This is a genomic window from Tellurirhabdus rosea (genome assembly GCF_026278345.1).
Lineage (GTDB): Bacteria > Bacteroidota > Bacteroidia > Cytophagales > Spirosomataceae > Tellurirhabdus > Tellurirhabdus rosea.
The window spans coordinates 2980515-3036362 of sequence record NZ_CP111085.1 but is presented as its reverse complement, the minus strand read 5'-3'; the positions used below and the strand labels follow the sequence as shown (position 1 = coordinate 3036362).

General features: G+C 54.0%; 57 protein-coding genes and 5 tRNA genes (2 of these 62 running past the window's edge). 15 read left to right on the top strand and 47 right to left on the bottom strand.

Going from position 1 to position 55848, the window contains the following annotated elements; translation table 11 throughout:
- The 39 genes from rpoB to ORG26_RS12600 form a co-directional block, all read right to left on the bottom strand.
- On the bottom strand, nt 1-1245 hold the beginning of the coding sequence (rpoB, locus tag ORG26_RS12790; protein WP_266362313.1) for a DNA-directed RNA polymerase subunit beta. The gene continues 2619 nt to the left of window position 1, outside the view; the window shows 1245 of its 3864 coding nt (coding positions 1-1245); the start codon lies at nt 1243-1245; its stop codon lies off the left edge, out of view.
- A gap of 186 nt (nt 1246-1431) precedes the next feature.
- On the bottom strand, nt 1432-1815 hold the full coding sequence (rplL, locus tag ORG26_RS12785) for a 50S ribosomal protein L7/L12 (protein WP_266362311.1): 384 nt from the start codon (nt 1813-1815) through the stop codon (nt 1432-1434).
- 107 nt (nt 1816-1922) lie between these two features.
- On the bottom strand, nt 1923-2459 hold the full coding sequence (gene rplJ, locus ORG26_RS12780) for a 50S ribosomal protein L10 (protein WP_266362309.1): 537 nt from the start codon (nt 2457-2459) through the stop codon (nt 1923-1925).
- Nucleotides 2460-2461: 2 nt separating this feature from the next.
- Nucleotides 2462-3160, bottom strand: a complete 699-nt coding sequence (rplA, locus tag ORG26_RS12775) for a 50S ribosomal protein L1 (protein ID WP_266362307.1) — start codon at nt 3158-3160, stop codon at nt 2462-2464.
- A 23-nt stretch (nt 3161-3183) separates the two neighbouring features.
- Nucleotides 3184-3630: a 50S ribosomal protein L11 gene (rplK, locus tag ORG26_RS12770; RefSeq protein ID WP_266362305.1), complete on the bottom strand. Its 447-nt coding sequence runs from the start codon at nt 3628-3630 to the stop codon at nt 3184-3186.
- 83 nt (nt 3631-3713) lie between these two features.
- Nucleotides 3714-4271 carry a transcription termination/antitermination protein NusG gene (gene nusG, locus ORG26_RS12765; RefSeq protein ID WP_266362303.1) on the bottom strand — a complete coding sequence of 186 codons (558 nt, stop codon included), beginning with the start codon at nt 4269-4271 and terminating at the stop codon, nt 3714-3716.
- A 27-nt stretch (nt 4272-4298) separates the two neighbouring features.
- Nucleotides 4299-4490 (bottom strand): preprotein translocase subunit SecE, encoded by a 192-nt coding sequence (secE, locus tag ORG26_RS12760; protein WP_266362300.1) that lies wholly within the window; start codon nt 4488-4490, stop codon nt 4299-4301.
- 12 nt (nt 4491-4502) lie between these two features.
- Nucleotides 4503-4576: transfer RNA gene (locus ORG26_RS12755), tRNA-Trp, on the bottom strand.
- Between the two features lie 173 nt (nt 4577-4749).
- Complete coding sequence (gene tuf, locus ORG26_RS12750; RefSeq protein ID WP_266362298.1) at nt 4750-5937, bottom strand: elongation factor Tu; 1188 nt, start codon at nt 5935-5937, stop codon at nt 4750-4752.
- A 58-nt stretch (nt 5938-5995) separates the two neighbouring features.
- Nucleotides 5996-6067, bottom strand: a tRNA-Thr gene (locus ORG26_RS12745).
- A 185-nt stretch (nt 6068-6252) separates the two neighbouring features.
- A tRNA-Gly gene (locus tag ORG26_RS12740) sits at nt 6253-6325 on the bottom strand.
- A gap of 75 nt (nt 6326-6400) precedes the next feature.
- Nucleotides 6401-6483 (bottom strand) — tRNA-Tyr (locus ORG26_RS12735).
- Between the two features lie 167 nt (nt 6484-6650).
- Nucleotides 6651-7706, bottom strand: coding sequence for an outer membrane beta-barrel protein (locus ORG26_RS12730; protein ID WP_266362296.1), 1056 nt, complete (start codon nt 7704-7706; stop codon nt 6651-6653).
- Nucleotides 7707-7714: 8 nt separating this feature from the next.
- Complete coding sequence (locus ORG26_RS12725; RefSeq protein WP_266362294.1) at nt 7715-8542, bottom strand: hypothetical protein; 828 nt, start codon at nt 8540-8542, stop codon at nt 7715-7717.
- Nucleotides 8523-9110, bottom strand: coding sequence for an RNA polymerase sigma factor (locus tag ORG26_RS12720; RefSeq protein ID WP_266362293.1), 588 nt, complete (start codon nt 9108-9110; stop codon nt 8523-8525). The genes ORG26_RS12725 and ORG26_RS12720 overlap by 20 nt, the downstream gene beginning before the upstream one ends.
- Nucleotides 9111-9221: 111 nt before the next feature.
- Nucleotides 9222-9491, bottom strand: a complete 270-nt coding sequence (locus ORG26_RS12715) for a DUF983 domain-containing protein (protein WP_266362291.1) — start codon at nt 9489-9491, stop codon at nt 9222-9224.
- Nucleotides 9492-9543: 52 nt separating this feature from the next.
- Entirely contained in the window at nt 9544-9828 is a 285-nt protein-coding gene (locus tag ORG26_RS12710; RefSeq protein ID WP_266362289.1) for a hypothetical protein, read from the bottom strand.
- A gap of 15 nt (nt 9829-9843) precedes the next feature.
- The gene (locus tag ORG26_RS12705) at nt 9844-10386 is read right to left on the bottom strand and encodes a DUF420 domain-containing protein (RefSeq protein WP_266362287.1); all 543 of its coding nucleotides are present in this window, start codon (nt 10384-10386) and stop codon (nt 9844-9846) included.
- The gene (locus ORG26_RS12700; RefSeq protein ID WP_266362285.1) at nt 10373-11104 is read right to left on the bottom strand and encodes an SCO family protein; all 732 of its coding nucleotides are present in this window, start codon (nt 11102-11104) and stop codon (nt 10373-10375) included. Before ORG26_RS12700 ends, ORG26_RS12705 begins: the two co-directional genes overlap by 14 nt.
- Before the next feature lies 1 nt (nt 11105).
- Nucleotides 11106-11429, bottom strand: coding sequence for a cytochrome C oxidase subunit IV family protein (locus ORG26_RS12695; protein ID WP_266362283.1), 324 nt, complete (start codon nt 11427-11429; stop codon nt 11106-11108).
- Nucleotides 11430-11449: 20 nt separating this feature from the next.
- Complete coding sequence (locus tag ORG26_RS12690) at nt 11450-12229, bottom strand: cytochrome c oxidase subunit 3 (protein ID WP_266362281.1); 780 nt, start codon at nt 12227-12229, stop codon at nt 11450-11452.
- A 21-nt stretch (nt 12230-12250) separates the two neighbouring features.
- Complete coding sequence (locus tag ORG26_RS12685) at nt 12251-12844, bottom strand: cytochrome c oxidase subunit 3 (protein WP_266362279.1); 594 nt, start codon at nt 12842-12844, stop codon at nt 12251-12253.
- A gap of 40 nt (nt 12845-12884) precedes the next feature.
- Nucleotides 12885-13778, bottom strand: a complete 894-nt coding sequence (gene cyoE / locus ORG26_RS12680) for a heme o synthase (RefSeq protein ID WP_266362277.1) — start codon at nt 13776-13778, stop codon at nt 12885-12887.
- A gap of 2 nt (nt 13779-13780) precedes the next feature.
- Nucleotides 13781-14800: a COX15/CtaA family protein gene (locus tag ORG26_RS12675; RefSeq protein WP_266362275.1), complete on the bottom strand. Its 1020-nt coding sequence runs from the start codon at nt 14798-14800 to the stop codon at nt 13781-13783.
- On the bottom strand, nt 14775-16655 hold the full coding sequence (locus tag ORG26_RS12670; RefSeq protein ID WP_266362273.1) for a cytochrome c oxidase subunit I: 1881 nt from the start codon (nt 16653-16655) through the stop codon (nt 14775-14777). Before ORG26_RS12670 ends, ORG26_RS12675 begins: the two co-directional genes overlap by 26 nt.
- A gap of 34 nt (nt 16656-16689) precedes the next feature.
- Nucleotides 16690-17799, bottom strand: coding sequence for a cytochrome c oxidase subunit II (locus ORG26_RS12665; protein WP_266362271.1), 1110 nt, complete (start codon nt 17797-17799; stop codon nt 16690-16692).
- A gap of 36 nt (nt 17800-17835) precedes the next feature.
- On the bottom strand, nt 17836-19149 hold the full coding sequence (locus tag ORG26_RS12660) for a quinol:cytochrome C oxidoreductase (RefSeq protein ID WP_266362269.1): 1314 nt from the start codon (nt 19147-19149) through the stop codon (nt 17836-17838).
- Between the two features lie 33 nt (nt 19150-19182).
- Entirely contained in the window at nt 19183-19794 is a 612-nt protein-coding gene (locus ORG26_RS12655) for a c-type cytochrome (protein ID WP_266362267.1), read from the bottom strand.
- Nucleotides 19795-19809: 15 nt separating this feature from the next.
- Nucleotides 19810-20340: a DUF3341 domain-containing protein gene (locus ORG26_RS12650; RefSeq protein WP_266362265.1), complete on the bottom strand. Its 531-nt coding sequence runs from the start codon at nt 20338-20340 to the stop codon at nt 19810-19812.
- A 73-nt stretch (nt 20341-20413) separates the two neighbouring features.
- Nucleotides 20414-21841 (bottom strand): NrfD/PsrC family molybdoenzyme membrane anchor subunit, encoded by a 1428-nt coding sequence (nrfD, locus tag ORG26_RS12645; protein WP_266362263.1) that lies wholly within the window; start codon nt 21839-21841, stop codon nt 20414-20416.
- A gap of 63 nt (nt 21842-21904) precedes the next feature.
- On the bottom strand, nt 21905-25024 hold the full coding sequence (locus tag ORG26_RS12640; protein WP_266362262.1) for a TAT-variant-translocated molybdopterin oxidoreductase: 3120 nt from the start codon (nt 25022-25024) through the stop codon (nt 21905-21907).
- Between the two features lie 52 nt (nt 25025-25076).
- Complete coding sequence (locus ORG26_RS12635) at nt 25077-26420, bottom strand: c-type cytochrome (RefSeq protein ID WP_266362260.1); 1344 nt, start codon at nt 26418-26420, stop codon at nt 25077-25079.
- A gap of 286 nt (nt 26421-26706) precedes the next feature.
- A tRNA-Cys gene (locus ORG26_RS12630) sits at nt 26707-26777 on the bottom strand.
- A 76-nt stretch (nt 26778-26853) separates the two neighbouring features.
- On the bottom strand, nt 26854-28632 hold the full coding sequence (gene rpsA / locus ORG26_RS12625) for a 30S ribosomal protein S1 (RefSeq protein WP_266362258.1): 1779 nt from the start codon (nt 28630-28632) through the stop codon (nt 26854-26856).
- Nucleotides 28633-28860: 228 nt separating this feature from the next.
- Nucleotides 28861-29379, bottom strand: a complete 519-nt coding sequence (locus ORG26_RS23585; protein WP_266362256.1) for an HNH endonuclease — start codon at nt 29377-29379, stop codon at nt 28861-28863.
- A 180-nt stretch (nt 29380-29559) separates the two neighbouring features.
- Nucleotides 29560-30027, bottom strand: coding sequence for an SsrA-binding protein SmpB (gene smpB, locus ORG26_RS12615; RefSeq protein WP_266362254.1), 468 nt, complete (start codon nt 30025-30027; stop codon nt 29560-29562).
- A gap of 167 nt (nt 30028-30194) precedes the next feature.
- A complete protein-coding gene (locus ORG26_RS12610) occupies nt 30195-30803 on the bottom strand; it encodes an OmpH/Skp family outer membrane protein (protein WP_266362252.1) in 609 nt (202 codons plus the stop codon).
- 56 nt (nt 30804-30859) lie between these two features.
- Complete coding sequence (locus ORG26_RS12605; protein ID WP_266362250.1) at nt 30860-31207, bottom strand: hypothetical protein; 348 nt, start codon at nt 31205-31207, stop codon at nt 30860-30862.
- 4 nt (nt 31208-31211) lie between these two features.
- Complete coding sequence (locus ORG26_RS12600) at nt 31212-33641, bottom strand: penicillin acylase family protein (protein ID WP_266362248.1); 2430 nt, start codon at nt 33639-33641, stop codon at nt 31212-31214.
- A 216-nt stretch (nt 33642-33857) separates the two neighbouring features.
- Between ORG26_RS12600 and ORG26_RS12595 the strand changes: the two genes are divergently transcribed.
- On the top strand, nt 33858-34706 hold the full coding sequence (locus ORG26_RS12595; protein WP_266362246.1) for a glycerophosphodiester phosphodiesterase family protein: 849 nt from the start codon (nt 33858-33860) through the stop codon (nt 34704-34706).
- A gap of 31 nt (nt 34707-34737) precedes the next feature.
- Nucleotides 34738-36276, top strand: coding sequence for a GH3 auxin-responsive promoter family protein (locus tag ORG26_RS12590; RefSeq protein WP_266362244.1), 1539 nt, complete (start codon nt 34738-34740; stop codon nt 36274-36276).
- 116 nt (nt 36277-36392) lie between these two features.
- Here the strand turns inward: ORG26_RS12590 and ORG26_RS12585 are convergent, their stop codons facing one another.
- On the bottom strand, nt 36393-36866 hold the full coding sequence (locus ORG26_RS12585) for a flavin reductase family protein (protein ID WP_266362242.1): 474 nt from the start codon (nt 36864-36866) through the stop codon (nt 36393-36395).
- 208 nt (nt 36867-37074) lie between these two features.
- Between ORG26_RS12585 and ORG26_RS12580 the strand changes: the two genes are divergently transcribed.
- Complete coding sequence (locus ORG26_RS12580) at nt 37075-38304, top strand: 4-hydroxy-3-methylbut-2-enyl diphosphate reductase (RefSeq protein ID WP_266362240.1); 1230 nt, start codon at nt 37075-37077, stop codon at nt 38302-38304.
- Between the two features lie 56 nt (nt 38305-38360).
- On the opposite strand, the gene ORG26_RS12575 is transcribed toward ORG26_RS12580, so the two are convergent.
- The gene (locus tag ORG26_RS12575) at nt 38361-39911 is read right to left on the bottom strand and encodes a glycoside hydrolase family 10-like protein (protein WP_266362238.1); all 1551 of its coding nucleotides are present in this window, start codon (nt 39909-39911) and stop codon (nt 38361-38363) included.
- Between the two features lie 42 nt (nt 39912-39953).
- Complete coding sequence (locus ORG26_RS23580) at nt 39954-40103, bottom strand: DUF2256 domain-containing protein (RefSeq protein ID WP_323680750.1); 150 nt, start codon at nt 40101-40103, stop codon at nt 39954-39956.
- 243 nt (nt 40104-40346) lie between these two features.
- On the opposite strand from ORG26_RS23580, the gene ORG26_RS12565 reads away from it, so the two are divergent.
- Complete coding sequence (locus ORG26_RS12565) at nt 40347-40817, top strand: Lrp/AsnC family transcriptional regulator (RefSeq protein WP_266362236.1); 471 nt, start codon at nt 40347-40349, stop codon at nt 40815-40817.
- A 98-nt stretch (nt 40818-40915) separates the two neighbouring features.
- Here the strand turns inward: ORG26_RS12565 and ORG26_RS12560 are convergent, their stop codons facing one another.
- Nucleotides 40916-42130 (bottom strand): tetratricopeptide repeat protein, encoded by a 1215-nt coding sequence (locus ORG26_RS12560; protein WP_266362234.1) that lies wholly within the window; start codon nt 42128-42130, stop codon nt 40916-40918.
- Between the two features lie 112 nt (nt 42131-42242).
- Between ORG26_RS12560 and hpt the strand changes: the two genes are divergently transcribed.
- Nucleotides 42243-42770 (top strand): hypoxanthine phosphoribosyltransferase, encoded by a 528-nt coding sequence (gene hpt, locus ORG26_RS12555; RefSeq protein ID WP_266362232.1) that lies wholly within the window; start codon nt 42243-42245, stop codon nt 42768-42770.
- Between the two features lie 71 nt (nt 42771-42841).
- On the opposite strand, the gene ORG26_RS12550 is transcribed toward hpt, so the two are convergent.
- The gene (locus ORG26_RS12550) at nt 42842-44131 is read right to left on the bottom strand and encodes an anthranilate phosphoribosyltransferase (protein WP_266362230.1); all 1290 of its coding nucleotides are present in this window, start codon (nt 44129-44131) and stop codon (nt 42842-42844) included.
- Between the two features lie 84 nt (nt 44132-44215).
- Complete coding sequence (locus ORG26_RS12545) at nt 44216-44887, bottom strand: phosphatase PAP2 family protein (RefSeq protein ID WP_266362228.1); 672 nt, start codon at nt 44885-44887, stop codon at nt 44216-44218.
- Between the two features lie 173 nt (nt 44888-45060).
- Between ORG26_RS12545 and ORG26_RS12540 the strand changes: the two genes are divergently transcribed.
- From ORG26_RS12540 to ORG26_RS12500, 9 genes are all read left to right on the top strand, one after another.
- Entirely contained in the window at nt 45061-45615 is a 555-nt protein-coding gene (locus ORG26_RS12540; RefSeq protein WP_266362226.1) for a YceD family protein, read from the top strand.
- Between the two features lie 42 nt (nt 45616-45657).
- Nucleotides 45658-45852 (top strand): 50S ribosomal protein L32, encoded by a 195-nt coding sequence (gene rpmF / locus ORG26_RS12535; protein WP_266362224.1) that lies wholly within the window; start codon nt 45658-45660, stop codon nt 45850-45852.
- 242 nt (nt 45853-46094) lie between these two features.
- Nucleotides 46095-47033: a phosphate acyltransferase PlsX gene (plsX, locus tag ORG26_RS12530; RefSeq protein WP_266362222.1), complete on the top strand. Its 939-nt coding sequence runs from the start codon at nt 46095-46097 to the stop codon at nt 47031-47033.
- Nucleotides 47034-47171: 138 nt separating this feature from the next.
- On the top strand, nt 47172-48161 hold the full coding sequence (locus ORG26_RS12525) for a beta-ketoacyl-ACP synthase III (RefSeq protein ID WP_266362220.1): 990 nt from the start codon (nt 47172-47174) through the stop codon (nt 48159-48161).
- Between the two features lie 158 nt (nt 48162-48319).
- Nucleotides 48320-48883 (top strand): elongation factor P, encoded by a 564-nt coding sequence (gene efp / locus ORG26_RS12520; protein ID WP_266362218.1) that lies wholly within the window; start codon nt 48320-48322, stop codon nt 48881-48883.
- A gap of 95 nt (nt 48884-48978) precedes the next feature.
- Nucleotides 48979-49467, top strand: a complete 489-nt coding sequence (accB, locus tag ORG26_RS12515) for an acetyl-CoA carboxylase biotin carboxyl carrier protein (protein WP_266362216.1) — start codon at nt 48979-48981, stop codon at nt 49465-49467.
- A gap of 95 nt (nt 49468-49562) precedes the next feature.
- On the top strand, nt 49563-50906 hold the full coding sequence (gene accC / locus ORG26_RS12510) for an acetyl-CoA carboxylase biotin carboxylase subunit (protein ID WP_266362214.1): 1344 nt from the start codon (nt 49563-49565) through the stop codon (nt 50904-50906).
- Nucleotides 50907-51075: 169 nt separating this feature from the next.
- Nucleotides 51076-52059, top strand: coding sequence for an HNH endonuclease (locus ORG26_RS12505; protein ID WP_266362212.1), 984 nt, complete (start codon nt 51076-51078; stop codon nt 52057-52059).
- Nucleotides 52060-52514: 455 nt separating this feature from the next.
- A complete protein-coding gene (locus ORG26_RS12500) occupies nt 52515-52784 on the top strand; it encodes a PIN domain-containing protein (RefSeq protein ID WP_323134248.1) in 270 nt (89 codons plus the stop codon).
- 140 nt (nt 52785-52924) lie between these two features.
- On the opposite strand, the gene ORG26_RS12495 is transcribed toward ORG26_RS12500, so the two are convergent.
- Together ORG26_RS12495 and ORG26_RS12490 are read right to left on the bottom strand one after the other, a co-directional pair.
- Nucleotides 52925-54085: a cysteine desulfurase family protein gene (locus tag ORG26_RS12495; RefSeq protein WP_266362208.1), complete on the bottom strand. Its 1161-nt coding sequence runs from the start codon at nt 54083-54085 to the stop codon at nt 52925-52927.
- Nucleotides 54086-54135: 50 nt separating this feature from the next.
- On the bottom strand, nt 54136-54615 hold the full coding sequence (locus ORG26_RS12490; protein ID WP_266362206.1) for a hypothetical protein: 480 nt from the start codon (nt 54613-54615) through the stop codon (nt 54136-54138).
- Nucleotides 54616-54767: 152 nt separating this feature from the next.
- Between ORG26_RS12490 and ORG26_RS12485 the strand changes: the two genes are divergently transcribed.
- On the top strand, nt 54768-55848 hold the 5' portion of the coding sequence (locus ORG26_RS12485) for a sodium/sugar symporter (protein ID WP_266362204.1). The gene runs 557 nt beyond the window's last position; the window shows 1081 of its 1638 coding nt (coding positions 1-1081); the start codon lies at nt 54768-54770; its stop codon lies off the right edge, out of view.

Here is a 55848-nt window from a genome sequence, read left to right as displayed (position 1 = left end):
GGTCCGCACGCGGCGGTTGCTCAGGTGGTCAATGTCATCCACGACCGCCTTGGAGTTAATGAGGCCGATCAGGTATTTCACGATGGAGACAATGTCTTCCGTCGTCAGGACCTTCATGTCGGCATCGATATCCAGACCCAGCTTTTTGTTGATCCGGTACCGGCCAACATCGCCCAGGTCATACCGCTTGTCGGAGAAGAACAGGCTCTGAATAATTTCCCGGGCCGTCTGCTCGTCCGGCGCTTCCGTGTTCCGGAGCTGGCGGTAGATCTGCTCTACGGCCTCTTTCTCGGAGTTGGAGCTGTCTTTCTGGAGCGTATTATAGATAATGTTGTAATCGGCCACGTTCATATCCTCCTTGTGCAGGATGATCGACTTGGAGCCTGATTCAACAATGGTATCAATATCATCCTGAGAGACCATGGAGTCGCGCTCCATCAGCACCTCATTGCGGCTGATAGAAACGACTTCGCCGGTATCCTCATCCACAAAATCCTCCGTCCAGGTACGCAGTACCCGGGCGGCCAACCGGCGACCCACTACTTTTTTCAGGTTTGCGGGCGTTGCCGGTACTTCTTCCGACAGGCCGAACAAATCCAGAATCTCTTTGTCTGAACCGAAACCGATGGCACGCAGCAGCGTCGTAACCGGAAACTTCTTTTTCCGGTCGATGTATGCGTACATGACGTTGTTAACGTCGGTCGAGAATTCAATCCAGGAACCTTTAAATGGAATGATCCGGGCAGAATACAGCTTCGTCCCGTTGGTGTGCTTACTCATGGAGAAAAACACACCCGGTGAGCGGTGGAGCTGTGAAACAATTACCCGTTCTGCCCCGTTAATGACGAAAGAACCTTTCTCCGTCATATAAGGGATGTTGCCAAGAAATACTTCCTGCTCGATGGTCTCAAAATCCTCGTTATCGGCATCGTTGCAGGACAGACGCAGCTTCGCCTTCAGAGGGACGGAGTAGGTCAGTCCGCGGTCGATACACTCGTCAACGGAGTATTTCGGCGGATCAACGGAGTAATCAATGAACTCCAGTACGAAGTTTTCGCGGGAGTCAGAAATCGGGAAGTTTTCCTGGAAGACCTTGAACAATCCTTCTTTGGACCGATTATCGGAAGGAGTGTCTAGTTGAAAAAAATCTTTGAAAGATTGTAACTGAACATCCAAAAAATCCGGATATTCGATCACTGGATTGATAGTCGCAAAATTTTTACGCGTCGTTGTGTTCGTAGCCAAAGCTGATTTGCGTTTAGTTCGTGATCGACTATTGTGCGTCCGTAATTGGGCGTAAACGGACAACGCAGATTCCCGGAAAATAGTTTTTAAAATCCGGTCAAAAGTTTATATGTCTCCAAACAGGAAAAGACCTGACGTTGGTCAGGCCTAATCCTATCGGAGTCAATCCGTGTTGCAGAGAAGCAATTACTTAACTTCTACTTCTGCACCGGCTTCTTCCAGTTGCTTTTTCAGCGCTTCAGCTTCATCTTTCGCTACGCCTTCTTTAACCGGCTTCGGAGCACCGTCTACCAGTTCTTTAGCTTCTTTCAGGCCCAGACCGGTCAGGTCTTTCACCAGCTTCACAACCGCCAGTTTACCAGCACCGGGGCTCTTCAGGATAACATCGAAAGACGTCTTTTCGGGAGCAGCCGCAGCAGCGTCACCGGCGCCAGCGCCACCAGCTACCATAACCGGAGCGGCCGCAGCCGGCTCGATGCCATACTCGTCTTTCAGGATAGCAGCGAGTTCGTTAACTTCTTTTACCGTCAGGTTGACAAGCTGCTCTGCGAACGCTTTCAGATCTGCCATTTTCGTATTCTTATTAGATTGTTACAAAATTGATTTAAACGATGCGGGCAACACACCCGGCTTTTGGTATTGATCGGATTTGGGCACTTGTGGACCGGGTTGGTACCTTAAGCGGCCTCGCGCTCCGACAGCGTTTTGAGGATACCTGCCAGCTTGTTGCCGCCGCCTTGCAGACCAGAAATAACATTCTTGGCCGGCGATTGCAGCAGGGCGATAACGTCCGCGACAAGCTCGTTTTTGCTCTTCAGCGTCAGCAGCGTGTCGAGTTGATCAGCACCGATGAAGAGGCTGTAGTCAACCGAAGCGCCTTTCAGCTTCAGCTTATCATTACCCGACTCCCGACGGAAGTCTTTGATGAGTTTAGCGGGCGTCTTTCCGGATTCCGTGCTGAACATAACGCCGGAGAATCCTTTCAGAACCGTTCCTTCGAAGGAAGAGTAATCGGTTTCAAGTGTTTCCAGCGCCTTTTTGATCAGCGTGTTCTTGATAACCCGGTACTCGATGCCCCGTTCGAAGCACATCCGACGCAGCCGGTTGGTTTCACCTACTGACATGCCACTTGCGTCGGTGATGTAGAAGTAGGGAACTGACTTGAACTTTTCGCTCAGTTCCTCAATAATGGCTCCTTTTTCTTCGCGTGTCATGATTACAGTCCAGCTACCGTCGATTTGTCAATTATCACACTCGGACTCATTGTGCTTGACAAATGAATCGCCTTAACATACGTTCCTTTTGCCGAAGAAGGCTTCAGACGCATCAGGGTCGCGATGACTTCCTGGGCGTTTTCGGCCAGTTTATCCGGCTCAAAAGACACTTTACCGATGCTGGTGTGAATGTTGCCGTTTTTGTCAACTTTAAAGTCGATTTTACCGGCTTTCACTTCACGAACGGCCTTACCAACTTCCGGCGTTACCGTACCCGACTTGGGGTTCGGCATCAGTCCGCGCGGACCGAGAACCCGGCCGAGCTTACCAACTTTCGCCATAACGTTCGGCATCGTGATGATCACATCGATGTCGGTCCAGCCCTGTTCGATTTTCGTAATGAAATCGTCCAGGCCTACATAATCAGCACCGGCTTCGCGTGCTTCTGCCTCTTTGTCGGGCGTGCAGAGTACCAGCACACGAACCGTTTTACCAGTACCGTGGGGCAAAGTAGCTACGCCGCGAACCATTTGGTCAGCTTTACGCGGATCAACGCCCAGACGAACGTCGATATCCACCGAAGCATCAAACTTCGTGTACGAGATTTGTTTCAGAATCTCGGCAGCCTGCGCCAGTGAGTATACTCCTTTGGAGTCGTACTTAGCGAGCGCGTCTTTTTGCTTTTTCGTCAGTTTTCCCATCTTGCTTTCAGATTTTGCAGCCGTTACTTGGTTTCAAACGGGGCTTGACCGGTTACAGTAATACCCATTGAGCGTGCCGTACCGGCAATCATCTTCATTGCAGACTCTACCGTGAAGGCGTTCAGGTCCGGCATTTTGGTTTCAGCGATCTGACGAACCTGATCCCAGCTTACCGACCCAACCTTGTTCCGGTTCGGCTGAGCCGAACCGCCCTTGATTTTTGCAGCCTCCATCAGCAGGATGGGAGCAGGCGGAGTCTTGATGACAAAGTCAAACGACTTGTCCTTGTAGTACGTGATCACTACGGGAAGGACCATGCCCATCTTGTCCTGCGTCCGCCCATTGAACTGCTTGCAGAATTCCATGATATTCAAACCCTTGGAACCCAGCGCCGGACCAATCGGGGGAGAGGGGTTGGCTTGGCCGCCCTTCACCTGCAATTTCACGTAACCAGCTACTTCTTTTGCCATTGCTTCAACATGTTACGCTAAGCCCTGATAATGATTCCACCGACCAGTGGGAAGCGTGTCGGCTTCGTCTCGGGCATAGCAATTCAACTTTCCTTTTCTACTTGTGCGTAACTCAGCTCCACAGGCGTATTCCGCCCGAAAATTTTGACGACCACGTTCAGTTTCTTGCGCTCATCGAACACTTCTTCCACGGTTCCAATAAAACCGCTGAACGGACCATCGACGACCTTGACGGACTCTCCTTTCAGGAAAGAAAGCGTCGGGGCCGACACTTCCTGGGTGACCTCATCGACCTTACCCAGGATGCGATTTACTTCCGCCTGGCGCAGCGGTACCGGAATTTTCGTGGGGCCATTGCTGTTGCCCAGAAAACCCAGTACGCCCGGCATGCTGGTGATCAAGTGCATCACCTCGCCGTTCGACAGGTCGGCAGAAATTAAAATATAGCCCGGAAAGAACGTCTTCTCACGAACGCGTTTCTTTCCGTTCCGCATTTCATACACCTTTTCAGAGGGAATCAAAATTTGCGGAACATAGTCATTCAAACCTTGTCTGGCGATTTCGTTGTCCAGATACGATTTGACTTTTTTCTCCTGACCAGCAACGGCCCGGACGACATACCATTTGATTCCGCTTTCCATCTGTAGCTCTGATTAACCGGATAGGCCTTAGAACGACTGATAGAACAGGTTCAGGCCATTTTCGAAGACAAAATCAATCAATCCCACCAGCAGCGCGAAGATGATCGAAGCCACCAAAACGAGCGTTGAGCTTGCCTGGAGTTCCGAGAACTTCGGCCAGGTGACGTTGTGCTGTACCTCCTCCCAGGAAGCCTTCAGGAACGCTGTAAACTTGTCCATCTGTGAAATGATTGGCACGGGTGGAGAGATTCGAACTCCCATCAACGGTTTTGGAGACCGCTATTCTACCCTTGAACTACACCCGTTTGTTCAGAAGAAAGAGAAAAGAGGTAAGACAAAAGTGGAAATGAACCAGTCTTTTATCTTAGATCTTTTCTCCTTCCTCTGGTTACCCGTCGAAACGGACTGCAAAATTACTAAATATTTAGATAAAACAAATGCATCTCCCGAAAGAAATGCATTTGCTATCAATTACTTATTAGTCGAGGATCTCCGTTACCTGACCGGCGCCAACCGTACGGCCACCTTCGCGGATAGCGAAACGCAGACCTTTTTCCATGGCGATCTTGTTGATCAGGGTTACTTCGATGGTGATGTTATCACCCGGCATAACCATCTCAACACCTTCCGGCAGGATGATTTCGCCCGTTACGTCCGTGGTACGGAAGTAGAACTGCGGACGGTACTTGTTGAAGAACGGCGTGTGACGGCCACCTTCTTCCTTCGACAGAACGTAAACCTCAGCCTTAAACTTAGAGTGCGGCTTCACCGAACCCGGCTTACAGATTACCATCCCGCGACGGATGTCGGTTTTTTCAATACCGCGGAGCAGCAGACCTACGTTGTCACCGGCTTCGCCACGGTCCAGAATCTTCCGGAACATTTCAACACCCGTTACAACTGATTTCAGGTTTTCTGCACCCATACCGAGGATTTCAACCGGATCACCCGAGTTGATGATACCACGCTCGATACGACCGGTAGCAACCGTACCACGACCCGTGATAGAGAACACGTCCTCAACCGGCATCAGGAACGGCAGATCGGTCTGGCGCGGAGGCAGGGGAATGAAGCTGTCAACAGCATCCATCAGCGCCTCGATCGTACCAACCCACTTGGCATCGCCATTCAGGCCACCCAGTGCAGAACCCTGGATAACGGGAATGTTGTCGCCGTCGAAGTTGTAGAAGCTCAGCAGCTCGCGGATTTCCATCTCAACGAGTTCGAGCAGTTCCGGATCGTCCACCATGTCCACTTTGTTCATGAACACAACGAGCTGGGGAACACCTACCTGGCGGGCGAGCAGGATGTGCTCACGCGTCTGGGGCATCGGACCGTCCGTCGCAGCTACTACCAGGATAGCGCCGTCCATCTGGGCAGCACCCGTTACCATGTTCTTCACATAGTCAGCGTGACCCGGGCAGTCGACGTGTGCGTAGTGACGAGAAGCCGTTTGATATTCTACGTGGGAAGTGTTAATCGTAATACCACGCTCTTTTTCTTCCGGAGCATTGTCAATGGAAGAGAAGTCGCGCACTGCCGCCAAGCCTTTTTCAGCCAGCACTTTCGTGATTGCAGCCGTCAGAGTAGTCTTACCGTGGTCAACGTGACCAATCGTACCGATATTGACGTGCGGCTTCGAACGGTCAAATGTTTCTTTAGCCATTGTTGGAAACGCTTAAAGTGTACTTGTTATGAAATTGGGGTGAAATTTGCCGTTTCTGAGCCTTCTATCGGATTTGAACCGACGACCTCTTCCTTACCAAGGAAGTGCTCTACCACTGAGCTAAGAAGGCTTGTTGTGAATGAATAATTAATAATGAAAAATGAATATCGAAGCTTGATCAGCTACCCTGTTCATTGTTAATTCTTCATTATTGATTCACAAAGAGCGGAAAACGGGTCTCGAAGTGGCTTGCCACCCCGGCCGCAACCCATAGCCTATAAGACTATCGACTGCTTTGCGTCGTTTACCGCTTTGAGCGGAAGACGGGTCTCGAACCCGCAACCTATAGCTTGGAAGGCTATCGCTCTACCAATTGAGCTACTTCCGCTTTTGTTCAAAGTTTAAGGTTTAAAGTTTAAGGTTGAACGCTTCAACATTTAAACTTTAAACCTTAAAATCTTCGTGGGGAGTGAAGGATTCGAACCTCCGAAGGCGTACGCCAACAGATTTACAGTCTGCTCCATTTGGCCACTCTGGAAACTCCCCAGGGACTTTTTTCGCTTAACTTTCGACCCGTTTGTTGTGCCGTTGGTTAATTGAGTTGCAAAATTATACCCTTTTTCTTTATTGTCAAATCTTTGATTAAAATTTCTTGAGATAAATAAAAAACCGCCTGGGAAGAAATCAGGCGGTTTTTTCTATCTCGCTCATTTTTAAAGCGTAATCCCAAAGCTTAACGCCCGCAGGTCCGGACCCCGATCTTCCTCAAACAACGGGTTCAGGTCGTACCGGACAAAGAAATTTGTTTTTCCAATGCCCAGATGCGTCATCAGACCGTAGCGAAGATCGTTCAGGTAATAGTTTGACCGGAAGCGGTCTTTCTCGTCGTTCTCGTATTTTATCTTGGTGTAGCTGTCGATGCGGTAATTCACGTACGGACCGGCCCCGATGTGGAATACTTTTTTGCCGCTCTGGTTGTAGAACGAAACCCGGGGCACCAGCGGAATGCCGATGGTCGCGGCGGTCAGCTTTGACTTCTGGACCTCCTGCCCGATGGGAACAAACTCTACGCCGGCGGGGCCTTTCCGGACGGTATTGTCGTTTTCAAACATGAAGTTGTTCCAGGCGAACTCCAGACCGTAGTAGACGCTGAGGGCGGCCCGTCTTCCCCTCGCCAGAACCGGACGCTGCCCGATGGCCAGGGAAACAAACCGGGAGCCAATAGGCCGCAACTGGTACTGGTCGTCGGTCAGGGCGTTGCTGCCGGGGGCATTGGTAAACAGATTCAGGCCCACATTGACACTGAACATGCTCCAGCGGCTCCAGCCGTTTTTGCGACGGTAATCGTTCGGCCGGAAGGTATAATCTTCGTCATCCTTCCCAACCCGGTCCTGGGAGCGCTTGCTTTCCTGCCTTTCTCCGACACGGTCGTTATTGGACTCCCGGATCGTCACGGTGACGTTGCCGTCCTTCTTGGTGACCACAATGACCGTATCCCGCAGGTAACGAACGGAGTTGTTCTTATCCACCATCACCAGCGTATTGCCGTTATCGGTCGAGTCGAGTTTAAGGCCCATGTCGCGGATAATCCGGTTCAGGTCATATTTCGCCAGTTCCTGAATCCCGTTTTTATCTGTCGAGTGGATGACCATGCGGGTTTTGTTTCCAAAAATCAGAACCAGCGAATCGGAAGAACTGGCCGTCGGCTGTCCTCCGGCGAAGCCAAACGTACTGCAGAGTATGAAGCAAAGAATGAGTAGCTGTCTCATGGCAATGGTTATTTGTTGTTTTCTTGTCTGTTAAATGCTTTTGTCCGGATGTGCTCGTACGATTCGGCGATTCGCTCCTTGCCGTGTTCGACCGTTTCCGTCGCTTTGGCCAGAATGGTGCTGCCGTTGAGGCCCGTTTCCTGCCAGTCTACCGGCTCCCCTTCCCGGAGGTTGTTGAGTTGCCGCAGCAGCCGGCCTACCCGGATGCGCTTCTTCGGAGTCTGGGCCACCGGCTCTACGGACTGCTCTTCGACAAAAGCCACTACCGGCTCATCGATTTTAACCACCAGCGTTTTTTCGGCCGGGCGCGTGACCAGAGCGGTCGAAGCAGGTTCGGAACTTTTCAGGGTCGGGACTGCGGGTTCAGCGGGCCGAGTCGTTTCTTCGTTCAGTGCCACCTGCTCTCTTTCGGCTTCGGGCAGAGAAAGTGGCTGCGGCTTCTCTTCCAGGGCTACTTCCGGGCTTTTTGCTTTTCCGGGCGTTTGGGCCAGCATCCGGTTCTCCGGCGCGGCATCCGTTACCGGAGAGTCCTGTTCCACTGTCTGCGGCCCGGAGGAAGCAGCGGGAGGCAGCGGCTGTTTTTCCGTTTTCTCCTGCGCCAGCGGCTGGCCTGTTGTTCCGAGCGGGGTACTTGTCTCCTGTTGCCATACCCACCAGCCCGCCAAGAGGAGCACCGCGACACTTGCCGCCGCCGCGAACCACCAGCGACCGCCAATCCGTCGTTCGGGTTGAGGATGGAGGCGCTTCTGCATTTCGTCCCAGGTAGCATTCTTCGGCTTTGTGTCGTGTTCATTCAGCCGACGGGCGAACAGGTCATCAACGGGATGCTGTTTCATATGCCGTATAGTTTTTTTTTGCGTCCAATTGCGTCAGTTGCTTTTGCAGGTAAGCACGGGCCCGGTGTAACTGGGATTTGGAAGTGCTTTCCGTGATTCCGAGCATTTCAGCAATTTCGGCGTGGTTATATCCTTCAATTGCGTACAGGTTGAACACGGTTCGATACCCTTCCGGCAATTCAGCCAACAGGTCGAGCAGTTCTTCGGCCCTGATATTTTCATCCGCCCAGGCTGCTTCGGCCGTCGGCGCTGCATCGTCGAGGTTGACTTCGGCCAGCCAGTGCTTGTGGCGACGGAGGTAGGTCAGCGATTCGTTGACCATGATCCGTTTCATCCAGCCTTCAAAACTCCCCTCCCCTTTGTACTGTCCAATCCGTTCGAACACGCGCATGAATCCGTCCATCAACACCTCTTCTGCCGTAAACCGGTCTCCGATGTACCGGGCACAGACCGTCAGCATCCTCCCCGCAAACCGCTCGTACACCAGCTTCTGGGCACGGCTGTCGGCTCGCTGCAGGGCGCTGATTAACTGCGCTTCGGTTGTAAAAAAGGGTAGAACTCGAATCATGTGCAAAGGTGGATTCAACTACAAGATGCGAGGAAGCAGGCTAGAGGTTGCGCGGCCGGGAAAATTTTTCATAAAAAAACCCGCAGTGTTCACCGCGGGTCTCTTAAGGCGCTAAGCGCCAGGGTTATAAGATATTCCGGAGACGTAATGCAGCCACACAATCCGGGATATCCGAAAGTTGACGGGCGTAATCAGCACCAGCGCCGGAAGAATCACGGCCAGGTAAATCCAGGAGGCCGGATCGTCGAAGGCGTAGAACAGGAGGAAGCCTAGAAACAGCGCCACCCCACCCGACAAGGCGTAACTGACGTACATAGCTCCCCAGAAATAGCCCGGTTCGATTTCAAAGCGCATGCCGCAGTGCGGACAGTGCTCGTGCATGTGATCGAACTTGGTAAGGTTGTACCAGGGGTACTCAAATATTTGGGCTTGTCTACATCTGGGACATAACCCGCCTAACACGGCTTGCGATTTCGAGACGTTGGGCATGCTCTTTTTTACTATTGCGAATCCAGAGGTAGGCAATGGCGCCCACGATCAGGTAAGGAGTCGCCAGCAGATACAGGATACCGGTATTCAGACCGGTTGCCGCCAGATTGCGGCCGTTGCTCATGGTACTTTCGACGGTACCCCGGCACATGGCGCACTGGGCGAACGAATCCGAAACAGTCAGTACGAACACCAGCACAAACCCTACCCACTTCATCCAACTTTTCATATCGATTTAAGTTTTTCAGTGATTATAATACGGGCGAATCAGCAGATAAACGATAACGCCCGTGGTACTCACATACAGCCAGATCGGCAGGGCCCAGCGGACAACGGCCTTGTGCCTGGCAATCTGATTGGTCAACGCAAAATAAACGGCGCGCAGCACAAACCAGACTACGCCAATCGACAAAAGGATATGCGATACAAGCAGAAAATAGTACACCGGCCGAATCCAGCCTTCGCCTCCAAACGGTGTTGACTCGTTGGACAGGTGATACAATACGTAAGTTACCAAAAAGAGCGAACCCAGTGCAAAGGAAGTAAGCATCATGGCCCGGTGCGCGGTAATATTTTTCTGCCGGATGAAATAATAACCCAGCAGCAGAGTGATGGTCGTGACGGAATTGATCACGCCGTTCAGATGAGGCAGTACGGTGGTCCATTCGCCCAGGTCAACTTTCTGACGAATGCCAAGCAGAATGGCTACCACGACCGGAATGGCCGCCGAAAGAATGGTAATCAGCCGTTCCGTTTTCTGATTTTGTTGAAGTTCAAGCGTCGCCATACGGGGGGGATTTTTTTGCATAAATATCCAGCAGGATACGGATTTCCAGAACAAGCCGGTCCACATCTTCTTTGTCGGTGCCTTTGTAATAGCCCCGAATATGGCCGTCCTTGTCTACTAACACCAACCCCTCGTTGAAAGCAAAAGTTTCTTTCTCCGGCTTCAGAATGGGCCGCTGCCCGAACCGATATTCGTACTCGGCAACCCGCTGGACGGCTTTGTGCGTGGGTTGACCGTAAAACCAGCGCTCGGGTCTGGGATCGTACTGTTTTTTGATGGCATTGACGGCCGCCAGCCGGTCCACGAGCGTCAGGGCAACAATGCTGGAATCGTTGGTAAAGATGTCGAGCACGCGATTAACCTGACCGGCTACCCGCAGACAGGTCTGGTCACAGGCCGATCCGTTGAACGAGAGGATGGTCAGACGACCGGCAAAATCTTTGGTATTTTTCAGTTTCAGCCGGCCGGACGTGGAGTCTTTGGGAGGAATGGAAATGGTGTAGGCAGGAACCGCGTAGTAGACCGTGTCCTTCTGCATCTGCCACCAGCTGGCCGTTGGGCTCCGCTGCGTGATGACGGCTCCTGAACCTGGGTCTGTCAGCGGGTAGTACGTCTTGAGCGTGAAATGGTTTTCACCAAATAAGCGCAGGAACAGAAAAATCAAAACCGGGACCACCAACACAAGGATGATGGCCCCGGCTTTCAGGATGCGTTGCATATTAACGGAGTTGGAAGATAGAACCGCCCTCCATCAGCAGGGCAATTAACAACCAGACTACAAAAATACAGGGTAACAGAATCGACCAGATCAGCGACTTCGTTTCGTGCTTCAGGTGCATGAATTCTCCGACGATGTAAAAGGCTTTGACAATGGTCATTCCCACGAAGATGGCCGTTTTGATCGTACCGGCAGGAATCGTGAACGCAATGATAAACTCCAGTGCGGTAATAGCTGCCAGAATCCAGAACGTACGCCAGATCGTTCCCGTCTGAGCAGGTGCAACTTCGTGTTCGCCGTCGTTATGGTATGTATGTTGTGCCATGATAATTTGCGTTTACTTACTTATACCAGATAGAAGAAGGTAAAGACGAATACCCAGACCAGGTCAACGAAGTGCCAGTAGAGGCCGACTTTCTCAACCATTTCGTAGTGGCCGCGGCGCTCGTACATACCCGTTGCCGTGCGGTAGAAGATCAGGATGTTCAGCACCACGCCGGAGAACACGTGCGTTCCGTGGAAACCGGTGATGAAGAAGAACAGATCCGCGAAGGCCGGAGGGCCGTACTGGTTTTCCGTCAGGTTAGCCCCGAAGACGGTCCGCTGCACCCACTGTCCGTTCACCAGTTCTTTGATTACCGAACCTTCATCCGTGCCGTGGATAAAGTGACCCCACTCCCATGCCTGGCTGCCCAGGAAGGCAAATCCACCGATGATGGTCCACAGCATGTACTTTTCAACCGCAGCCCGGTCGCGACGGTGACCGGCTTCAACGGCCAGTACCATCGTTACCGAGGAGAAAATTAGGATGAACGTCATAATACCGACGAACACCAGCGGGGCATGAATGCCGTGCAGGAACGGAACTGCTTCAAAAACCCGTTCCGGAATCGGCCAGTAAAGTTGTGAAAACTGAAATGCGCCGTGAATTGCGGGGTCGTAAGCCGGATAGCTAAAGCGAATCATGCCGTAGGTTACGAGCAGCGCAGAAAAAGTGAAGGTATCCGAGATCAGGAAGAACCACATCATCAGCTTGCCGTAGCTCACCTTCATTGGTTCTACGCCACCCATCCAGGTCCCTTTGTCGAACACGGGCGTTTCCGCCGTCGTTGCAGTAGCAGCCATGCGTTTGCGTGTATTAATCGGTTAATTGAAATACAATAAAAAGCCAAAAAGATAGACCCACAGCACGTCCAGAAAATGCCAGTAGGTATTTGCAATCTGAATTCCGGTCAGTTCTTTTGAGTGTGTCTTCATCCGGAACGCCGACCGCAGCGCAAACAGCAGCACCACGAGTCCGGTAATCAGGTGAAAGGCGTGCAGACCCGTGAAAACGTACATGAAGGACCCTGCCGGGTTACCCACGAAGTACACATTTTGGGCCACAAGGTCTTTCCAACCCTGAAACTGCATACCCAAAAAAACCAAGCCGAACACAAAAGTAATAGAAATCGCTGTCTTGAGTGCGGCGAAATTGTCTTTTTTTGCGGCAATATAGGCCCATTGCATGGAAACGCTGCTCACCAGCAGTACCGCGGTGCTGTACCAGAAAATCCGGGGAACGTCAAATTCCAGCCAGTCGCCTTCGGCCCGGCGCACCAGGTAGGCACTGGTCATGGACGCAAACATCATCAGGATACTCACAATAAACAGCCAAAGCGCAAATCGCTTTGGGTTCATCGAGAGGGTTTCTTCCGGTTCCTCCTGAAGCAACGTCATTGTTTTTACGGTATCGCTCATAGGTCTGTAGTTTGTTGTCGGCAGGCTTTACCCTGACGTTTTACATTTTGTCCAGTAAGAAAGCAATCTGCACAACCGGAAGGTACAGAAACGACCCAAACATAATCTGCAAGGCCGCCCGGTCCGTACACTTTCTCATTAAGTGAAACGTCTGCGCCAGAAACAAAATTCCGAAAACGGTCGCCACAATTCCCGAATGAAAACCCGTCATTCCCATCGCGTAGGGCAGCCAGCCAACCGGCAGCAGGAACAGCGTATAGATCATAATCTGGAAAGCCGTCTGAATGTTTTTGCCACCGGCAGCCGGCAGCAGTTTGATTCCCGCCCGGCTATAATCTTCGTCCGCCACCCAGGCAATAGCCCAGAAGTGCGGAAACTGCCAAAAAAACTGAATGGCAAACAAAATACCCGGTTCCAGGCCAAAATGGTTTGTCGCCGCAACCCAGCCGATCATCGGCGGAAAAGCGCCGGGCAGTGCCCCAACGAACACGGCAACCGGCCCGACCTTCTTCAGCGGTGTATAGACGAATCCGTACAACAGCAGCGAAAGTACGGACAGGGCGCAGGACCGTAAGTTGAAAAACGCCAGAAAAATATAGCAGCCGACGGCAAAGAGCACAAAGCCAAACACGGCGGCCTCCTGCACACTGAGTCGTCCACTGGGCAGCGGACGGCCCGCCGTCCGCTTCATCAGCTTATCGCTGTCCCGTTCGATGATCTGGTTGATGATATTCGCCGCACCGGTGATGGCCAGCGATCCGAGTAGAAGCATTCCCAATTGCAGCCAGTCGATGCGGTGCAGCGCCAGGCTGTAACCAAACGCTCCCGACAGGGCCACAAACAGCGAAAGCCGAAATTTCAGCAGTTCGCCGTATGCCTTAGCCTTTTCTGACAGCGTTACGGTTTGTATGGTTTTACTTTCCGTTGGTTGCATTCTTAATGAGCGTAAGAGAGGGCCGACGGCTGCTCGGTTTTCAGAAAGGTCCGGGCATTAACCATCAGCAGAATAATGAACTGAACACCCAGCGCTACTAAGGCCAGGGTCAGGTGAATCGGTTGGGCAAAAGCCGGAACACCCAGATAAGCCAGGATTATTCCGGAGGCAATCTCCAACAGAATCATGACAAACAAAGCCAGCGTCCAACGGTAAAGGTTGGTGTTCTGCCGGCCCCGTTGGTACAATTGGTACAGCAGGGCTACATGAAATCCCAGTACCAGCAGGGAAAAAGACCGATGGACGTAAAACGGAAGACCGATTCGTTCGATCCAGAACATCCGTCCCGCCTCCCCCATCGCGGTCATCACTTCGTCCATCGCCTCGCGGACCTGCGTTCCCAGCACGACCTGCACGGTAAGCAGACCGATTGACCACCACAGCGTCCGGTTGATGGATCGCTTGGCCCCATCTGCCAGGGACACCACGTACGCGGGTGCATTGGAACGAACCATCACATACAGCAGGGCAAAGATCACCACGATTGCCAGCAGCATATGCAGCGTAACCATGTACGGAGCCAGCTCGGACGAAACGACCTTGGAACCTAACCAGGCGTTGAAGCCGATCAGGAGCAAAGCAGCCAGGCTCCCGACAAACACGGGCCGGTCTTTCCGGAAATAGCGGATGGAGAGCAGAAATGTTGCCAAAACCAGAAGTCCGGATACGGCTCCGACCAGGCGGTTCACGTATTCGATCCAGGTTTTTGCCGCATTAAAAACAACTTCCCCTTTCAGCTTGGCGCCGTAGATTTCGGCGTAGTTGGGAGGAAGTTGCGAAGCATCGGTAGGCGGCACCCAGGAGCCGAAGCACCGGGGCCAGTCCGGACAGCCCATTCCGGAGCCGGTACTTCTGACAACGCCACCTGCTACTACGATGAGGTAGACGCTGATGACGGTCAGAAGTGCCAGCCGCCGAAACAAGCGTTCGTTTTTATTAATGAGGTTGCTTGAACTGGTCATTGAAGTTTTGCGCCTCAATCTCTTTTTCCAGGGCAATCTGCGCCGTTTCGTGCGGCAGGTTTGACTCCGGAGTTTGAGAGAAAGGAACCGTCTGCGGGATGAAGTCTTCCTTCGCACCCGGTTTGCTATAATCGTACGGCCAGCGATAAACCGCCGGAATTTCACCCGGCCAGTTGCCGTGACCCGGCACAATCGGCGTAGTCCATTCCAGCGTGTTTGAGCGCCACGGGTTCAGCGGAGCTTTCTTCCCTTTGAAAAGGCTGTAGAAGAAGTTCCAGATGAAGATCCACTGCGCCGAGAACGTAAAGATAGCGGCGATACTAACGAACGTGTTTAGGTCACCGAAGGTCTTGAAGGCATCGTAGCTCGTGAACGAGTAATAACGACGCGGGAACCCGGCGATACCGATGTAGTGCATCGGGAAGAACACGAGGTAGATACCGATGAACGTCAGCCAGAAGTGGATATACCCCAGTTTGGCGTTCATCATGCGGCCGAACATCTTCGGGAACCAGTGGTAGATACCGGCCAGCAGACCGAAGGCTGAGGCCGCACCCATTACCAGGTGGAAGTGAGCGACGACGAAATAAGTATCGTGCAGTTGGATGTCCAGCGCTGAGTTACCCAGAATGATACCCGTTACCCCACCCGAGATGAAGAACGATACCAGACCGATGGAGAACAGCATCGCCGGAGTAAAGACGATATTTCCTTTCCAGAGCGTCGTAATGTAGTTGAACGCCTTAACCGCCGATGGTACGGCAATGATCAGCGTCAGGAACATGAAGATCGAGCCCAGGAAGGGGTTCATCCCCGTTACGAACATGTGGTGAGCCCATACGATAAACGCCAGGAAGGCAATACCGATCATGGACGCAATCATGGCGCGGTAACCGAAGATCGGCTTACGCGAGTTCGTGGCGATAACTTCTGACGTGATCCCGAGGGCCGGCAGCAGTACGATGTATACTTCGGGGTGACCCAGGAACCAGAAAAGGTGCTGGTACAGAATCGGGCTACCACCCACGTTCGGCAGCGCTTCACCGCCAATGTAAATCTCGGAAAGGTAGAAGCTGGTTCCGAAGCTCCGGTCAAAGATCAGCAGCAGAGCAGCCGACAGCAGAACCGGGAACGAAATCAAACCCAGGACCGCCGTCAGGAAGAATGCCCAGATCGGCAGCGGCAGTTTGCTGAACGACATCCCCCGCGTACGCAGGTTGATAACCGTCGTGATGTAGTTGATACCACCCAGCAGCTGCGACACGATAAACAGGGCCATGCTCATCAGCCACAGGGTCATCCCCATCTTCGAGCCGTCGATAGCCTGCGGCAGGGCGCTCAGAGGCGGGTAAACCACCCAGCCACCCGAAGCCGGTCCCGTCTCCAGGAAGAGCGAAGCAAACATCAGGACGCTCGACAGGAAGAAGAACCAGTACGACAACATGTTCAGGAAGCCTGAAGCCATGTCACGCGCACCGATTTGCAGGGGAATGAGGAAGTTGGAGAACGTTCCGCTCAGGCCGGCGGTCAATACAAAGAATACCATGATGGTCCCGTGCATTGTCACCAGAGCCAGGTAGAACTCCTGATCCAGTTTACCTTGCTCCGTAATCCAGTTTCCCAGCACCGGACGGAGCCATTCCATATTCATGTCCGGGAAACCCAGTTGCAGACGGAACAGCACCGACAGCGACGCTCCCAGGATCGCCCAGAAGATACCGCTGATCATGTACTGCTTCGCAATCGTCTTGTGGTCTTCCGAGAAGATGTACTTTCTCAGGAAGCTTAGCTGCTCGTGGTGGTCGTGCTCTTCAACGTGAGCGTGCGACGCAACGTGCGTGTCAACGGTTGCCATATTACAGGTTAAACAGTCTTTAGTTGTAGGTTAATTATCGCATCGAAACGCTTGCCGTTGCCGTACCGGTACCTGTCGTATCCGTTTCAGCAGCCGTAGGCTCTTCGCCCGCAGCCGGCAGATATTTCGCAGCCTTCGACTTCAGGTTGGCCGGAATACGGCTTGCATAATCCGGGTTTTGCGACAGCCATGACTTCTGCTGGGCAATCCAGGCATTGTAGCTCTCTTCGTCTTCCACCACCACGTTCATCTTCATCGAGAAGTGACCACGGCCGCAAACTTCCGTACAAGCCAGCTCATACTTGAAGTTCGGGTTGCCCGTTTCGTTCTTCATCTGCTCAGTCGTTTTGTCGGCGACAAACCAGAAGCGGGTCGGCATGCCCGGCACGGCGTCCATCTTCACCCGAAAGTGCGGCAGGAACACACTGTGCAGAACGTCGCGTGCCCGAATCTTGAGCAGAACCGGACGGTTAACCGGAATATGCAGTTCGCTCGAAACAAAATCGTCAAAGGAAGCTTCGTCCGACAGGTCGATCCCGACTTCGTTGTTGGCATCGATCAGCTTGTAATTGTAGTTACCGAGCTTGTTGTTATCGGCACCCGCATACCGGGTAATCCAGTTAAACTGCTTGCCGGTAATTTCGATCACCACGGCATCTTCCGGCGCTTCTGACATAATGTCGCGCCATGCCCGCCAGCCCGTGAATACGAGCAGCGCCATCACCACGGCCGGAATAACCGTCCAGATCAGCTCCAGTTTGTGGTTTTCCGGATAGTACGTAGCCTTGCGCCCTTCTTTGTACTGGTATTTGAAAGCGAAGAAGAACAGCAGGGCATTGGTGATGAAGAAAGCCAGCGTAATGATGGCCATTACCAGCCAGAACAGGCTGTCAGTGCGACGGCCATGCGGCGTGGAAGCCTCAGGCAGGAAACTGTCTGTAGCTTCAATGAACGACCAGGCAGCCGCAATTGAGCCAAAAATCAGGAAACCGAGAAACAGGATACCGTTGATCCGGTTGCTCATGCCTACCCGGCCGTCGGCTTGCGTACCTCCCATGCTCTGCAGAACAGAGGTCATTCGCATCAGTACCACCACGGTCAAGACCAGGAATACCAGTGCTAAAAGTCCTACAACGTAAACCATATGAATTTGTGGGTAAGAGTAATAAAGTAAGGCCGATTAAATATCGTGATGCAGTGACTCTTCCAGCATCGGGTGATTTTTCGCAATCAGATTCGCTTTGGTAAGCTGGGTAGAAACGGACCAGATGAAAGCGCTTGCGAAGACCAGAATCATCCCGAACTCCAGCGGACCAAAACCGGCGTGTTCGCCAACCGTTCCCGGCATGATGTTAACCCAGAAATCAAAGTAGTGACCCACGAGAATTGACCAGCAGGCAATCTTCAGAATGATGGGCGTACGCTTTGCGTCCCTTGTCATCAGAACAAGGAAGGGAACGAGAAAGTTTAGGAACAGATTAACAAAGAACGGGGCTTTGTAGATACCGCCGTAGCCTGAAAAACGCTCCCGATAATAGATGGTTTCTTCCGGCAGGTTGGCGTAGTAAATCAGCATGAACTGAGCAAACCACACGTATGTCCAGAAGATGCTGAACGCAAACATGAACTTTCCAAGGTCGTGCAGGTGGCTTTCATTGACCGCTTTCAGGTAGCCCTGCTCTTTCAGCGAAACGACAATCAGGGTAATGATCGCCAGACCCGTTACGTGCCAGCTTGCCAGCGTGTACCAGCCGAACATCGTCGAGAACCAGTGCGTGTCGATCGACATCACAAAGTCCCAGGCCGACGTAGAAGACGTGACGCCAAACACCACCAGGAAGGCCACCCCGAACTTGATGCTTTTCTCGTAATACTCCGTTCCGCCGTACAGGTCTTCCTGCAGGGAGAAGTTACGGAGCATCCGCCACAGCAGATACCAGGCGGCGAAGTAAATCACCATCCGAATCAGGTAGAACGTCGTGTTCAGGAAGCCGCGCTTACCCGCAATGATCGGATCGTATTCCGGGCTGTTGACATCGTACAGTCCTTCGTGCGTCCAGTGGAACAGGTCATGTCCGGCGATAAAGAAGGTTGCCAGCATGACAACGCCCATGATCGGAAGGAAAGCAGGCAGCGATTCCGGAACCCGCTTGATGACGGCCGACCAGCCGGCTTGTGCCAGGTAGTTGTAGGACATGAAGAACATGCCGATCACCGAAGCACCCGTAAAGTACACGGCGTTTACCCAGACGTTTGCCCACAGGCGGGTCGTCCACTTAAAGCCGTGTCCGGCCGCATTTTCACCACCGTGGCTGGCCGCGTTGCCGTGACCTACTTCCGCGTGGCCGTGATCTCCTGCACCGGAAGCCAGCAGGTAGCAGCCTAGCGCAACCAGCGCCACCCCGACGAGTCCGCCGATGATGAGGCGCCGCTTGCTTTCGGCGGTAAATTCAAATTGTTCGTCTAATGACGGTATCGAATGTGAATGAGCCATTACGTTTCTAAGAATTATAATGCCTAGCTGAAATTAACCCTCGTTTTGCAGCTTTTGCACGTAGTGAACGATTTTCCAGCGTTCTTCCGGAGTCATTTGTGAGCCATGCGGCCACATCCGACCTTTTCCGTGCGTGATGACGTGGAAGATGTGTCCATCGTTCATCGGCGGCAAGCCTGAGTAGACCGGAACCCCTTTGTACTGCTTGGCAACCAGGCCATCGCCCTTACCGGTTTCGCCGTGGCAGTGCTGGCAGTAACGGGCGTAGTATTCCTTACCGTCCGTCAGCACCTGGTCATTGAGGGGAATCGGATTCTTCAGCACGCGTTCCGAAATCGTAATGCTGTCCGGGTGGATGTTGTAGACCATCAGGTCTTCCGTGGACCGGCCCGTGCTGTCACTGAATTTCGTGTGGTAGTTCGGACGTGACACCGTGCCACGAACCGGCTCCCACAGGTTGGTTCCGTATTTATTATAAGGATTCTTGAAGCCGTCGATCTGCTTATAAGGCTCGTATCCAACGGGGTCATACATATTCGGAGCGTATTCGGTCCCCGGATCGTCATGACTCCGCTTACAAGCCGAGAATGTCAGCACGGCGGCCGTCATCAGCAGAAGCGAACGGTTCAGACGCATGAATTTCATGGGTGTCAGAGGAAGTTAAAATTGTTTAACATTCACTTCGGCAGCGCCCGACGTCCGGAGGACGTTCGTGATTTCCGCTTCCGACATTTTGTTTTTTTCCAGGTCGATAGCCAACACGAACTTGTTGTCGGTGCTGCGCAGATCAAACATCAGGGGCTTTACGGTGGGCCCGAGGCCATTGGATACCAGGAAGGTACCCACCATTCCGAGAGCCGTAAAGAGAACCGTAAACTCGAACATTACCGGGATGTAAGCCGGCAGCGCGTACGGGTCCTTACCGCCAATGATCATCGGCCAGTCGAACTTCATCGTGTACAGGGTGAGTGCCACCATGCACAGGAAGCCGGTCAGACCAAAAAGGAAAGCAGCGATACCGATGCGGGTACGCGGGTGACCGATGGCCACATCAAGTCCGTGAATCGGAAACGGTGAGTAAACTTCGTGAATCCGTACGCCTGCTTTTTTTACTTCTGTTACCGCCTTCAGTACGACATCATCATCGTCATAGACGCCTACCAGAAACTTGCTATTGTGAAGATCAGCCATTCTTGTGAACTTTTCAGTTTAAGGTAATCAGGTACGGAGAAGCCGAAGCCGCTCCGTACCCTTTCGCTATGTCTTATTCAGCGTTTTTGTTAAACGTCGGATTCGCTACGCGCTCGCCTTTGGCAACTCCGGATACCGATTTCGGCAGTTTTTCGGAAGAAGACTTGATGACAGCCTTCACCTCAAACATGTTGATAACCGGGAGGAATTTTGCAAACAGCAGGAAGAGCGTAAAGAACAGGCCAAACGAGAAGATGTAATCGCTGATGTCGAAAATCGTCGGAGAGAACATCGCCCAGCTCGACGGCAGGTAGTCGCGGTGCAGCGACGTAACGATGATCACAAAGCGCTCGAACCACATCCCGATGTTCACAATCACAGACAGCACAAACGTCCAGGTGATGCTCCGGCGAATCCGGCGCGACCAGAACAGCTGCGGCGAAATTACGTTACAGGTCATCATGGCCCAGTAAGCCCACCAATACGGACCGAAAGCCCGGTTGATGAAGGCGTACCGCTCGTATTCCACACCGGAGTACCACGCGATGAAAAACTCCGTCAGGTAAGCAATACCCACGATCGAACCCGTCAGCGTGATGATTTTGTTCATCGACTCAATGTGCTCGAACGTAATGTAGTCCTCCAGTTTGAACACCACCCGCGTAATCAGCATCAGGTTCTGCACCATCGCAAAACCCGAGAAGATAGCACCCGCTACGAAGTACGGCGGGAAGATAGTGGTGTGCCAGCCCGGAATAACCGACGTGGCAAAGTCCATACTTACGATGGTGTGTACCGAAAGTACAAGCGGGGTCGAGATACCGGCCAGAATCAGCGAGATGTATTCGTAACGGGCCCAGGTTTTGGCACCGCCGTTCCATCCCAGCGAGAAAACGCCGTAGATGTAGCGGGACACTTTGCTCGTCGCCCGGTCACGGATGGTAGCCAGGTCAGGCACCAGACCGATATACCAGAATACCAGCGATACGGTGAAGTACGTGCTGATGGCAAATACGTCCCAAACCAGCGGTGAGTTGAAGTTTACCCACAGCGAACCGAAGGTGTTCGGCAGCGGCAGAGCCCACAGAGCCAGCCACGGACGGCCCATGTGCATCAGAATGAACGAGGCTGCGCAGATAACGGCGAAGATCGTCATGGCTTCCGCGGCGCGGTTGATGGACGTCCGGTATTTCATCCGGAACAGCAGCAGGATGGCTGAAATCAGCGTTCCGGCGTGACCGATACCGACCCACCATACGAAGTTGGTGATGTCCCAGGCCCAGCCAACGGTTTTATTCAGACCCCATACGCCCAGACCTTCCCACCAGGTCCAGAAGACACAGGCGGTGCCGTAAATAAGAACAACTACAGAAATTCCGAAAGCAATCAACCATTCGCGGGTCGGCTTGCCTTCTACCTGCCGGCAGATGTCCTCCGTCACGTCGGCGTACGTCTTGCCCCCTGTTACCAGCGGGGTTCTCACGGGTGATGTAACGTGCATTGTGAGTTAAGTAATTTGAATTCTACGAATCGAATTAAACTGTACGCAAATTAGAACGGGCGCTTAGGCCTCCTCCGGTTTCGCCGCCTGACGGGACTCCTGCTTGGGGTCTTCGTCTTTGTTGCGAATCTTGGTCAGGTATGAAATCTGCGGTCTTACGTTAATTTCTTCCAGCACCTGGAACGCCCGGCCCTGATGCTCTTCGCGCAGAATCCGCGCTACCGAGCTGTCCTGGTCGTTCATGTCTCCGAAGATGATGGCGTCCGTCGGGCAGGCTTGCGCACAAGCCGTCTGAATTTCATCCGGATACGGTCTTCTGCGTTCTTTCTTCGCCGTCAGTTTTCCTTCCTGAATACGCTGTACGCAGAATGAGCATTTCTCGATTACTCCCCGCGAACGTACGGTTACGTCCGGGTTAATGGCCATCTTTCCGAGGTCATTGTTGAAGTTGTAATCGAAATTGTCGTTATCAAAATACTTAAACCAGTTGAACCGGCGCACTTTGTATGGACAGTTGTTGGCGCAGTAACGGGTGCCGATACAACGGTTGTACGTCATCTGGTTCAGACCTTCCGTACTGTGCGAAGTAGCAATAACCGGACAAACCGTTTCGCAGGGCGCGTTCGAACAGTGCTGGCACAGCATCGGCTGGAACGTCACCTCGGGGTTTGCCGAAGCCACCTCCAGGCCTTTCAGATCTTCGGCTTCGGCGTCGCTGCTGTAATAGCGGTCGATTCGCAGCCAGTGCATTTCCCGACGGTTGATGATTTCCTGACGGCCAACCGTGGCAATGTTGTTTTCCGAAATACAGCCGACCACGCAGGCGCCGCAACCGATACACGAGTTCAGGTCGATCACCATTCCCCACGAATGGTTCGGTTTGCCGTAGCCGTTCCAGAGCGTAATCTCTTCCGGGCTAACGGGACCTTCGGACGTGTTGACCTTCGGTGTAAAGCGTCCGGCCATCGGGTCTTTCTGGTAAGCGGCCAGTTTTGCTTCCTGAACCACCGCCCGGCGACCCATCACCGTGTTGTGCGTCTGGGTCTGGGCGATTTCGCGCGTACCGCCTGCTTTCTCCAGCTTCACGCCGGTAGCCGTGGACGACAGCGTTCCGCCAACCACCGATGCAAACGGAAAGGCATTTGCCCCAACTCCGTTAGCCGCTTTCCCTGCTTTCTCGCGACCATAACCCACGGCGATCGAAATCGTTTCGTCGGCCTGACCGGGCTGAATCATCACAGGTACTTCAACTGACGTGTTGTTCAGTGAAATTGTTACAAGATCGTTCTGCGAAACGCCCAGATCGTTGGCCGTTTTGGCAGAAATTAATGCGTAGTTGTCCCAGCAGGCTTTGGTGACGGGATCCGGCAATTCCTGAAGCCAGGGGTTATTCGCCATGGCACCGGTACCAATCGAGACTTTCTGGTAAAGGGCCAGTTCGAGACCCGTTGCGGTGGCTTTGTAACGCTGGGCGATTGCCGAAGCCGCCGCCGGGAGACCAGCACCGTTGAATGAGGCAGCGGCCGCCGTCGGAGCCGCAGGCTCCAGCACACCGTTGTTCAGAGAACGAATCCAGAAGTCTTCGAAGCTTCCCGTCGCGCCGGCTGCCGTGTAGATGTTGGCACGCCAGAAACGCTTCAGATACGCCTCATAATCGCCGTTCAGACCCGCCCAGGTCAGCAGGCTTGTCTGCGGCTGACGGGTTTTGAAAATCAGACCGATCGTCGGCTGCATCAGGCTGTAATAGCCCGATTTCACTTCGGCATCCCCCCATGATTCGAGGAAGTGCGGAGCCGGAGCAATGTATTTTACCAGAGAAGCCGTTTCATCGGCCCGGTCAGCAAACGATACTGACAGAGCCACGCGCGGAAGCGCTTCGGCTAGTTCTTTGCCCCGCGGGTGGGTATAAACCGGGTTGGTATCCCAGAACAGAACGGCCTGCACCTGTCCGCCTTTCACCTCGTTGATGAAGGCGTTCATGGCAGCATCGTTCCCCTGGCGGGTATTCAACGGACGGCTAATATCAATCGTCGTTCCGTAGCTGCCCAGCAGGCTGTTCAGCGCATTAACTACCACCTGGACGTTCGGGTCGTTGGAACCCGCCACAACCAGAGCGGCACCTCGGGCAGCGATCAGGTCGGCAGCGGCCTTGTCCAGACCGTTGACATTCACGGCCGGAACGCTCAGAGCAGCACCGCCCAGCTTGGACGCTACCTTATTATACAGGTTCGCTACTACCAGTCCTTCCTGCGACGGCTTGATTCCGGTGCGGTAATCCGCGTTGGAACCCGTCATCGTCATGGTTGACTCGAACTGGTAGTGACGGGACATTTCCTTCTTATTGCCGTTCGCCTTGACAGCACCCAGCTTCCGCGTCCGTCCGTACTGAACGGCAAACTCCAGCGGGTTTACCCACGAACCCAGGAAGTCGGCACTGATGCCGACGATGACCCGGGCCTTGCTGAAGTCGTAAGACGGCACAATCGCCTGACCAAACGAGGCCTGGTTAGCGAGGGTAATGCCGTAAGCGGAGTTGGCGTCGTACTGGATGTGGCGGGCCGTCGGGTACTTGGCCGCAAAATCAGCAATGACCGCCTTGGAAGACGGGCTGAGGACCGAGCTGGATACGATCCGGATGGCACCGCCGCTAGCGGCAATCTGCGCCAGCTGGCCGCCAACTTCCCGGTCGATGGTTTCCCAGTTGGTATCGGCATCCCCTTTCTTAGGCCCTTTCAGCTTCTCGATATCGTAGAGAGACAGAACGGACGCCTGCACCCGGGGCAGCGTACCGCCGCCGGTCAGGGTAGACGTGGTGTTCCCTTCGATTTTGATGGGGCGACCGTCGCGGGTTTCTACCAGAATCGGTGCCCAGTCTCCGCTATCAATAAAGGTAGAGGCGAAGTAGTTGGAGATTGTCGGGAAGATGGTCTCCGGTTTGTTGAGGTACGGAATGGCCCGTTTCACCGGTGCATCACAGGCTGCCAGAGATACAGCCGCCATACCGAAGCCAAGCACTTTCAGAAAGTCGCGGCGGTCAGGCCCCATGCCGTCCACAAGGCTTCCTTCCTGGTTGCTTTGCTCAAGATTGGTATCAGAGAACTCCTTGTGCGCGTTGGCAACGAATGACTCGTCGTTACGCAGTTCTTCAAGCCCTCTCCAATACCGTTTTGTTGTATTTTCCATACGGTCTTGCTATTCGGAATCAATCAGTTACGATTGGTTTTGAACGATGGGATTAATAGTGACACTTCGAACACTCCAGACCACCAATGTTGGCTACTTTCAGCGGCTCCTTCGTCTCTTTCGCGTGCAGAGCCACCAGTTTGTCGTAGTAGGCGTTATCTTTCGTATTGACCTCCGTTTTGCGGTGGCAGTCGATACACCAGCCCATCGTCAGCGACGACCGTTGCTGCATCACTTCCATTTTCTCCACGTCGCCGTGGCACTGCTGGCACTGGATGTTGCCGACATTGACGTGCTGGGCGTGGTTGAAGTAGGCCAGATCCGGCAGGTTGTGAACCCGTACCCATTCGATCGGCTGATCCTTTTCGATTGCCTGATAAATCTTCTGGATTTCCGGAGACTCTTTCTTAATCACACCGTGGCAGTTCATACAAATGTTAGCCGACGGAATGTGAGCGGATTTGCCCTTGTTGACACCGGTATGGCAGTAGTTACAGTTGATCTGGTACTGACCGGCGTGCAGTTTATGCGAGAAAGCGATCGGCTGCTTCGGAGCGTATCCCTGCTGGATACCGATGCTGTACAAACCGTCTACGGTCTGCTTGGCGACGATAAACGCAAAGAGCCAGATGACAATCGAGCGGAGCGTGCTGTTACCCGCGGCGGCCGCCAGATTCGTGCGCAGACGGTCGAAGAAAGGCGTTCCTTCCGTAGCAGCACCCGGCTGGGCACCCGTTACGGCTTTCGACAGGATGGAAACAATTACGAGCAGAACACCCAGAACGAGCAGCATCACCACCATCAGGGCCACCAGTACGAAGGTGAAGAGTCCTGAAGGGCTTTCAGAAGCGGCAGTCTGCTGTCCGGGAGTCGTTGTCACAGGTCCACCATCTGCGTCCGGAGCTGCCGGTGCGTTGGCCGAGTTGACGTAAGCAATAATGCCCCGGATGTCATCGTCTGACAGACCAGGGAAGCTTTGCATCACCGTCGGGGCGAATTTGTTATACAGCGCAACCGCGTAAGGATCTCCGCTGGAGATAACCGCCTGCGGGTTCTTGATCCATTTGATCAGCCATGCTTCGTCGCGGCGCTGGGAGATGCCTTTCAGGCCGGGGCCTACAACAACTTCATCCGTGACAGCGTGACACTGCTGGCACTGGTTAGTAAACAACTCCTGCCCTTTGGCTACATCGCCACCGGCACCAGCCGCGGAGGCTGTCGAGTTGTCGGACGGAGCGCCAGTCGCTGCAGGAGCGCCACCAGCATTTGCCGTGCCATTATCCTGCGCTGTCACCGGAGAGCCCGCCAACAGGACAGACAGTGCAATTACGAGTGCACTGCTGAACCCACGGAACTTCTTGTGAATCAGTGAGAAACTAAGAAAATCAGTATGCATACCTACTTTTAATTTTCCATTAACACACAAAAGTAATTCACGAACGGTTCTTAACCAAGCACAAATGGTTTGATATTTTGCGCCGGAATTTTATTTATACTTCTTCTAAGGAAGTGCTCTAAATCCGCTGATTTGAATGGAGTTGTAACAAAATGTACCTTTCAGTGTTTCAGAAAATTGCGCAAAGAAAAATGCCGCCCGGACTCCATTTTCAGGGAGCGCCGAACGGCATTTTATGTCCTGTTTTCAGACAGGAGCAACTAGAAAAAGTACTAGTTAAACGAAGAGGTTCCGAGCGGATTCGAACCGCTGTGGGAGCTTTTGCAGAGCTCTGCCTAGCCTCTCGGCCACGGAACCAGTTGAGAAACGTGCCGCAAAACTAACAAAAAATCAGTACCGCGACACGTTTTCTCTAAATTTTACTCAATTATTCTTACTTCGAACCGCCTTCCATCTTCTCTTTCAGAGCAGCCAGGGCGTCGAGGTCACCGAGCGTAGCGCCGCGTTCCTGCTGCTGGGCAGCGGGTTGCGGTTTCGGAGCAGCGGCTTTCTTCTCCGCTTTCGGAGCTTCGCCTTTCTCCTGCCACGTCTTCGTGTGCGACAGCATAATGCGCTTCTCATCCTTCGAGAACTCCTGTACTTTGAAGTCGAGCGACTCGCCTACTTCGGCCATCGTTCCGTCTTCCTTCGCCAGGTTTTTCAGGGCCGCGAAGCCTTCGATGCCGTACGGCAGTTCCAGCGTAGCTACCTTGTCGTTCTTCGACAGGATCGTGCAGCGGTGTACAGAACCCGGCGTGAACAGCGATTCGAACGTGTCCCACGGGTTTTCTTCCAGCTGCTTGTGACCCAGAGCCAGACGACGGTTTTCCACGTCCAGTTCCAAAACCACCACGTCCAGTTCTTCGCTCACTTTGATGAAGTCAGACGGGTGCTTGATCTTCTTCGTCCACGACAGGTCGGAAACGTGCACCAGACCGTCGATGCCTTCTTCCATTTCGAGGAACAGGCCGAAGTTGGTCAGGTTACGAACCGTGCCTTTGTGGCGGGTGCCAACGGCGTATTTCGTCACCAGCTCGGGACGTGACCAGGGATCCGGCGTCAGCTGCTTGATGCCAAGCGACATCTTGCGGTCGTTGCGGTCCAGCGTCAGCACCACGGCTTCTACTTCGTCGTTCACTTTCAGGAAGTCCTGCGGGTTGCGCAGGTGCTGCGACCACGACATTTCTGAAACGTGGATCAGACCTTCTACGCCCGGCATGATTTCGAGGAACGCGCCGTAATCGGCAACATTCACGATGCGGCCTTTCACGTGTGAACCTACCTGGATTTCGGCCGACAGGTTATCCCACGGATGGGCCTGCAGCTGCTTCATGCCCAGAGAGATCCGCTTCTTGTCTTCGTCGAAATCGAGAACGACGACGTTGACTTTCTGGTCGAGGTGCAGCAGCTCGGACGGATGGCTGATGCGGCCCCACGAAATGTCCGTGATGTGCAGCAGACCGTCGACGCCACCCAGATCGATGAACACCCCGAAGTTGGTCATGTTCTTGATCACCCCTTCCAGGACCTGGCCTTTTTCCAGGTTCGTCAGGATTTGCTGACGCTGTGCTTCCAGATCTTTTTCGATCAGGACTTTGTGTGAAACAACCACGTTGTCGTTGGCGTAGTTGATTTTCACCACTTTCACTTCCATCTTCTTGCCCACGAACACGTCGAAGTCGCGGATCGGCTTCACGTCGATTTGTGAACCCGGCAGGAAGGCTTCAATGCTATAAATATCAACGATAAGACCACCCTTCGTGCGGCGCTTAACGAAGCCTTCGATCACGAGGTCTTCGTCCAGAGCCTGCTGGATGCGCTGCCATGCCGTGATCACTTTCGCTTTCTTGCGGGACAGAACCAGCTGACCGTTGGGGTCTTCCTGATTTTCTACGTAAACTTCTACTTCATCGCCGATTTTCAGATCGGGCAGGTCCCGGAATTCAGAAGCCGGTACGAGGCCGTCCGATTTGAATCCGATGTTCAGAATCACTTCACGGTCCGTAATCCCTACGACCGAGCCCTTCACTACTTCTTTTTCGTTAACCTGTGCGAGCGTGTTGTCGTACAGTTGCTCCATGCGGCTGCGTTCTTCTTCGGAATAGCCGTAGCCGAAGCCACGGTTGTCTGCGCGATCCCAATCGAAAGCAGGCAGTTCTTGCGTTTTAGCCATAAATGTTTAGTTGTGGTCCTGATTACATCAGCCCCCGGACCTTCCTGGCTGAAATTTTGGTTGAAAAAACGGATGCAAAGTTAAGCAGACTTCTGCGATTTTAGTTCACTGATAGTCAAAAGATTTTTGGGTTAACCACCAGCAACGCGGAGGCCCGCACCCGGGCCACAAAGCGTTCTCTGTGTGCCCGGTGCAAACCTCCGCGTCTTGGGTCGCTAATTCGTTCTTTTAATTGATTACGCCCTTTTCGCGCTTGCTCAGGAATGGCATCCAGCTATCCTCGACGGAGCCCGAAAAATCCCGCAGAAAGACAAGGAAGGACGGCTTAAACGGTTTGTGATGCAGTTTGAGGTTCGCCTCTTCCGGCGTCAGGTCGCCTTTGCGGGAGTTGCATCGCTTGCAGGCAGTCACCAGGTTGTCCCAGTTGGTCTTTCCGCCGCGGGACTTCGGCATGACGTGGTCGAGCGTCAGTTCTTCGTGTGTGCCACAATACTGGCAGCGGTTGCCGTCGCGCTTGAAGATGTTCTGCCGGTTGAGCATAACGCCCTTGTACGGCAGATGAACATAGCGGTGAAGGCGAATAACGGTCGGTGAAGGATATGCATCCGATACCGTACGCAGGACATGAGATTCAGATTCGGCAACTAATTCTGCTTTGTTGAGATAAACCAGCAGAAACGCTTTCGGTACGGAGCAAATGCTCAATGCGCTGTAATCTTGATTTAGCACCAGTACTTTCCTGCCCATATCGACGTCTGGCTCCTTTCGTTTTTATAGCAATTTACTGATATATAACTACAAAAACGAGTTGTGCGCCGAATGTTCATAAAAAATTTACGAATGAAAAAACACCAATTATGTCCTTTGTGAAAGGCGGATTCTGCTCCACCGGACCCGTAATTCGGCGTTTCTTCCCTCGTAACTCCCTTAGTACCGTTCCCGGTCCAGGTCCCGGCTTACATCGCGTTCCTTGATGCTTTCCCGTTTGTCGTACAGTTTTTTTCCTTTGGCCAGGGCGATCTCCAGCTTGGCAAAACCCCGGTCGTTGATAAACATCCGCACGGGAATGACCGTCAGGCCCTGGTCGGTCAGCTTGTCCTGCAGTTTTTTCAGCTCTTTTTTCTGGAGCAGCAGCTTGCGGTCGCGCAGCGGTTCGTGGTTGTAGTGCGTGCCTTCGGTGTACGGCGAAATGTGCATCTGGCGGATGTACAGCCCGTCGTTCAGGAAAAAGCAGTAGGCGTCGCCCAAATTGACCTTGCCCTGGCGGATGGATTTGATCTCGGTGCCGGTCAGCATAATGCCCGCGGTATACGTATCCAAAAAAAAGTATTCGAAAGACGCCCGGCGGTTCCGGATGTCCACGTGTTTAGCGATCTTCTCTTTCTCTTTAGCCATAACTCAATAACCCGGAATGCTATTCCGGCCTTAAATGTAACCCGGAATACTATTCCGGGAAAGCTTAACCACAGGTGATGCTCTGGTGCAATAAACCCGGAATAGCATTCCGGGTTACGAAAAAACCCCGGAGGGTGTCCGGGGTTAAGGCTTCCTGAGGGAGCGGCTTATTTTTTGGCAGGAGCCTGCTCTCTGTCTTTGTATTCCTTGTTCAGCCCGGCGATGATCTGCCTGGTGGCGTCCAGCGACTGGTCGGCAAACAGAATGCCGCCGCCTTTGGTATAGCCCAGCACAAAATCATACTGGTTCGATTTGTTCACTTTTCTCAGGTAATCCTGAATCTGTGAATAAAGTTCTTCATTCTTCTTGGCTTCCTCTTCGGCCAGCCGGGCAGCCGCCTGTTCGCGGTAGGCCAGGAAGTTCTGCTGTTTCTGCTGAAGAGCCGCTTCCGTGGCGCGCGCCTGCTCCATCGTCATCGTCTGGGCTTTCTGCTGGAAGAAGGCGATTTCGTTCTGCAGCGAGCGGCCTTTCGAGTTCAGGTCGTTGTCGAGCTGGAAACGCTTGCTTTCGAGCAGCTTCTTGGTGTCTTTGAAATATTCGTAATTCGTCAGCAGCGAATCGACATTCACATAGACGACTTTCTTGACTGGAGCAACGGTTGAATCGGCGGCGGTGGCGGCAGACGACTCGGTGCTGGGTCCGGAGAAATGCAGGTAGTACAAGTAGGCTACGGCCGCGGCCAAAACCACATTCAGAATCAACGAGGCTTGTTTCACAATCAACAGGTATTTAACAATTTGAGGTAACAAAAATACAAGTTCAGAAGGATATTCTACGCTTTTGGTTGAAAAACCTGCCGAACCTGATACCCAGCCAGTCCCGACAGGCCGCCGACCAGGCCGCCAACCAGCGTAGTGACCAGCAGCATCAGCCATCCGTTTTCCGTTTTGAAAATGAGCAGCGCCATCCGGCCCGTCAGCAGGCCGCCCGTCTGCGTATGCTGCACCAGCGCGTAAACCAGCCAGACGACGGCAATTCCCAGAAATCCGTTCAGGAAAGCCCGTCCACCGCCCGGACTGCGCCAGTAGCAAACGGCGAAGGCAATAACGCCGATGATCCACCAGGGAAGAAAAAACTGCGCCGCTGCGCTCAGCAGGGCAATGAGGAGAAACGGGAGCATAGGGTTATTTGATGCTTAATTTCGACTTGATCCGCGGGCTTTGTTCATTGGCCGATTGCAGAAACAGCAATTCGTTCAATTCGCCTTTCCGCCAGGTTTCGAGCAGATTCAGGTAATAGGGACTTCCGGGGTTGCCCGACTGCCCGCCGGGATAAACGCCGTAGCCTTTCGGCGTAGGTCCAAGAGCCACCACCATGCGCCACGAAGGCCCAATTCGTTCCGTCGTTGCATTCACGACGCTACTTCCTCCGCCAATCTGCACATCCATGGCACTGAGGGCATCCAGGCCGGGAATCAGGTGGCGGATGTCCGTACTTTTATGCGCCGCCCAGGCCCATTTCCCGCCTAGCGAGCCGTGCATTTTCTGCAAAGAATCGACGGCCGTGCGGAAGCTGCTGTTGACCAGCTCGGCGTACGTCTCGCGGCGGTCAGTGGTCCGGCAGTTGTCGAACCAGCGGGAAGCGGGTTCTTTTTTGATCAGTGTCAGCAGGCGGTCCCAGGACGGATAGCGCATGGGTCTTGCGCCCTCGGTCGGCAGATCGTCCTCCCAGACCGCCGTCCGCAGGACACCCAGCCAAACGGTGAAGATGCTCGCTCCGGCGGCATCCGGACTGTTTTGAAAATTCCACGTCCGAACGGCCTGCAGCGCCTTCTGCTGTTCCGAACTCAGTCCCTGCGTCTGCACGGCGGGCAGCATCACGGGCAGGAAGTCGGCGGCGCGGAGGTTGTAGTTGTCATTCTGTAGCATCCGCAGGCTATCGACGGTCGCTTTCTGCATGCTCGTCAGCCGGTCGTTGATGCGGCGTCCGCGCTCGGCGGGCGCGTATTCCCAGTGGAGGTAATACGGGTACGTCGGGTCGGTGGAGAACTGGTTGGCAGAGCTGACAAAGCCACGCGGCGGATTCTTCACATGCGGGTTCTGTTCGGCCGGTATCCAGCCCTGCCAGTCGTGGGCCGGGTTAGTGCCGTCGAGCAGGAATTTGCCCTGCTCTTTCCATTTCAACGGAAATTTGCCGTTAGGCGTGATGGCGATGTCGTTTCCATTGCTGGCAAAGACAAAGTTCTGGGCCGGAGCTGCGTAATAGGTCAGCGCCTTGCGGTAATCGTCGTAGTTCCGGGCCCGGTTGAGGAAATAAAAGCACTTGACGTCGTTGGACACTTCATGGGCAATCCAGCGGACGGCGTATCCAGCGGGAAAATTATCCCGAAACGGTTTTTCGTTTTCCAGATACATCACCGGTCCGTGGTGCGTGTACAGGACGGTATCCATGACATCCGGACGGCCTTTCACCCTGACCACTTCCACGCGGCGGCGGACGGGCTTCCACTGGTTGTCGTGCCAGTACTGTTCCTTTTTCGCATCCCTGAATTTTATCCGGTACAGATCGAGCACATCCGACCCAACGTTGGTGACGCCCCAGGCCACATTCCGGTTAAAACCAATGATTACGCCTGGCGAACCTGGCAGCGAAGCGCCGTACACGTTCATCTCCGGCGTATGCAGCTGAATCTGGTACCAGATTGACGGCAGGCTCAGGGTCAGGTGCGGGTCGTTGGCCAGAATCGGGTAGCCCGTCGCCGACTTCGCCCCGCCGACCGCCCAGTTGTTGCTCCCAATCGACGGGTCATGGTGCGGCAGGTTTACGGCCAGCGGCGTACTGTTGAGCGAGTCTTTGGGCGGCTGGGGCACTTTCAGCGACGTGAAATTCCACGGGGTTCCGGACGGAATGATGGGGCTTTCCAGAGCCGGGTAGTTCGGAAACAGATCGCTGGTGACAGCCTTGCCGTAGCGGGCCAGAATGTTTGTCATGTCCGCGTCGTCGTTGCCGAGCGCCAGCGTACTGGTCATCTGCTTCAGCAGCAGCGCGCACTTGAAGGGCGTCCACGGCTCGGGGGCGTAACCCAGCAGTTTGTATTCGAGCGGATACCGGGCGGGCGACAGGCTGTTGATATACGCATTGATGCCATCGGAATAAGCCTGCAGCATTTCTTTGGTTTTCGGATCGGCCTCCACGCCTTTCATGAACTGCTCGGCTCCGTACACCATGCCCAGCCGCCGGTTGAAGCGGTCCAGTTCGGCGGCGCGTTCCCCCACAATTTCGGAAATCCGTCCGGCGGCGGCATGCGTCTGAAACTCCATCTGCCAGAGGCGGTCGCGGGCCGTGATGTAGCCCTGGGCGAAGTAGACATCATGGTCGTTCTGGGCAAAAACGTGCGGCACACCGAGGTCGTCGTACGCCACCGTCACGGCGGCGCGGGTGCCTGCGAGGTCGAGCGTCTGGTCGGTGGGCGAAGCGGATTCAGCGTTTTGCCAGAAGCCGACAAACGGGCTGATCAACCTGCCGAAGGCCGGAACCGAACCCCAGCTGCGATCCAGAGCGTAGATTAATCCGGCGGCCAACAGCAGGGAAAAAAGGGCTTTAACGAGTCTCATAACCGGGGAAAGTGCATTACCGTATGATGCAAAGTAAATTTATTCTTCAGTTTGTCCAAAATATAGCCTGCGCTTTCCGGGATATTTCACAAACACATAATCCGCTTCATACTGCCTGACTCCTTCATACTCTGTAATTTTCCCGTATTTTTAACGCTAAATCATTCATCCATGCGCTTGCCCGCTTTGATTGCCGGTATTTTGCTCTCCCACACCATGTTTGCTCAATCCGCCGCTCCCTTCGACCTCCAGGGCCACCGTGGCTGCCGCGGACTGATGCCGGAAAACTCGATTCCCGCGTTTAAAAAAGCTTTGGATCTGGGCGTGACGACGCTGGAGCTGGACGTAGTGATCAGCCAGGACCGGCAGGTGGTGGTATCGCACGAACCGTACATGAACGCGGCGTACTGCCTGACGCCCGGCGGGCAGCCAGTGGATAAAAAGTCGGAAAAAAATCTGAATCTGTTTCGGATGACCTACGACCAGATAAAACAATACGACTGTGGGTCCGCCGGAAACCCCTCGTATCCGGAGCAGGAAAAAATAAAAGTGGCCAAACCGCTGCTGAAAGATGTCATTCGGGAGGCAGAAGCGTACCGGAAAAGTAAAAACCTGCCGCCGGTTTCATTTAACATTGAGATCAAAAGCGACCAAAAAGAATACGGCGTGTCGCAGCCGGCCGTTGACGAATTTTCCGACCTGGTACACGGGGTAATAGCCGAACAACTTCCGGCTGAGCGCGTTATACTGCAGAGTTTCGATTTCAACGTCCTGAAACACTGGAAAAAGGAGATAGAAGCGGGCCGCTACCGAAAGGTCCGGCTGGCCGCTTTGGTGTCGAATCAAAGAAGCTGGGAAACGCATCTGGACGAGCTTGGCTTCGTGCCCGACGTCTACAGTCCGAACCACCTGCTGCTGGGGAAAACAAAAATCCAGGCGCTGCAAAAGCGGGGAATACAGGTGATTCCGTGGACCGTTAACGATGCCGAACGGATGAAGAAGCTGAAAAACTGGGGCGTTGACGGACTCATTACCGATTACCCCGACCGGGCGAAAGGTTTGTAAGTTTATTTATATTTACCAAAAAGCATCCAATATGACCTTGCTAAATACCACACTCAAATGGCTCCTGAAGCGGCGTTTACCGCGCCTGGAGTACATGATGAAGCATCCGGAGGAAATCCAGCAAGGCGTATTTCGACAACTAATCGAAAAAGGAAAACGAACCGAATTTGGGCGGCAGCACCAGTTTTCGGACATCCGCACCATCCGCGGATTTCAGGAACGGGTGCCCGTTTCGGCCTATGAAGACCTGTTTCCGTACATCGAACGGGTCATGAAAGGCGAACGGAATGTGCTCTGGCCAACGCCGATCCACTGGTTTTCCAAATCGTCCGGCACCACCAACGCCCGGAGTAAGTTCATTCCCGTTTCGCAGGAATCCCTGGACGAATGTCATTTTCGCGGCGGCAAGGACCTGATGGCGTTTTACATCGCCAACCGGCCCGAAAGTAAGGTCTTCGAAGGCAAGGGCGTTTCCATCGGCGGCAGTCTGCACGACAACCCGTACAGCAGTCACGGCTTCGCGGGCGACGTATCGGCCGTGATTATGAAAAACCTGCCCACCTGGGGCCAGTACATCCGCACGCCGCCTCTCGAAGTGGCCCTGATGGGCGAATGGGAGGCGAAGATTGAGCGCATGGCGGAAATCACCTCGAAGGAAAACGTCACGAGCATCCTCGGCGTACCAACTTGGACGCTGGTGCTGCTCGAACGGATTCTGCAACTGACGGGCAAGCGTAATATTCTGGAAGTCTGGCCGAATTTTGAAGTGTTCATTCACGGCGCCGTGGCTTTCCAGCCGTACCGGGATTTGTTTTCGCACGATGTTTTCCCGTCGAAAGACATTACCTACCTCGAAACGTACAACGCGTCCGAAGGCTTCTTTGCCGTGCAGGACGACCTGAGCCGGATTGGCGAGATGATGCTGATGCTCGATTACGGCATTTTCTACGAGTTTGTTCCAGTGGAGCAGGCCGAAGACCCGTATCCGCGCGCGCTGACCATCGACGAGGTGGAAATTGATAAAAATTACGCCCTCGTCATCTCGACGAACGGCGGGCTGTGGCGCTACCGCGTCGGCGATACGGTACGCTTTACGTCGCTGTATCCGCACCGGCTGAAAGTCAGCGGCCGGACGAAGCATTTCATTAATGCCTTTGGCGAGGAAGTGATCGTGGAAAATGCCGAAACGGCCATTACCCGGGCCTGTGAGGCTACGGGCGCGGCGGTCAGCGACTATACGGCGGGTCCGGTGTACATGGGCAGCGGCACGCATGGCCGCCACGAGTGGGTCATCGAGTTCAGCCACGACCCCGACGACCAGGAGCGTTTCAACCAGATTCTGGACGAAACCCTGCGGCAGGTGAACTCCGACTACGACGCCAAGCGCTACAACGATATGGTGCTCAAGGAACCTATTGTCCACGTTGTGCCTCGCGGCACGTTCTACGCCTGGATGGGCAATCGCGGCAAGCTGGGCGGACAGCACAAGGTACCCCGCCTGAGCAACAGCCGGGAGTATCTGGACGATATTCTGAACCGCGCAGCGGACCGGCTGGATTACGCGGACTAAACCGGACCGGGATTAACGAAGATTTACCAGATTTACCCTGAATGGCTTTGCCTAGTTGAATCAGGGTAAATTTGCTGAATCTGCGTCAATCCCGACGGTCCGCCGCGCGGTTCTGATTACGCCCTCACCAGTCCTTTCGCCAGCAGAAAATCATTCGTCAGCACTTCTTTATCCGGATTCAGGACGGTTTGTTTCAGCACTTCACAGATAAAGACCTCGTGGTCGCCGCCGTCGACGGAGCGGACGACCCGGCATTGTGCGTAGCCGACGGCTTCGGACAGATACGGACAGCCCCGTTCGTCGAGGGCGTGCGGCAGGCATTTGAACTTGTCGGTTTCCCGGCCCGACTTGCGGCCTAATCGGGCAATCAGTGCGGTCTGGTCCCGGGCCAGCAGGTTCACATTCAGCAGACCACTTTCCCGCACCAGTTCGATGGTGTAATCGATTTTGTACAGGGCCACGGCCAGCATGCCGCCGCCCAGTTGTGTCGGCATGACCCAAGTGGCGATGTTGGCGTTTTTTCGTTCGCCGGATACCGTCGTGATGGAGTGAACGTCGTAATTTTTGTACTTCAGCAGGCGCTTGGGCATTTTTATGATGGGTTTGTTCGCGCAGAGGGTCGGTTCGCGCAGATTTACACGGATTTCCTTCGCAGATTTACACGGAAATATTCTGTTGTAATCTGCGCGAAAGATTTCCGTATTTTTGTACTGAACAAAGATTTCCGGCTGTCTGTTATGAAGCTGGCGCCGCACCATAAGCCGCCAGACGGAACCCCGACGACCGACCACTTGTCCGATGAAATCATTCAACATTCCTGATTATTACCGTAGCCGGATCATTAGTCCGCTCAAAGAATACCGCCGCAAACGGGACAAACTGAAACGCGACTTTGCCCCTACCGTGCTGGATTTCGGCCCCGTCCGCTTCCTGATCGCCCGGCATTTTGGGTTCTGCTACGGTGTAGAGAACGCTATCGAAATTGCCTACAAAGCGATATCGGAGAACGTCGGCAAGCGGATTTTTCTGCTGAGCGAAATGATTCACAACCCGGATGTCAACCGGGATTTGCTGGACCGCGGGGTTCGGTTCATCATGGATACCAAAGGGCAGCAGCTGATTGCGTGGGACGAACTTACCGCCGATGACATTGTGATTGTTCCGGCGTTCGGGACCACGCTGGAGATTCAGCAGCGGCTGGCGGAAATCGGCGTCAATGTAGACCGCTACGACACGACCTGCCCGTTCGTCGAAAAAGTCTGGAACAAGGCCAACCAGATTGGCAAAAAAGCGTATACCGTTGTTGTGCACGGCAAGCCGACGCATGAAGAAACGCGCGCCACGTTCTCGCACAGCAAGGAAGGCGCCCCGACGGTGGTCGTCAAAGATATGAAGCAGACCGAGCGTTTGGCCCGGTACATCCTCGGCGAACTGCCCCGCGAGCAGTTTTTTGAGGAATTCGCCGGTCAGTATTCCGAAGGTTTCGACCCCGACCGGGATTTGCAGCGCATCGGCGTCGTCAACCAGACGACCATGCTGGCTTCGGACACGCAGGGAATTGCGGACTACCTCAAGCAGGTGATGGTGCAGAAGTTCGGCCTGTCGATGGAAGATGCCGAGGAACGGTTTGCCAATACCCGCGATACGCTCTGCTACGCCACCAACGACAACCAGGACGCCACCTACGCCCTGCTGACGTTTCCGGCGCATCTGGCTATCGTCGCCGGGGGCTACAACAGTTCGAACACGTCCCACATTGTGGAGCTTTGCGAAGAAAAACTGCCGACCTATTTCATCGAGTCCGAACAGAAGATTCTGTCTCCGACGCTGATCCGGCATTTCAACCTGCACACCAAAGAAGAGGTGGTTACCGAAAATTTCCTCCCGTCCGACGAGCCGGTAACGATTCTGCTCACCTGCGGCGCCTCCTGCCCTGATGCGGTGGTGGAGGGCATTCTGACCAAAATTGTCGGTTATTTCAAGGACGCCAAATCGGTTGATGAGGTGATGGCGGCTTTCGCCGAATAAATCCTCCAAAATCCCATAAAAAGGAATGCCATATCTCGGAGATATGGCATTCCTTTTTATGGGATTTTGATATCCAGCCGCGCCGGGGCACTTTCGTTGTGCATCCGGTCAACGGCCGTCAACACATAGGTGTATTTTTTGTCCGGCTCGGCCGTCCGGTCGACGTACCGGTTCGTCTGTTCACCAATGCACAGGGCCAGAATGTGGCGCGGGTCTTCGGTGGTCAGTTTATCCATCTCGGCGAAGCGGTACAGGACATAATACCGAACGGCATCCCCATCGGCGGCGTTCTCCGGCTTTTGCCAGGCCAGCTCCACCCCGCCGGGTGTCGGCATGGCTTTCAGGGACCGCGGCGGATACGGCGGTTCGGCATCTTTCCAGGGCATCGCCGGCACCAGCGCCGGAAAACGGTAAAGGTCGGTCAGCAGCGAATCCCGAAAACTGTACGGGTTATTCATGAGCGACCTGGAACTGAAATAAATGCTTCCGTGCACGGACGGATACTGCCGGTTGTACCGGACCTGTCCCGGCATTTCGGCGGGGTCAAACCACTTTTTATCCCGCTCCCGAACATTTCCCAGCCGGTACGTCCCGTGGCCGATGTACAGATGGCGGTTGAAACTGTTTTTCGACCACCAGTTGACCAGCGCCCGGTACGGCACTTTGTCGAAGCCGGAACTGAAATACACCTGCGGCGCTACGTAATCGACCCAGCCTTCCTTGACCCACTTCCGCACGTCGGCGTAGAGGTTGTAGTAAGCCGTCATGCCGCCGAAAGTCGGAGAGCCTTCGGGGTCCTGGGCCTGATTTTTCCAGACGCCAAACGGGCTGATTCCAAATTTCACGTACGGTTTGATGGTCTGGATGGAGTCATGAAGCTGATGGATGAGCTTATCGACGTTGGCCCGCCGCCAGTCTTCTTTTTTAAGCCCGGTGGTGTTGAGCACCCGGTAGGTCGAGTCGTCGTTGAAAATCTGCCCCGGCACGTGATAGGGATAGAAGTAATCGTCGAAATGAATGCCGTCCACGTCGTAGTTGCGCAGCACGTTCGTGACAATGCCGGTTACGTAGGAACGCACTTCGGGAAGGCCCAGATTGAACAGTTTGCGGCCGCCGTACGCCACCATCCAGTCGGGGCGGCGGAGGCTGATGTGGTCCGGGGTGACAACGGTGTTTTTGCTGAAGGTAGCCCGGTCGAGGTTAAACCACGCGTGCAGTTCCATGCCCCGGCTGTGCGCCTCTTCGATCATGAACTCCAGCGGATCGTAGAACGGCTCGGGCGCACGGCCCTGCTGGCCCGTGAGCCAGACCGACCAGGGTTCCGAGCCCTTCGCGTAAAACGCATCCGCGGCCGCCCGCACCTGCACGATCACGGCGTTGATGCCCGCCCGCTGGTGCATGTCCAGCATCCGCTGAAATTCCACCTTTTGGCTGTCGGCGGGCAGGCCGCGGCGGCTGGGCCAGTCGATGTTGTCCACCGTTGCAATCCAGACGGCCCGGAATTCCCGTTTTGGCGGGGGCGGAGCCGTGGGGGCGGGAGCCGGCCAGTCGAAGAACCACCAGAACGCAGTCAATAATAAAGGCAGAAAACGGGCCAGCAGAAGCATACGGCGAGAAAAAGGTAATTTCAAACGAATATAAAGCGTTTATCAGACAAATTCCGTTCCGGTTTTATGGCGACGGCAGCGTTCGCTGCAATAAATCACGCTTTCCCAGTTCCGCTCCCACTTTTTCCGCCACAGAAAAGGCTTTCCGCAAACAGGACAAATTTTTGACGGCAGGTCTGACTTCTTACGCATCTTCATAACGAAAATGGCACGATTTTTTAGTGTATTTATACGAAAAACCAAGTGTGCGTCGTAACAGTTACAGATACAGAGGCATTTGGCTTATCAGGCAATTGCCTTAATTTTGAATGGAATCAGACTTCGTAAAACAAACCTTATTCTACTTTTTGGTAGAAAATCCATATTTTTTTAGAAAATTTAAAGGATTCGGTTACATTTGCGCCGTCTGTATGGTTGGATAAAGTTTACAAAAACATGTCAGTTAGCAAACTCGATCAGATTGATCGTAAGGTTTTAGAAATTCTTCAGTCGAACGGCAGAATAACCAACGCGCAGCTTTCCAAGGAAATCGGCCTTTCGCCCGCCCCGACGCTCGAACGCGTCAAAAAACTGGAAACCTCGGGCATTATTCAGAGCTACCACGCCCAGCTTAATCGTGAAAAAGTAGGTCTTGGCGTTACCACGTTTGTGCAGGTAACCCTCGTCGGTCATAAGAAGCAGGTAACCGAATCGTTCGTGTCCAAGGTGATGGGCATTCCGGAGATCATCGAATGCCACCACATCACCGGCTCCGGCGACTTTCTGCTGAAAGTGATCGCAAAAGATATTTCGTCGTACCAGGTACTGATGCTGGAAAAGATCAACGAAATCGAAGAAGTGGCCAGCACGCAGACCATGGTCATTCTCTCGACCTTCAAAGAAAGCAAAGTACTGCCCATCCCCTGATTCAGTTAAGAGTTATGAGTTAAGAATTAAGAGTTAGCTTCGCTCAGTGAGATTACCTGATTAAGCGAAGCCAACTCTTAATTCTTAACTCATAACTCTTAATTCCTTTTCCTCCGTTCTTCCCGCCGCGATTTCTTCGTGTTTTTCATCGCTTCTTTCGCCTCTTTGTACTGCGACGACTTTTTGTCGGCTTTGTCCAGCACTTCCTTGAAGTAAGCGTTCGCCTGTTCGTAGTTCTTTTCGGCGGTGGCAATCTTGCCCAGCGCCAGCACGGACGCCCAGTAATAACCCGCATCAAACGAATTGGTCTGCTTGGCGAAGTCGATGGACTGCTGGTAAAACTGCTTCGCAACGGGCAGGTTGCGGTAATAATTATAGTTGATGTACGCGAGAATGTACGCGGCCGTCCGTCCGCTCACCGCTTCGTAGCCCGCGCGGCTCTCGCTTATTTTGTTCAGAATACTCCGGGAAGACGATTCCGCCTCGGCAATCTGGCCGCGCACAAAGGCCGTCCGGGCGTAGTAACGCTCGAAGAACGGGTTGTCCGGGTACTGCTGCCACATGTACTTCGCCAAATCATACGCTTTATCGTACTGGTTTTCCATGCTGTAGATCTGCAGCAGAAAATACCGGGCTTCGGTGCGGGTGTAGAAAGCGTTGTTTGACGTCTTTTCGAGCTGCTGAATGCCCTGCTGTTTGTTGCCTTTCGGGAAAAAGACCAGAATCGGCTTCAGCAGCGGATAGTTCTGCGGAATCCACTGGGCATAGTAGTTGAACAGCCCATCGCCAAACAGCAGTTCGGGGCTCAGGTCGCCGTTGCCTTTGCATTTGTCGAAGTACTTCAGGGCGTTTTTGCCGGCCAGTGTCGCTTTGGCCCACTTCTTCCGTTCGGAATACAGACGGCCTTTGAAGGCGTAGGCGGCCGACAGGAAGAAAGAAGCCTCCACCTTATCGTCCTTCTCATCGTACAGTTTCTCGGCTTTTGTGATGGTCGAGTCCATGTAAGCCAGGCACTTGTCGTCGTAGTCGGTAACGTCCGTATTCGGCACGATCTTCCACCACTCCGCCAGGCCCATCAGAAAATAGGGCATCGGGTGGTTGGGATACCGCAGCCGCAGCCAGCGAAACTCCTTGTCGGCTTCATAGAATTTGTAATTGTACAGGTTATTGATAGCCTCCGCCGACTCGATCTGAACACCGGGGTGCTTCAGGAGCATGTCGTATTTTTTGTCGAATTCCCGGGGATCGTAGATCTGCGCCGAGGCCGAAACAGCCAGCAGCGTACCCAGTAAAACGCCAACCAATGCTTTCATTGAACAGTGTATCATCTTTCGCCTTATCAACGTAAACTTTCGCCAATCAGTTTATTGGTTAAAAACTTTTAACCTACAGACCCGCTGCTGTACCTTTGTCTTTTGCTTCGCTATGCTGACAGTTAAAGACAAGACCTTCGTTCCGTTCATTGACAAAGCCACGCTTGAGAGCCGAATCGCCTCCTTAGCCGTCCGAATTGATGAAGATTACCGGGATAAAGAGCCGCTGATTGTGGTGGTTCTGAACGGCGCCTTCATGTTCGCCGCCGAACTGATGAAGAACCTGACCGTTCCGTGCCGCATTACCTTTATCCGCGTCGGCTCGTATGCCCAGACGCAGTCAACGGGCGTGGTCCGTCAGATTCTCGGCCTGCACGAATCGCTGGAGGGGGAAGACGTCATTCTGGTGGAAGATATTGTTGACACCGGCCTGACCATCCGGCAGGTCCGGCAGCAGATCGAATCCCAGCACCCGGCCTCGGTCAGAATTGCCACGCTGCTCTTCAAGCCCGAAGCGTTGCAAACGGAAGTCAATCTGGATTACGTCGGCTTTGAAATCGAAAACCGGTTTGTCCTCGGCTTCGGTCTCGACTACGACGGATTCGGCCGGAATACGAAAGAAATATTAGTGTTACAATAAGTCGTAAGTGGCTCCGCCGTTTCCTAACCTGGCGGAGCCACTTGCGACCGCAGCGGCGGACCGCTTACGACTTATTTTAGTTGTCCTTCAATCCAGTTGAGGCCGCGTCCGAAGAGTGCTTTGGCGAATCTGACCTGATTGTCGAAGGCTTCGTTTTCTGTCTTCTCGTCGTTCAGGAACTGACGGATCAGCCGGGCGTTGTCGTGCGGCTGCGGGTTCACGACGGATTCGTCGCTTTCGGTACGGTACTCCGTAAACGTCGGCAGATCGGCGTCAAAATTCTGGAAGAACAGATGCCCCTGGGGCGTCCGGACGGCGCAAAGAACGCCGCTGCTCCGGCTCGTCGACGGCGCCAGGCTGCCTTCCAGGCCCCGCTTCAGCACCATCACGGCATCAAACCCGGCCATCAGCGCAAGTTCCGCCATTTTCATCTGGTAGGTAATGTGAAAAACGGAAGTCACCAGCACCCGCGCCGAACACGGATTGAGCAGCTTTTCCAGCGTTGACAGAAACGGCCGTTTGAGGAGCGTCCGGCGGCGGTTCACCCAGCGGTCGAGCGCCGGCGACAGGGCTTTCTGGTCGAGGACCCAGCCGTACGGGTCGGGCGGCGTATCGAGTTCATGGTTGCTTTGCAGCATCGGGCAGCCAAGGTGCAGAAACAGGTCGTGGGCGTTCAGGGTGTATTTGGGCCCCGGCGTCCGGCCGACCATCGACACCACGCCGTAGCCGCGGCTTTCGAAAAAATTGGCCAGCAGCGGCGTAATCAGATACGAGTGCTCCACCCCGTCGAACGGTTCGGCCAGTTGCAGCAGCGGGCGGGTGACGCAGGCAATCTGCTGAAACCCCGGCGTGATGGTCTGCATCGTGGCCTCGTACAGCCCGCGGTATTCGTCGTTGGTTTCGTGCCGCACCCGCAGGATGCTCACGGCCAGTCCCCGAAACACTTCGCAGCATTCGGAGGAGTAACTTTCGTCAAACAGAAAATCGCCCAGTTGATGCGCCTCGCTGGGTTTCAGCGAATGGTCGTTCCGCAGCAGTTTGGTGGCAATCGGAAACAGCTTGGGCGGCAGGTCCGGACACAGTTTGTTAATCAGGAAGGTCGGATGGGCAAAAGCGCCTTTTCCCCATAAATTCTCCAGCGTCTGCTCCTCTGCGGTCGGCCCTTTCGCCAGCAGGGCACCGATGAAGGCCCCTTTCTGCAGCGGATCGGCATCGGTGAGCAGGGATTGACGGCACTCCGCAATCAGTTCCGGCGTAAGATTTTTACTGCCGTTTTTGCCAATGCCGATCAGTTTGATGGCCCGTCCCAGAGCAGTAGCGGTCGGATCGGGTGCGGTGGCGAGGCGGTTCATGAACGACATAACGTGGGCAGGTAGATGAGGTACACACATCAAAGATAGGAAATGACACCTATTAATTTTGCCCAGGCCGCTTAATCCATGAAATTATTTGGCGGAACGACGCGAAGGCAGCACAAAACGTCGGTCGTGCCACGCTTTAGGGCTTCGTTCCCACCGCGGACTGAACAGCAGGTAAACGACCACCGTGGACGTCACCCCGATCAGCGCCCCGGCATAGGCATCCTCGACAAAATGCTGGAACAGGTAAACGCGGGAGTAGCCCACTGCGGCCGCCAGCAGCGCGAAGAACCAGCCGCGGCCTTTTCGTTCGTCGAGCAGTGCCAGCAGACAGAACAGCGCAAAGGCGGACGTGGTGTGCCCGGACGGAAAACTGTTGAAGCTGTGCAAATCCAGCCCTTCGATGGTGCGGAAATTCCAGCCGGAGTTTTCAAAAAACTTGGACGGACGCAGATTGTCCGGAAAGACGTAATGCTTCAGCCCCTGCGCCACCAGCGTCGACAGCAGAAAGCTGGCCAGCCCCATCACCGCGTACCGAAACGAGCGAAAAGCCAGCACAAGAACGACAAAGACGAAGAAGGCCCCGTCGCCCAGGTGCGTGATGGATTGAAACAAAAGGTCGCCCGCCGGATGAAAATGTTCGTTGACCCAGCGGATGAGTTCGGCTTTGGTATAGCGGAGCATCAGGCCACTGACGGCCAGCAGAAGGAGGAACCAGGTAACAAAAAAAGGGCGGTTGCCGAGCAGTAACTTCTTCATTCTGTTAAAAAAACACCGGCAAAGATACGAGCTTCCGGTTGCTGCGGGATGAAAACAAATGGCATATCTGAGCGATATGCCATTTGTTTTCATCCCGCAGCCGACAAATTACCGCTTGTTGTTTTCTGATTTAGAAATACTTCGTAACTTTGCGGACTATTTTTAGAGAGGACGTGAACGAGCTGAAGAAATACGACATTTCGATATTCGGGCTGGAGGATAAGGCACACGAATACGAGTTCGAGTCAGGCGATGCGTTCTTCGAGGCGATGGAGCAGGAACTGATTCAGCACGGGCAATTTAAAACCCACCTGAAGCTGGAGAAGTCTTCCACGATGATTCGGCTGGATTTCCACCTGGTGGGCGAAGTCGAACTCCTCTGCGACCGCACCCTCGAACCGTTCCGCGAACCCATTGACGTTCAGAACCGGATGTTTCTGAAGTTTGCGGACCATAACGAGGAACTGACCGACGAAATAGAACTGATCGCCTGGAATACGAAGGTCATCAACGTTGCCCGCTATATTTTCGACTTTATCGGACTTGCGCTTCCGGTGCGGAAACTCCATCCGCGCTTTCGCAACGAAGAGGAGGAGGACGACGATAGCGGGGAAGAAGGCCGGCTCATCTACTCCTCCGGCGGCGCTGCCGGTGAGGACGACGAGCAAGCACCCGAACCGCCCATCGACCCGCGCTGGGAGGCGCTCAGGAAGCTGAACGATAATTAAGCATTGAACAATCACGATAATACAACTAAGTAAAATAAGGTCATGGCACATCCCAAACGCAGACACTCAAGCACCCGCCGCGACAAGCGGAGAACGCACGATAAACTGACTTCGAAACAACTGTCGATCGATGCGACCACGGGCGAAATCCACGTTCGTCACCACGCGCACGTTTACGAAGGCAATTTGTATTACAAAGGCCGCCTCGTAATCGAGAACTACGCAAAGACGGCTTAATTCCCGTAGACAGGGGACAATAGACAGGAAACAGAGCACCGGGCCGTCCGAAAACCGGATTCTGCCTCTCTTTTGTCATTGTCTGTTCTCTTTTCGCTGCGTTTCCTTTACTCAAAAGTATTTCCCACAACACACCGGAACGTACAAACTGACCGTTGCCATGGGGGAAATACTTTTTTTTTGCCGGGCATGTACTAATTTTACACCTTCAATTGAGTTATAGCGTACCCAAACCTGTACAAATGAAAATTGCAGTGGATGCAATGGGCGGCGATTTCGCTCCCGAGGCAATAGTAGAAGGTGCCGTCTTGGCTGCCAGGGAATTACCGGAAGACGTAACGATTGTACTGGTCGGCAAACAGGCCGTCATTGAAGAGCTTCTTACCAAATATCAGCATACTGGTTCGCAGATTGAGGTAGTTCATGCCGAAGAGGTGGTGGAGATGGGCGAACACCCGACAAAAGCCCTTTCCCAGAAGCCCAATTCCAGCATCGGAGTTGGGTTTAAACTTTTACGGGAAAAACAGGTAGACGCCTTCTGCGGGGCAGGCAACACGGGCGCCATGCACGTAGGTGCCCTTTTCAGCATCAAAGCCATCGAAGGCGTACAGCGTCCCTGCATTGCGGGCTTCGTGCCGCAGGTTACCGGAGGCCACGCCATCATGCTGGACATCGGCGCCAATGCCGACTGTAAGCCCGAAATGCTCGAACAGTTCGGCGAAATCGGTTCTATCTACGCCCAGTATACCTTCGGCATCGACAAGCCCCGGGTGGCGCTGATGAACATCGGCGAGGAAGAACAGAAAGGCTCGCTGGTGGCCCAGGCGGCTCACCAAATGCTCAAAAACAACCGCAAAATTCACTTCATCGGCAACATTGAAGGCAAGGACATGTTTGTCGGCAAGGCGGACGTGATCGTGACCGACGGTTTTACGGGCAATATCCTGTTCAAGCTCGGCGAATCGTTGTACGAAGTGACGAAAGGACTTGGCATCAGCCACGAATTTATCGACAAAACCAACTACGAGTCGGTAGGCGGCAGTCCGATCGTCGGCGTGAACGGCAACGTCATCATTGCGCACGGCATCTCGACGCCCACGGCGATCAAGAACATGCTGCACATGACCCGAAAACAGGTAGAAACCAACGCATACCAGAAAATCGCACAAGCACTAAGCTAAAGCAATTATGAATTAAGAATTATGAATTATGAGCGGTCCGCCGCCGCGGTAGGCTCCGCCGTTCGGACTTCCTGCGTGCGTCAGCCCATTTTTAATTCTTCATTCTTCATTCTTCATTGAATAAAGTACCCCCGCAGTATGACCAAATTAAGAGCGGCAATTACCGGAGTCCACGGTTATGTACCGGACTACATTCTGACCAACGCGGAGTTGGAGAAGATGGTGGATACCAATGATGAATGGATTACTTCCCGCACTGGCATTAAAGAGCGCCATATTCTGAAAGGCGAAGGACAGGGTACGTCGCACATGGCCGCAGAAGCGGTTCGGGGTCTACTGGCAAAAACCAATACGCAGCCGGATGAAGTAGATTTACTAATTTGCGCCACCACCACGCCGGACTTCGTTTTTCCGTCGACGGCCAACCTGATTACCGACATGGTCGGAATCCGGTCGGTGGGCAGTTTCGATATTCAGGCGGCGTGCTCGGGGTTCCTGTACGCGCTGACCATCGGCACCCAGTTTATTGAAACCGGAAAGTACCGTAAAGTGGTGGTCGTCGGTGCGGATAAAATGTCGTCTATCATCGACTATACCGATCGGACAACCTGTGTACTGTTTGGCGACGGAGCCGGAGCCGTTCTTCTGGAGCCGAACGAAGAAGGCTATGGCATCCACGACTCGATCATCCGTTCGGACGGCGTCGGCCAGCATCACCTCTTCCAGAAAGCCGGAGGAAGCCGCTACCCGCCCTCGCACGAAACCATCGATAAACGGTGGCATTACGTGTACCAGGATGGCCCGTCGGTGTTTAAATTTGCCGTCAAAAACATGGCCGATGTGTCCGCCGAAATCATGGAACGCAACGGTCTGAAAGGCGAGGATGTCGCCTGGCTGGTCCCGCACCAGGCCAACAAACGCATCATCGAAGCCACCGCCAACCGCATGGGCGTCGGGATGGACAAAGTGATGCTGAATATCCATAAGTACGGAAATACCACGGCGGCCACCATCCCGCTGTGCCTTTTTGATTACGAATCCCAACTGCACAAAGGCGACAACCTCGTGCTCGCCGCCTTCGGAGGCGGGTTTACCTGGGGGTCGGTGTATGTGAAGTGGGCAATTTAAAGCGTTTTGCGTTGTCGGTTTTCAGTCTTCGGTTTTCTGTTGCTTCGCTAAAGCAAACGATTTGCTCGCAGCAGTACAACAGCAAACGCAAAACTGAAAACGGAAAACCTAAAACAGACAACGCAAAACAGTAAACTGATAACGGAAAACTAAGGAAAATGGCAACGACCGCAGACATTCGAAACGGGTTGGTACTCAACTTCAACAACGACTTATTCCAGATTACTGAATTCCAGCACGTGAAGCCCGGCAAGGGCGCGGCTTTCGTCCGCACCAAGCTGAAAAGCCTCACGACGGGCAAAGTACTGGACAACACCTTCAACTCCGGGGTGACGATCTATCCGGTTCGGGTAGAGCGCCGCAAGTTTCAGTACCTCTACAAGGACGAAGCGGGGTACAACTTCATGGACCAGGAGTCGTTCGACCAGATCAACATCGGCGAAAAGCTGATCGACGGGGCGGACCTCATGAAAGAAGGTCAGGAAGTGGAAATCCTGATTAATGCCGAAAATGAAACGCCCCTGACGTGCGAATTGCCGCCGTTCGTGGAAGTGGAAGTTACGTACGCCGAACCGGGCATCCGGGGCGATACGGCCAACAGCCCCAAGAAAAAAGTGGAAGTGGAAACCGGCGCCACCATCATGGTCCCGCTTTTCATTGAACAGGGCGACAAAATCCGCGTCGATACCCGCACTTACGATTACGTTGAACGAGTAAAATAACCGGCTTAGTCGTAAGTCGTAAGTCGTAAGTCGCAGGTGGCCTCGCCGCTTTCCGGGCTTACGACTCCCAGACTTACGACCTACGACTTTTTCTTATGGAAACCAGAGACATTCAGAAACTCATCGATTTCATTGCGCAGTCCGGACTGGACGAGGTAAACATTGAAACCAACGACCTCAAAATCAGCGTTAAGCGCTACGGTCAGGCGCCTTCGTCCTTTGTGCCTTCCGCCGCCCCGGCTCCGGTGCAGCAGGCCCTTCCGCAGTCGGTAGCCCCGGCTCCGGCGTCCGCGCCGGCTCCGCAGGCCGCACCGGCCGCCCCCGCCAAAGCGGACGAGTCGAACTACGTGACCATCAAATCCCCGATGATCGGTACGTTCTACCGCTCTTCGAGCCCCGACACGCCGTCCTTCGTGGAGGTAGGCAGCGAAGTCAAAACCGGCAAGGTCGTGTGCATCATCGAGGCCATGAAGCTGTTCAACGAAATCGAATCTGAAGTGTCCGGTCGGATCGTGAAAGTGCTGGTAGAAAACGCCACGCCGGTAGAATACGACCAGCCGTTGTTCCTTGTCGAACCCATGTAATCAATGAGCGAATGACTGAATGAGTGAATGAGTGAAAAAAGGCTCTGCTGGCTTTCAATCATTCAGTCATTCAGTCATTCGCTCATTCACTCATTATGTTTAAAAAAATCCTCATCGCTAACCGGGGCGAAATCGCGCTGCGGATCATCCGGACCTGCCGGGAAATGGGCATCAAAACGGTGGCCGTCTACTCGACAGCCGACCGCGACAGCCTGCACGTCCGGTTTGCCGACGAAGCCGTCTGCATCGGTCCGCCGGTCAGCCGTCAGTCATACCTCAACATTCCGAGTATCATTTCTGCGGCCGAAGTGACGGGCGCCGACGCGATTCACCCCGGCTACGGTTTTCTTTCCGAGAACGCGGAATTTTCGCAAATCTGCGCCGATTACGGCATCAAGTTCATCGGGGCGACCGCCGAGCAGATCAACGCCATGGGCGACAAGTCGACTGCGAAAGCAACCATGAAAGCCGCTGGTGTACCCGTTATCCCCGGCTCCGACGGCCTGCTGGAATCCATTGAAGAAGGCAAGCGCCTGGCCGCCGACATGGGTTACCCGGTCATCATTAAGGCTACGGCGGGCGGCGGCGGACGCGGCATGCGCATCATCCGCTCGGAAGGCGAATTTGAGAAAGCCTGGAACGACGCCAAAATGGAGTCCGGAGCGGCTTTCGGCAACGACGGTCTGTACCTCGAAAAATTCGTCGAAGAACCCCGTCACATCGAAATTCAGGTGGTGGGCGACCAGTACGGCAAAGTGTGCCACCTCTCGGAGCGCGACTGCTCGATCCAGCGGCGGCACCAGAAACTCGTCGAAGAAACGCCCTCTCCCATCGTTTCGGCCGAACTGCGGCAGCAGATGGGCGAAGCGGCCATCAAAGGAGCCTCGGCCATCGGCTACGAAGGTGCCGGCACCATCGAGTTCCTGGTCGATAAGCACGGGAAGTTCTACTTCATGGAGATGAACACCCGGATTCAGGTGGAGCACCCGATCACGGAAGAAGTGACGGATTTTGACCTCATCAAGGAACAGATCAAGGTAGCCGCGGGCGTTCCCATTTCGGGCCGCAACTACACGCCGAAGCTGTTTTCGATGGAGTGCCGGATCAACGCCGAAGACCCCATCAACGGCTTCCGTCCGTCGCCGGGCAAAATCACGAACCTGCACTTCCCCGGCGGCCACGGCGTCCGGATCGACAGCCACGTGTACAGCGGCTACACCATTCCGCCGAACTACGACTCGATGATTGCGAAACTGATCGTCACGGGCCAGTCGCGGGAGGAAGTCATCACGCGGATGAAGCGGGCGTTGCAGGAATTTGTCATCGAAGGCATCAAGACGACCATTCCGTTCCACATCAAGCTGATGGACGACCCGAAATTCCAGTCGGGCCAGTTCACAACGGCCTTCCTGGAAGGGTTTGACTTCTCGACGCTGTAAGGCGACTGTATCCCGGAGCGGTGCTTCGGGCAGATTCTTTCCCCGAAGCACCGCTCCGGGGTACAAACCAGAGCTCGGGAGGGCTCTGGTTTTTTAATGGCGACTCCTACCGTTCACGCAAAACCCTCGGATTTTCCGCATCTTTGCCGATTATACTAATACACAGTATATGCCTGATAACGCACTGGAAGGCTTCATACACGCCTTCTCGAATCTAAATACAGGGGGCGGAAGGATTAAAGAAAGTGCTCCTCACAAGCCCCTAGTCCTCCTTTCTGTTATTCAGGCATTTGAAAATGGGTTATTAACCGACAATCGGATTTTCATCACGCCAGAGCTTACCAGCCTATTCAAATCCAATTGGAACAACTTGGTTACGACCGGGCATACACTCAGCTTTGCCATGCCGTTTTTTCGCCTGAAAAACGAAGATGGCGGCTGGTGGAAGTTGATTTCTAATGCTGGATGTGAACTTTGGGTACAAACAGGTGATCTATCAAGCTTTAACAGTTTAAGTAACGCGGTGTCGTCCGCTGAAATTGACATCAAGCTCGCTGAGTTACTTCTCAATGCTACTTCCCGTAATGTTTTGAAACAAACTATCCTGGATCGATATTTCCCAGGTAAGTCCATTAGTTCTATTACTGACAAAAGCGCAGGTGTCGACGAGCTTAGACGCGAGATATTGGAAGAATCTCCAACTGAATACAGTAGCAAGTTGAAGGGCATGAAAAAGCGATTCAATACTGAAACTTACGAAATTGAGTTGTATGCTCGCGAAGCTGTGTTTAGACGTGAGATTGTCCGGCTTTACAACGATACGTGTTGCATCACTGGCGCTCGTGTATCAGCTCCCTATTCGTTCTCAATGGTTGATGCGTGCCACATTGTGCCCTTCTACAAGACGTTTAATAATCACCCAACCAACGGTATCGCGCTTTGCCCGAACCTACACCGCGCTTTTGACAAAGGAGCGATTTCAATTGACGACAACTACCGCCTTATTGCTTCACGGACGTTTGTGGAAAATGAAATTAGCCCTTACAGTTTAAAGTCACTAGTCGGCAAAGCAATTCAACTACCGATGGACGAACGGTATTGGCCAGATCCAGAAGCGTTTGCCTGGCATCGGCGGCACACCTTCAGGGCTTAGATGCGCTGGAATCTTTGTACTGACAGATTTGCTATAGGCAGAGCGTAGCCTGAAGGAGGTAGTGCCGGCAGCGGTCCATCGCTTTTACCATAATACAATTACATGCCGATTTATATCAGTGACCTTGATCGGATTTGGGCCGAAGACATTTAACCCAACTGCCTCCATTTTTTGTTATCTTAGCTGACAACTAACCGCATAGCGATGGAAGCAACGTTTGTTTTAAGGCCGGGGGAGCTTTCGGAGACACTTCTGGCTAAAATAGAAGCCCTCTTTGCGGATAATGACCAGCCGGTTACGGTAACGGTTAGGCAAGATGCCCCGCGCCGGTATGACCCTTCAGACGTCTTACGGCATATGCGGGAGTCTCGCGAAAAATATCCACCCCCTACAATTCCGTCTGACATAGACATCAATAAATTGATCGATGAAATAAACCGGGAGGGCAACTACTGATGGTTTACTTTGATACCGATGTGCTGGTTCATTACTATATGAAACAGGACCTTCGGAAACATCAAAAAGCTTTGCAACTTATTGAACAGGCCGTCGCTGACGGCCTGTTTCTTATTTCTACCTTATCGCTCAACGAACTATCCTTTGTGTTGGCAAAGCTTAAAATAAACCGGGATGTTATCAATAGTCACCTCTCCGAGCTTTACCTTACTAAGCCAGAAGCTATCTTGCTGAAGCATTTTAAACGGGCCGCTGAAATAGCTTATTAGGTTAGCTTTCATCATAGCAACGACTGTCTGCACACGGCCATTGCCGAAGAGCTATGCGATGAACTGATAACTTTCAACCGGTCAGAATCTCAGCTTATTAAGCATCACACCCGCCTAAAAATCACCATTTTGTAGCCAACTCATCCAACCAGCGCTCTTAACCCCTCCACCACTTCCTTCACCGCCTTCACCGTTGCCGCCACATCTGCTTCGGTCGTAAACCGCCCCAGGCTGAACCGCAGGCACGAAAAGGCTTCGGTTTCGTTCAGGCCCAGCGCCAGCAGCACGTGCGACGGGTCAATGGACGCCGCCGTACAGGCGGAACCGTTGGAAACCGCGATGCCTTCCAGGCCCATAATCATCGCGTCGCTGTCGCAGTGTTCGAAGTAGATGTTGGTGGTGTTATAAAGCCGGTGTTCCCGGTTTCCATTGACGCGAGTGCCGGGAATTTGGAGCAGGGCCGCTTCCAGCCGGTCGCGGAGAGCCGCAATTGACTGCGTCTGTACCGGCATTTCCTGCCCGGCCAACTCGCAGGCTTTGCCGAGGCCGACGATGCCCGGTACATTGAGCGTACCGCTCCGAAAACCGCGCTCGTGGCCTCCGCCGTGGAGCAGAGCGGGCAGCTTGACGCGGTTGGGTCGGCGCTGCCGGACAAACAAAGCGCCGATGCCTTTGGGGCCGTACAGCTTATGTCCGGATAGGGCTAGCAGATCGACTGAAGCCCCGGCCTGCCCCATCGCGTCCACATTGACAGGTAATTTACCTACGGCCTGGGTCGCATCGGTCATGAACAACACCCCGGCTTCGTGGGCCAGTTCGGCAATCTCGTGGATGGGTTGAATGACGCCGGTTTCGTTGTTCACCAGCATCACGCACACCAGAATGGTATCGGGCCGAATAGCCGCTTTAACGACTTCCAAATCCAGCAAGCCGTCCGGCTGAACGGGCAGGTAGGTAACCTCGAATCCCCGGGTTTCCAGATAGCCGCAAACGTCGAGCACGGCCTTATGTTCGGTTTGGACCGTTACAATGTGGCGGCCCCGGCTTTGGTAACTTTCCGCAACGCCTTTGAGGGCGATATTGATGGCTTCGGTAGCCCCCGACGTAAAAATGATTTCGTGCGTTTCGCACCCGAGCAAATCGGCTACCTGCTGACGAGCCGTCTTGACAGCCTCGCTGGCCGATACACCAAAAGGGTGCGTACTGGCGGCGTTGGCGTAGACGTCCGTCAGAAACGGCATCATGGCTTCCAATACGCGGGGGTCGAGGCGGGTGGTGGCGTTGTTGTCGAGGTAAATCATAACCAAAAATACGTGCCAGGAACATCCTGTGCACGCCGCCCCCCAACTTTTTACCGCGTCCGGAAATACCGCCTTACCGACGGCAACAGCAGAATGCCCACCATCGCCAGTCCCCAGATGCTCGTAACGGCCTGGATGGGAGCGTAGAAGCCCGTCAGCAGCAGTTGAAACGCCATCCAGCCCACCAGCAACAGGCTCAGGGCCATCGCCGCGCTCCAGGCCCAGTGCTCGTGCGTGCGGGCTTCCAGCGGCTTCATCCGGGCCCAGATGGGGTCCAGCAGAACAATCCAGGCAATGACCAGCGGCAGGATTCCGAAAGCCAGCAGCAGAAAGATACCGGGTAGAATGAAGTTGGGTACCGGCAGCATCTTGGCAAAACTTTGCGAAAAACCAATTGAAGCGCCCGTGGGGTCGGTCAGGAAATGGTAGGCGCCCATAAAGCCACCCACGGCCAGCAGAATCAGGTAGACCGCCAGCAGGTAGATCGCAAAGGGACGGGCGGCATGACGGTGGTGCGGAAAGGTTTTCATCAATGTCTTCGTTGGAAGTCCTAAAATAGCCTTCCCCAGCCGCCTGAACCCTGATGCAGAAAAAGCGGAAAGCTGATTTTCGTTAGGCCAATCCTTGCCGCCTTCCGCCTAAAATGCTACTTTCCCCGGACAAAAGCCTAAACCCTCTTTTCATGAATCATTTACACGCCGCCGATTATGCGGTGTTCCTGCTTTATTTTGTCCTGGTATCAGGCTACGGATACTGGGTGTACCAACGCCGTAAAACTGCCCAGACGAGTACCAAAGATTTCTTTCTGGCCGAAGGCTCGCTGACCTGGTGGGCCATCGGCGCCTCCCTCATTGCGTCCAATATCTCCGCCGAACACTTTATCGGCATGGCCGGGTCGGGCTTCGCGATGGGCCTCGCGATTTCCTCCTACGAATGGATTGCCGCGGCCACGCTCATCATCGTGGCCGTCTGGTTTATTCCGGTTTACCTCAAAAACGGCATCTATACCATGCCGCAGTTTCTGGCGCAGCGCTACAACGACACCGTCGCGACGATCATGGCCGTGTTCTGGCTGGTCGTTTACGTGCTGGTTAACCTGACCTCAATTCTGTACCTCGGCGCCATTGCCATCGAGTCGCTGACCGGGATTCCGTTTACTACGGGCACCGTCGGCCTGGCGCTGTTTGCCATCGTCATCACGCTCGGCGGCATGAAAGTGATCGGCTATACCGACGTGGTGCAGGTGGTGGTGCTGGTCTGCGGCGGGCTGGTGGTGACGTACCTGGCCCTGCAACTGGTCGCCGACCGGGTCGGAGCCGACGGCATTTTCGGCGGACTGGCGGCCCTGCAAAGCGAGGCGGATTCCCACTTTCACATGTATTTCGAACCTTCCCATCCGCATTACAGCACCTTGCCGGGGCTTTCGCTGGTGACGGGCGGCATGTGGGTCAACAACCTGGCCTATTGGGGCTGCAACCAGTACATCGTCCAGCGGGCCCTCGGGGCGGATCTGAAAACGGCCCGCAGCGGCATCCTGTTTGCCGCCTTCCTGAAACTGCTCATTCCGCTGATCGTGGTCATTCCGGGCATAGCGGCGTACGTCCTGTTTCAAAACGGCACGTTCCGCGAGGCCATGATGACTCCTACGGGCGTCGTGCGGCCCGACAACGCCTATCCGGTCCTGATGAACCTCCTGCCGACGGGCATGAAAGGACTGGCCTTTGCCGCCCTGACGGCCGCCGTCGTGGCTTCGCTGGCGGGCA

What these genes read in the sequence shown, in the direction of transcription:
- rplL (WP_266362311.1), bottom strand. Translation starts at nt 1,815, where the DNA reads ATGGCAGATCTGAAAGCGTTCGCAGAGCAGCTTGTCAACCTGACGGTA.
- rplJ (WP_266362309.1), bottom strand. Translation starts at nt 2,459, where the DNA reads ATGACACGCGAAGAAAAAGGAGCCATTATTGAGGAACTGAGCGAAAAG.
- rplA (WP_266362307.1), bottom strand. Translation starts at nt 3,160, where the DNA reads ATGGGAAAACTGACGAAAAAGCAAAAAGACGCGCTCGCTAAGTACGAC.
- rplK (WP_266362305.1), bottom strand. Translation starts at nt 3,630, where the DNA reads ATGGCAAAAGAAGTAGCTGGTTACGTGAAATTGCAGGTGAAGGGCGGC.
- nusG (WP_266362303.1), bottom strand. Translation starts at nt 4,271, where the DNA reads ATGGAAAGCGGAATCAAATGGTATGTCGTCCGGGCCGTTGCTGGTCAG.
- secE (WP_266362300.1), bottom strand. Translation starts at nt 4,490, where the DNA reads ATGGACAAGTTTACAGCGTTCCTGAAGGCTTCCTGGGAGGAGGTACAG.
- tuf (WP_266362298.1), bottom strand. Translation starts at nt 5,937, where the DNA reads ATGGCTAAAGAAACATTTGACCGTTCGAAGCCGCACGTCAATATCGGT.
- ORG26_RS12730 (WP_266362296.1), bottom strand. Translation starts at nt 7,706, where the DNA reads ATGAGACAGCTACTCATTCTTTGCTTCATACTCTGCAGTACGTTTGGC.
- ORG26_RS12725 (WP_266362294.1), bottom strand. Translation starts at nt 8,542, where the DNA reads ATGAAACAGCATCCCGTTGATGACCTGTTCGCCCGTCGGCTGAATGAA.
- ORG26_RS12720 (WP_266362293.1), bottom strand. Translation starts at nt 9,110, where the DNA reads ATGATTCGAGTTCTACCCTTTTTTACAACCGAAGCGCAGTTAATCAGC.
- ORG26_RS12715 (WP_266362291.1), bottom strand. Translation starts at nt 9,491, where the DNA reads ATGCACGAGCACTGTCCGCACTGCGGCATGCGCTTTGAAATCGAACCG.
- ORG26_RS12710 (WP_266362289.1), bottom strand. Translation starts at nt 9,828, where the DNA reads ATGAAAAGTTGGATGAAGTGGGTAGGGTTTGTGCTGGTGTTCGTACTG.
- ORG26_RS12705 (WP_266362287.1), bottom strand. Translation starts at nt 10,386, where the DNA reads ATGGCGACGCTTGAACTTCAACAAAATCAGAAAACGGAACGGCTGATT.
- ORG26_RS12700 (WP_266362285.1), bottom strand. Translation starts at nt 11,104, where the DNA reads ATGCAACGCATCCTGAAAGCCGGGGCCATCATCCTTGTGTTGGTGGTC.
- ORG26_RS12695 (WP_266362283.1), bottom strand. Translation starts at nt 11,429, where the DNA reads ATGGCACAACATACATACCATAACGACGGCGAACACGAAGTTGCACCT.
- ORG26_RS12690 (WP_266362281.1), bottom strand. Translation starts at nt 12,229, where the DNA reads ATGGCTGCTACTGCAACGACGGCGGAAACGCCCGTGTTCGACAAAGGG.
- ORG26_RS12685 (WP_266362279.1), bottom strand. Translation starts at nt 12,844, where the DNA reads ATGAGCGATACCGTAAAAACAATGACGTTGCTTCAGGAGGAACCGGAA.
- cyoE (WP_266362277.1), bottom strand. Translation starts at nt 13,778, where the DNA reads ATGCAACCAACGGAAAGTAAAACCATACAAACCGTAACGCTGTCAGAA.
- ORG26_RS12675 (WP_266362275.1), bottom strand. Translation starts at nt 14,800, where the DNA reads ATGACCAGTTCAAGCAACCTCATTAATAAAAACGAACGCTTGTTTCGG.
- ORG26_RS12670 (WP_266362273.1), bottom strand. Translation starts at nt 16,655, where the DNA reads ATGGCAACCGTTGACACGCACGTTGCGTCGCACGCTCACGTTGAAGAG.
- ORG26_RS12665 (WP_266362271.1), bottom strand. Translation starts at nt 17,799, where the DNA reads ATGGTTTACGTTGTAGGACTTTTAGCACTGGTATTCCTGGTCTTGACC.
- ORG26_RS12660 (WP_266362269.1), bottom strand. Translation starts at nt 19,149, where the DNA reads ATGGCTCATTCACATTCGATACCGTCATTAGACGAACAATTTGAATTT.
- ORG26_RS12655 (WP_266362267.1), bottom strand. Translation starts at nt 19,794, where the DNA reads ATGAAATTCATGCGTCTGAACCGTTCGCTTCTGCTGATGACGGCCGCC.
- ORG26_RS12650 (WP_266362265.1), bottom strand. Translation starts at nt 20,340, where the DNA reads ATGGCTGATCTTCACAATAGCAAGTTTCTGGTAGGCGTCTATGACGAT.
- nrfD (WP_266362263.1), bottom strand. Translation starts at nt 21,841, where the DNA reads ATGCACGTTACATCACCCGTGAGAACCCCGCTGGTAACAGGGGGCAAG.
- ORG26_RS12640 (WP_266362262.1), bottom strand. Translation starts at nt 25,024, where the DNA reads ATGGAAAATACAACAAAACGGTATTGGAGAGGGCTTGAAGAACTGCGT.
- ORG26_RS12635 (WP_266362260.1), bottom strand. Translation starts at nt 26,420, where the DNA reads ATGCATACTGATTTTCTTAGTTTCTCACTGATTCACAAGAAGTTCCGT.
- rpsA (WP_266362258.1), bottom strand. Translation starts at nt 28,632, where the DNA reads ATGGCTAAAACGCAAGAACTGCCTGCTTTCGATTGGGATCGCGCAGAC.
- ORG26_RS23585 (WP_266362256.1), bottom strand. Translation starts at nt 29,379, where the DNA reads ATGGGCAGGAAAGTACTGGTGCTAAATCAAGATTACAGCGCATTGAGC.
- smpB (WP_266362254.1), bottom strand. Translation starts at nt 30,027, where the DNA reads ATGGCTAAAGAGAAAGAGAAGATCGCTAAACACGTGGACATCCGGAAC.
- ORG26_RS12605 (WP_266362250.1), bottom strand. Translation starts at nt 31,207, where the DNA reads ATGCTCCCGTTTCTCCTCATTGCCCTGCTGAGCGCAGCGGCGCAGTTT.
- ORG26_RS12600 (WP_266362248.1), bottom strand. Translation starts at nt 33,641, where the DNA reads ATGAGACTCGTTAAAGCCCTTTTTTCCCTGCTGTTGGCCGCCGGATTA.
- ORG26_RS12595 (WP_266362246.1), top strand. Translation starts at nt 33,858, where the DNA reads ATGTTTGCTCAATCCGCCGCTCCCTTCGACCTCCAGGGCCACCGTGGC.
- ORG26_RS12590 (WP_266362244.1), top strand. Translation starts at nt 34,738, where the DNA reads ATGACCTTGCTAAATACCACACTCAAATGGCTCCTGAAGCGGCGTTTA.
- ORG26_RS12585 (WP_266362242.1), bottom strand. Translation starts at nt 36,866, where the DNA reads ATGCCCAAGCGCCTGCTGAAGTACAAAAATTACGACGTTCACTCCATC.
- ORG26_RS12580 (WP_266362240.1), top strand. Translation starts at nt 37,075, where the DNA reads ATGAAATCATTCAACATTCCTGATTATTACCGTAGCCGGATCATTAGT.
- ORG26_RS12575 (WP_266362238.1), bottom strand. Translation starts at nt 39,911, where the DNA reads ATGCTTCTGCTGGCCCGTTTTCTGCCTTTATTATTGACTGCGTTCTGG.
- ORG26_RS23580 (WP_323680750.1), bottom strand. Translation starts at nt 40,103, where the DNA reads ATGCGTAAGAAGTCAGACCTGCCGTCAAAAATTTGTCCTGTTTGCGGA.
- ORG26_RS12565 (WP_266362236.1), top strand. Translation starts at nt 40,347, where the DNA reads ATGTCAGTTAGCAAACTCGATCAGATTGATCGTAAGGTTTTAGAAATT.
- ORG26_RS12560 (WP_266362234.1), bottom strand. Translation starts at nt 42,130, where the DNA reads ATGAAAGCATTGGTTGGCGTTTTACTGGGTACGCTGCTGGCTGTTTCG.
- hpt (WP_266362232.1), top strand. Translation starts at nt 42,243, where the DNA reads ATGCTGACAGTTAAAGACAAGACCTTCGTTCCGTTCATTGACAAAGCC.
- ORG26_RS12550 (WP_266362230.1), bottom strand. Translation starts at nt 44,131, where the DNA reads ATGTCGTTCATGAACCGCCTCGCCACCGCACCCGATCCGACCGCTACT.
- ORG26_RS12545 (WP_266362228.1), bottom strand. Translation starts at nt 44,887, where the DNA reads ATGAAGAAGTTACTGCTCGGCAACCGCCCTTTTTTTGTTACCTGGTTC.
- rpmF (WP_266362224.1), top strand. Translation starts at nt 45,658, where the DNA reads ATGGCACATCCCAAACGCAGACACTCAAGCACCCGCCGCGACAAGCGG.
- plsX (WP_266362222.1), top strand. Translation starts at nt 46,095, where the DNA reads ATGAAAATTGCAGTGGATGCAATGGGCGGCGATTTCGCTCCCGAGGCA.
- ORG26_RS12525 (WP_266362220.1), top strand. Translation starts at nt 47,172, where the DNA reads ATGACCAAATTAAGAGCGGCAATTACCGGAGTCCACGGTTATGTACCG.
- efp (WP_266362218.1), top strand. Translation starts at nt 48,320, where the DNA reads ATGGCAACGACCGCAGACATTCGAAACGGGTTGGTACTCAACTTCAAC.
- accB (WP_266362216.1), top strand. Translation starts at nt 48,979, where the DNA reads ATGGAAACCAGAGACATTCAGAAACTCATCGATTTCATTGCGCAGTCC.
- accC (WP_266362214.1), top strand. Translation starts at nt 49,563, where the DNA reads ATGTTTAAAAAAATCCTCATCGCTAACCGGGGCGAAATCGCGCTGCGG.
- ORG26_RS12505 (WP_266362212.1), top strand. Translation starts at nt 51,076, where the DNA reads ATGCCTGATAACGCACTGGAAGGCTTCATACACGCCTTCTCGAATCTA.
- ORG26_RS12500 (WP_323134248.1), top strand. Translation starts at nt 52,515, where the DNA reads ATGGTTTACTTTGATACCGATGTGCTGGTTCATTACTATATGAAACAG.
- ORG26_RS12495 (WP_266362208.1), bottom strand. Translation starts at nt 54,085, where the DNA reads ATGATTTACCTCGACAACAACGCCACCACCCGCCTCGACCCCCGCGTA.
- ORG26_RS12490 (WP_266362206.1), bottom strand. Translation starts at nt 54,615, where the DNA reads ATGAAAACCTTTCCGCACCACCGTCATGCCGCCCGTCCCTTTGCGATC.